The 57,671-nt window shown below is 51.4% G+C and carries 52 protein-coding genes, 3 tRNA genes, 1 rRNA gene, 1 pseudogene and 2 riboswitches (1 of these 59 running past the window's edge); of the genes and pseudogenes, 17 read left to right on the top strand and 40 right to left on the bottom strand.

Annotated features, from left to right (window positions below):
- The 4 genes from YWK_RS0106520 to YWK_RS0106505 form a co-directional block, all read left to right on the top strand.
- Positions 1–378, top strand: the 3' portion of a protein-coding gene (locus tag YWK_RS0106520) for a glycerol-3-phosphate responsive antiterminator (protein ID WP_026964163.1). The gene continues 195 nt to the left of window position 1, outside the view; only the last 378 of its 573 coding nucleotides appear in the window; the start codon falls outside the window, past its left edge; its stop codon occupies positions 376–378.
- A 316-nt stretch (positions 379–694) separates the two neighbouring features.
- Positions 695–1,408, top strand: a complete 714-nt coding sequence (locus YWK_RS0106515) for an MIP family channel protein (RefSeq protein WP_026964162.1) — start codon at positions 695–697, stop codon at positions 1,406–1,408.
- 80 nt (positions 1,409–1,488) lie between these two features.
- Positions 1,489–2,979 (top strand): glycerol kinase GlpK, encoded by a 1,491-nt coding sequence (gene glpK, locus YWK_RS0106510; protein ID WP_026964161.1) that lies wholly within the window; start codon positions 1,489–1,491, stop codon positions 2,977–2,979.
- Between the two features lie 323 nt (positions 2,980–3,302).
- Entirely contained in the window at positions 3,303–4,961 is a 1,659-nt protein-coding gene (locus YWK_RS0106505) for a glycerol-3-phosphate dehydrogenase/oxidase (protein WP_026964160.1), read from the top strand.
- Between the two features lie 189 nt (positions 4,962–5,150).
- Here YWK_RS0106505 and YWK_RS0106500 read toward each other — a convergent pair whose 3' ends face one another.
- The 14 genes from YWK_RS0106500 to YWK_RS0106435 all read right to left on the bottom strand — a co-directional run bounded on the left by YWK_RS0106500 (position 5,151) and on the right by YWK_RS0106435 (position 22,413).
- Complete coding sequence (locus YWK_RS0106500; protein WP_026964159.1) at positions 5,151–6,041, bottom strand: R2-like ligand-binding oxidase; 891 nt, start codon at positions 6,039–6,041, stop codon at positions 5,151–5,153.
- A 280-nt stretch (positions 6,042–6,321) separates the two neighbouring features.
- Complete coding sequence (locus YWK_RS18645) at positions 6,322–7,572, bottom strand: ATP-grasp domain-containing protein (protein ID WP_245578530.1); 1,251 nt, start codon at positions 7,570–7,572, stop codon at positions 6,322–6,324.
- A gap of 81 nt (positions 7,573–7,653) precedes the next feature.
- A complete protein-coding gene (locus tag YWK_RS0106490; protein ID WP_026964158.1) occupies positions 7,654–8,667 on the bottom strand; it encodes a sugar phosphate nucleotidyltransferase in 1,014 nt (337 codons plus the stop codon).
- A 9-nt stretch (positions 8,668–8,676) separates the two neighbouring features.
- A complete protein-coding gene (locus YWK_RS0106485; RefSeq protein WP_026964157.1) occupies positions 8,677–9,996 on the bottom strand; it encodes a UDP-glucose dehydrogenase family protein in 1,320 nt (439 codons plus the stop codon).
- Between the two features lie 168 nt (positions 9,997–10,164).
- Positions 10,165–11,109, bottom strand: coding sequence for an NAD-dependent epimerase/dehydratase family protein (locus tag YWK_RS0106480; protein WP_245578529.1), 945 nt, complete (start codon positions 11,107–11,109; stop codon positions 10,165–10,167).
- A 1-nt stretch (position 11,110) separates the two neighbouring features.
- The gene (locus tag YWK_RS0106475; RefSeq protein ID WP_026964155.1) at positions 11,111–12,250 is read right to left on the bottom strand and encodes a glycosyltransferase family 4 protein; all 1,140 of its coding nucleotides are present in this window, start codon (positions 12,248–12,250) and stop codon (positions 11,111–11,113) included.
- Positions 12,250–13,506 carry a CotS family spore coat protein gene (locus tag YWK_RS18640; protein ID WP_425387175.1) on the bottom strand — a complete coding sequence of 419 codons (1,257 nt, stop codon included), beginning with the start codon at positions 13,504–13,506 and terminating at the stop codon, positions 12,250–12,252. Before YWK_RS18640 ends, YWK_RS0106475 begins: the two co-directional genes overlap by 1 nt.
- Before the next feature lie 469 nt (positions 13,507–13,975).
- A complete protein-coding gene (locus YWK_RS0106465) occupies positions 13,976–15,664 on the bottom strand; it encodes an AMP-binding protein (RefSeq protein WP_211231382.1) in 1,689 nt (562 codons plus the stop codon).
- Between the two features lie 147 nt (positions 15,665–15,811).
- Positions 15,812–17,038, bottom strand: coding sequence for a Zn-dependent hydrolase (locus YWK_RS0106460; protein ID WP_026964153.1), 1,227 nt, complete (start codon positions 17,036–17,038; stop codon positions 15,812–15,814).
- Positions 17,039–17,111: 73 nt separating this feature from the next.
- Positions 17,112–18,542, bottom strand: coding sequence for a sodium:solute symporter family protein (locus YWK_RS0106455; protein WP_026964152.1), 1,431 nt, complete (start codon positions 18,540–18,542; stop codon positions 17,112–17,114).
- Positions 18,521–18,739 carry a DUF3311 domain-containing protein gene (locus tag YWK_RS0106450; protein ID WP_035466277.1) on the bottom strand — a complete coding sequence of 73 codons (219 nt, stop codon included), beginning with the start codon at positions 18,737–18,739 and terminating at the stop codon, positions 18,521–18,523. Before YWK_RS0106450 ends, YWK_RS0106455 begins: the two co-directional genes overlap by 22 nt.
- Positions 18,740–18,772: 33 nt before the next feature.
- Entirely contained in the window at positions 18,773–19,957 is a 1,185-nt protein-coding gene (locus YWK_RS0106445; protein WP_026964150.1) for a M20 family metallopeptidase, read from the bottom strand.
- A gap of 229 nt (positions 19,958–20,186) precedes the next feature.
- Positions 20,187–21,482, bottom strand: a complete 1,296-nt coding sequence (locus YWK_RS0106440) for a helix-turn-helix domain-containing protein (protein WP_035466274.1) — start codon at positions 21,480–21,482, stop codon at positions 20,187–20,189.
- A 301-nt stretch (positions 21,483–21,783) separates the two neighbouring features.
- Entirely contained in the window at positions 21,784–22,413 is a 630-nt protein-coding gene (locus YWK_RS0106435; protein WP_035466271.1) for a cell wall hydrolase, read from the bottom strand.
- A 5-nt stretch (positions 22,414–22,418) separates the two neighbouring features.
- A riboswitch (cyclic di-AMP (ydaO/yuaA leader) is annotated at positions 22,419–22,572 on the bottom strand.
- 221 nt (positions 22,573–22,793) lie between these two features.
- Between YWK_RS0106435 and YWK_RS0106430 the strand changes: the two genes are divergently transcribed.
- Positions 22,794–24,032 carry an MFS transporter gene (locus YWK_RS0106430; RefSeq protein WP_026964147.1) on the top strand — a complete coding sequence of 413 codons (1,239 nt, stop codon included), beginning with the start codon at positions 22,794–22,796 and terminating at the stop codon, positions 24,030–24,032.
- 184 nt (positions 24,033–24,216) lie between these two features.
- Here YWK_RS0106430 and fabG (YWK_RS0106425) read toward each other — a convergent pair whose 3' ends face one another.
- The 3 genes from fabG (YWK_RS0106425) to phaQ are packed head-to-tail and all read right to left on the bottom strand — an operon-like array spanning position 24,217 to position 25,931.
- Entirely contained in the window at positions 24,217–24,957 is a 741-nt protein-coding gene (fabG, locus tag YWK_RS0106425) for a 3-oxoacyl-ACP reductase FabG (protein WP_026964146.1), read from the bottom strand.
- Positions 24,958–24,979: 22 nt separating this feature from the next.
- Entirely contained in the window at positions 24,980–25,504 is a 525-nt protein-coding gene (locus tag YWK_RS0106420; RefSeq protein WP_035466267.1) for a hypothetical protein, read from the bottom strand.
- The gene (gene phaQ, locus YWK_RS18635; protein WP_084453527.1) at positions 25,425–25,931 is read right to left on the bottom strand and encodes a poly-beta-hydroxybutyrate-responsive repressor; all 507 of its coding nucleotides are present in this window, start codon (positions 25,929–25,931) and stop codon (positions 25,425–25,427) included. The genes YWK_RS0106420 and phaQ overlap by 80 nt, the downstream gene beginning before the upstream one ends.
- Positions 25,932–26,120: 189 nt before the next feature.
- Between phaQ and YWK_RS18630 the strand changes: the two genes are divergently transcribed.
- Positions 26,121–26,942 (top strand): alpha/beta fold hydrolase, encoded by an 822-nt coding sequence (locus YWK_RS18630; RefSeq protein WP_051375264.1) that lies wholly within the window; start codon positions 26,121–26,123, stop codon positions 26,940–26,942.
- A 36-nt stretch (positions 26,943–26,978) separates the two neighbouring features.
- On the opposite strand, the gene phaC is transcribed toward YWK_RS18630, so the two are convergent.
- From phaC to YWK_RS0106390, 4 genes are all read right to left on the bottom strand, one after another.
- Positions 26,979–28,085 (bottom strand): class III poly(R)-hydroxyalkanoic acid synthase subunit PhaC, encoded by a 1,107-nt coding sequence (gene phaC / locus YWK_RS0106405; RefSeq protein WP_026964144.1) that lies wholly within the window; start codon positions 28,083–28,085, stop codon positions 26,979–26,981.
- 55 nt (positions 28,086–28,140) lie between these two features.
- The gene (fabG, locus tag YWK_RS0106400; RefSeq protein WP_051375263.1) at positions 28,141–28,914 is read right to left on the bottom strand and encodes a 3-oxoacyl-[acyl-carrier-protein] reductase; all 774 of its coding nucleotides are present in this window, start codon (positions 28,912–28,914) and stop codon (positions 28,141–28,143) included.
- A gap of 65 nt (positions 28,915–28,979) precedes the next feature.
- Positions 28,980–29,471, bottom strand: coding sequence for a hypothetical protein (locus YWK_RS0106395; RefSeq protein WP_026964142.1), 492 nt, complete (start codon positions 29,469–29,471; stop codon positions 28,980–28,982).
- Positions 29,472–29,744 carry a hypothetical protein gene (locus YWK_RS0106390; RefSeq protein ID WP_026964141.1) on the bottom strand — a complete coding sequence of 91 codons (273 nt, stop codon included), beginning with the start codon at positions 29,742–29,744 and terminating at the stop codon, positions 29,472–29,474. It abuts the gene before it with no gap.
- A 659-nt stretch (positions 29,745–30,403) separates the two neighbouring features.
- On the opposite strand from YWK_RS0106390, the gene YWK_RS18625 reads away from it, so the two are divergent.
- Complete coding sequence (locus tag YWK_RS18625; protein WP_245578528.1) at positions 30,404–30,835, top strand: hypothetical protein; 432 nt, start codon at positions 30,404–30,406, stop codon at positions 30,833–30,835.
- A gap of 152 nt (positions 30,836–30,987) precedes the next feature.
- Here the strand turns inward: YWK_RS18625 and YWK_RS20865 are convergent, their stop codons facing one another.
- From YWK_RS20865 to YWK_RS0106335, 10 genes are all read right to left on the bottom strand, one after another.
- Positions 30,988–32,520: a LuxR C-terminal-related transcriptional regulator gene (locus tag YWK_RS20865; RefSeq protein ID WP_026964140.1), complete on the bottom strand. Its 1,533-nt coding sequence runs from the start codon at positions 32,518–32,520 to the stop codon at positions 30,988–30,990.
- Positions 32,521–32,721: 201 nt separating this feature from the next.
- Positions 32,722–33,090 carry a hypothetical protein gene (locus tag YWK_RS20860; RefSeq protein ID WP_051375311.1) on the bottom strand — a complete coding sequence of 123 codons (369 nt, stop codon included), beginning with the start codon at positions 33,088–33,090 and terminating at the stop codon, positions 32,722–32,724.
- An 83-nt stretch (positions 33,091–33,173) separates the two neighbouring features.
- Positions 33,174–34,223, bottom strand: a complete 1,050-nt coding sequence (locus YWK_RS0106370) for a hypothetical protein (RefSeq protein ID WP_026964139.1) — start codon at positions 34,221–34,223, stop codon at positions 33,174–33,176.
- 19 nt (positions 34,224–34,242) lie between these two features.
- Positions 34,243–34,758, bottom strand: coding sequence for a DUF6114 domain-containing protein (locus tag YWK_RS22840; RefSeq protein ID WP_415782785.1), 516 nt, complete (start codon positions 34,756–34,758; stop codon positions 34,243–34,245).
- 128 nt (positions 34,759–34,886) lie between these two features.
- Positions 34,887–35,435 (bottom strand): DUF6230 family protein, encoded by a 549-nt coding sequence (locus YWK_RS0106360; protein ID WP_026964138.1) that lies wholly within the window; start codon positions 35,433–35,435, stop codon positions 34,887–34,889.
- Between the two features lie 101 nt (positions 35,436–35,536).
- Complete coding sequence (locus YWK_RS0106355; protein WP_245578526.1) at positions 35,537–37,234, bottom strand: ABC1 kinase family protein; 1,698 nt, start codon at positions 37,232–37,234, stop codon at positions 35,537–35,539.
- Positions 37,235–37,295: 61 nt separating this feature from the next.
- Positions 37,296–38,792: an aldehyde dehydrogenase family protein gene (locus YWK_RS0106350; RefSeq protein WP_026964136.1), complete on the bottom strand. Its 1,497-nt coding sequence runs from the start codon at positions 38,790–38,792 to the stop codon at positions 37,296–37,298.
- Between the two features lie 82 nt (positions 38,793–38,874).
- Positions 38,875–39,768, bottom strand: a complete 894-nt coding sequence (locus YWK_RS0106345) for a R2-like ligand-binding oxidase (protein ID WP_026964135.1) — start codon at positions 39,766–39,768, stop codon at positions 38,875–38,877.
- 101 nt (positions 39,769–39,869) lie between these two features.
- The gene (locus tag YWK_RS0106340) at positions 39,870–40,913 is read right to left on the bottom strand and encodes an alcohol dehydrogenase family protein (protein WP_026964134.1); all 1,044 of its coding nucleotides are present in this window, start codon (positions 40,911–40,913) and stop codon (positions 39,870–39,872) included.
- Positions 40,910–41,332 (bottom strand): SCP2 sterol-binding domain-containing protein, encoded by a 423-nt coding sequence (locus tag YWK_RS0106335; RefSeq protein ID WP_035466261.1) that lies wholly within the window; start codon positions 41,330–41,332, stop codon positions 40,910–40,912. Before YWK_RS0106335 ends, YWK_RS0106340 begins: the two co-directional genes overlap by 4 nt.
- A 342-nt stretch (positions 41,333–41,674) precedes the next feature.
- Here YWK_RS0106335 and YWK_RS0106330 point away from each other — a divergent pair, with 342 nt between their 5' ends.
- The gene (locus tag YWK_RS0106330) at positions 41,675–42,427 is read left to right on the top strand and encodes a hypothetical protein (protein WP_156909054.1); all 753 of its coding nucleotides are present in this window, start codon (positions 41,675–41,677) and stop codon (positions 42,425–42,427) included.
- Positions 42,428–42,476: 49 nt separating this feature from the next.
- Here the strand turns inward: YWK_RS0106330 and YWK_RS18605 are convergent, their stop codons facing one another.
- The 4 genes from YWK_RS18605 to YWK_RS0106310 form a co-directional block, all read right to left on the bottom strand.
- The gene (locus YWK_RS18605) at positions 42,477–43,361 is read right to left on the bottom strand and encodes a sensor histidine kinase (protein WP_051375259.1); all 885 of its coding nucleotides are present in this window, start codon (positions 43,359–43,361) and stop codon (positions 42,477–42,479) included.
- Complete coding sequence (locus YWK_RS0106320) at positions 43,358–43,726, bottom strand: hypothetical protein (protein WP_026964131.1); 369 nt, start codon at positions 43,724–43,726, stop codon at positions 43,358–43,360. Before YWK_RS0106320 ends, YWK_RS18605 begins: the two co-directional genes overlap by 4 nt.
- Before the next feature lie 70 nt (positions 43,727–43,796).
- Positions 43,797–44,477, bottom strand: coding sequence for a response regulator transcription factor (locus tag YWK_RS0106315; protein WP_026964130.1), 681 nt, complete (start codon positions 44,475–44,477; stop codon positions 43,797–43,799).
- Between the two features lie 195 nt (positions 44,478–44,672).
- Positions 44,673–45,656 carry a DMT family transporter gene (locus tag YWK_RS0106310; protein WP_245578525.1) on the bottom strand — a complete coding sequence of 328 codons (984 nt, stop codon included), beginning with the start codon at positions 45,654–45,656 and terminating at the stop codon, positions 44,673–44,675.
- A 284-nt stretch (positions 45,657–45,940) separates the two neighbouring features.
- A riboswitch (cyclic di-AMP (ydaO/yuaA leader) is annotated at positions 45,941–46,073 on the top strand.
- A 375-nt stretch (positions 46,074–46,448) separates the two neighbouring features.
- Between YWK_RS0106310 and YWK_RS0106305 the strand changes: the two genes are divergently transcribed.
- Positions 46,449–47,651 (top strand): macrolide family glycosyltransferase, encoded by a 1,203-nt coding sequence (locus YWK_RS0106305; protein ID WP_026964128.1) that lies wholly within the window; start codon positions 46,449–46,451, stop codon positions 47,649–47,651.
- Positions 47,652–48,162: 511 nt separating this feature from the next.
- Positions 48,163–49,464: an Nramp family divalent metal transporter gene (locus YWK_RS0106300; protein ID WP_026964127.1), complete on the top strand. Its 1,302-nt coding sequence runs from the start codon at positions 48,163–48,165 to the stop codon at positions 49,462–49,464.
- A gap of 322 nt (positions 49,465–49,786) precedes the next feature.
- On the opposite strand, the gene YWK_RS0106295 is transcribed toward YWK_RS0106300, so the two are convergent.
- On the bottom strand, positions 49,787–50,716 hold the full coding sequence (locus YWK_RS0106295; protein ID WP_026964126.1) for an alpha/beta hydrolase: 930 nt from the start codon (positions 50,714–50,716) through the stop codon (positions 49,787–49,789).
- Between the two features lie 406 nt (positions 50,717–51,122).
- On the opposite strand from YWK_RS0106295, the gene YWK_RS21825 reads away from it, so the two are divergent.
- Both YWK_RS21825 and YWK_RS0106290 read left to right on the top strand, forming a co-directional pair.
- On the top strand, positions 51,123–51,971 hold the full coding sequence (locus tag YWK_RS21825) for a hypothetical protein (RefSeq protein WP_156909053.1): 849 nt from the start codon (positions 51,123–51,125) through the stop codon (positions 51,969–51,971).
- A gap of 22 nt (positions 51,972–51,993) precedes the next feature.
- Positions 51,994–52,245: a hypothetical protein gene (locus YWK_RS0106290; RefSeq protein ID WP_026964125.1), complete on the top strand. Its 252-nt coding sequence runs from the start codon at positions 51,994–51,996 to the stop codon at positions 52,243–52,245.
- Positions 52,246–52,380: 135 nt separating this feature from the next.
- On the opposite strand, the gene YWK_RS0106285 is transcribed toward YWK_RS0106290, so the two are convergent.
- From YWK_RS0106285 to YWK_RS0106275, 3 genes are all read right to left on the bottom strand, one after another.
- A tRNA-Gly gene (locus YWK_RS0106285) sits at positions 52,381–52,454 on the bottom strand.
- A gap of 193 nt (positions 52,455–52,647) precedes the next feature.
- Positions 52,648–52,724: transfer RNA gene (locus YWK_RS0106280), tRNA-Ile, on the bottom strand.
- Positions 52,725–52,729: 5 nt separating this feature from the next.
- Positions 52,730–52,804 (bottom strand) — tRNA-Gly (locus YWK_RS0106275).
- Between the two features lie 210 nt (positions 52,805–53,014).
- Here YWK_RS0106275 and YWK_RS21820 point away from each other — a divergent pair.
- The 5 genes and pseudogenes from YWK_RS21820 (at position 53,015) to YWK_RS0106255 (ending at position 57,472) form a co-directional block, all read left to right on the top strand.
- The gene (locus YWK_RS21820; RefSeq protein WP_156909052.1) at positions 53,015–53,161 is read left to right on the top strand and encodes a hypothetical protein; all 147 of its coding nucleotides are present in this window, start codon (positions 53,015–53,017) and stop codon (positions 53,159–53,161) included.
- A 32-nt stretch (positions 53,162–53,193) separates the two neighbouring features.
- Positions 53,194–55,491, top strand: a pseudogene (locus YWK_RS22835) (penicillin acylase family protein).
- 25 nt (positions 55,492–55,516) lie between these two features.
- Entirely contained in the window at positions 55,517–55,963 is a 447-nt protein-coding gene (locus tag YWK_RS0106265; protein WP_026964124.1) for a hypothetical protein, read from the top strand.
- A 9-nt stretch (positions 55,964–55,972) separates the two neighbouring features.
- Positions 55,973–56,842: an alpha/beta hydrolase family protein gene (locus YWK_RS0106260; protein WP_026964123.1), complete on the top strand. Its 870-nt coding sequence runs from the start codon at positions 55,973–55,975 to the stop codon at positions 56,840–56,842.
- Positions 56,843–56,920: 78 nt separating this feature from the next.
- Positions 56,921–57,472: a GNAT family N-acetyltransferase gene (locus tag YWK_RS0106255; RefSeq protein WP_026964122.1), complete on the top strand. Its 552-nt coding sequence runs from the start codon at positions 56,921–56,923 to the stop codon at positions 57,470–57,472.
- An 81-nt stretch (positions 57,473–57,553) separates the two neighbouring features.
- Here the strand turns inward: YWK_RS0106255 and rrf are convergent.
- Positions 57,554–57,670, bottom strand: a 5S ribosomal RNA gene (rrf, locus tag YWK_RS0106250).
- Position 57,671 lies beyond the last annotated feature (1 nt).

Here is a 57,671-nt window from a genome sequence, read left to right as displayed (position 1 = left end):
GACGAGGCGGGTGCACAGTTTCTCTGCCAGGTGATTAAACCAGCCGGGTTGATTTCTACGCACTCTAATGTCGTATTGACAGCAAAGAAACACGGACTGATTAGTATTCAGCGTGTTTTCCTTCTTGATTCACATTCATTGGAAACCAGTTATCGAATTATCAACGCATCTGACCCCGATTACATCGAGGTCCTTCCCGGTGTAATGCCAGAAGTCATACGGGAAATTTCTGATAGAGCTAGACGGCCAGTCCTGGCTGGTGGTTTTATTCGTAGTGTGGAGGACGTCAACCGCGTCCTGCAAAGCGGTGCTAGCGGCGTTACAACTTCGTCGAGACAAATTTGGAATCATTACGCTCGAAAAGGCCTAAAAACGTGATAGCACTCCGCTGCGCATAGGTTGTTCCGGCCGTAGATTACTTAGCTCGAATCACAATGAACCTGTTGACACGGCATCGTCCGCAAACTATACTGACAACCAGCAGCGGTTTGAATCCGCTTTCTTATCATAATATTCAAGTTCATATTTATGTGAGATTGGGAGAACCACAAGTTGCCTTGACCGTTTGGTCTAGGTCTTGTGGTTTTTTGTCGTGAAGGGGGGGTGAAGGAACGAAACCGCTCATATCGGGCATCGAACTTAAGCGCTTGCAACGACAATCCAACTAGCAATTGGGATGCAGGAGGAAACGAACATGTCAAATTTTCTGGCGGAGGCCATTGGAACGTTTATCCTGATCTTACTCGGAGACGGTGTCGTCGCTGGAGTGGTGTTGAAAAAATCTAAGGCTGAAAACGCTGGCTGGGTTGTCATTTCGATTGGCTGGGGCCTCGCAGTGATGGTTGCAGCCTACATGGTCGGACACTATAGTGGTGCTTACCTCAATCCAGCGTTGACCATTGGCTTTGCCGTTGCCGGTAAACTTGCCTGGTCACAGGTTTTTCCGATGATTGTTGCGCAAATGATTGGTGCGTTTCTCGGTGCGGTCGTCGTCTTCATTCACTACTTTCCGCATTGGAAGGAAACGGATGACGCTGCAGCAAAACTCGCGGTTTTCTGTACTGGACCAGCCATCCGTAGCCCTTTTTCGAACCTCATCAGCGAGGTGGTCGGGACCTTTGTACTCGTTCTGGCACTGCTGGCCTTTGGTGCAAAAGGTGTAGAATTTGGCCCCGGACTTCAGACGTTCGTGGTTGGATGGCTGATTGTTTCCATCGGTATGTCACTCGGAGGCACAACCGGATACGCCATTAACCCCGCACGTGACCTAGGGCCGCGTATCGCTCATGCGATTCTACCGATACCAGGAAAGGGAAGTTCGGATTGGGGCTACGCTTGGATTCCTGTTGTCGGGCCGGTAGTAGGCGCCGTCCTTGCAGCATGGGCGTTTATCGGACTATTTCACTGAAACATGTGAAAAAAATGGCTCAACTTGTTCTATGTTTCAGCGCAAGTACGTAGTTTTACCGTGTGTCGGAGGGATGAACAATGGCCAAGTATGTGTTAGCAATTGACCAAGGCACGACCAGTTCACGCGCGATTCTGTTTGGTCAGGATGGAGCCATTCAAGGGATTGCCCAGAAAGAGTTTACACAGATTTTCCCCAAACCAGGGTGGGTAGAACACGACGCCATGGAAATTTGGGGTTCGGTACAAAGTGTCATTTCAGAGGTTCTTGCAACGCAGCAAGTCTCGCCTGATCAAGTAGCGGGCATCGGTATCACCAATCAACGTGAAACTACTGTGGTGTGGGATAGGCACACAGGTCAACCGGTGTACAATGCGATTGTTTGGCAGTCTCGCCAAACTGCCCCTATCTGTGACGAATTGAAAGCGCAAGGCTTGAACGATGTCTTTCGCAACAAGACCGGTCTCTTGATTGATGCGTATTTTTCCGGAACAAAGGTCAAGTGGATTCTGGACCATGTTGAAGGCGCCAGGGAGCGCGCTGAACGCGGCGACTTGCTGTTTGGCACCATTGACAGCTGGCTCGTGTGGAAACTGTCTGGTGGTAAGGCGCACGTGACGGACTACACCAATGCATCACGTACGTTGCTGTACAACATTTACGACTTGCAGTGGGACGATGAGTTGCTTGATATCCTTTCCATTCCGAAGTCGATGCTGCCAAGAGTCTGTTCTTCCTCTGAGGTCTATGCCTACACGGAACCATCCACCTTCCTAGGTAAGTCTGTGCCGATTGCGGGTATTGCCGGTGACCAACAAGCAGCACTTTTTGGGCAAGCGTGTTTTGAGCCGGGGATGGCAAAGAACACCTATGGGACGGGTTGTTTTATGCTCATGAACACAGGTGACAAGGCCGTTCGGTCCGAACATGGCTTGTTGACTACCATTGCTTGGGGTATCGATGGAAAGGTTGAATACGCGCTCGAGGGCTCCATATTTGTTGCTGGCTCGGCCATTCAGTGGTTGCGTGATGGACTTCGTATGCTGAAGAGTGCCGCAGAAAGTGAGCGCTATGCCGAAAAAGTCGCGTCTACCGAAGGGGTGTATGTGGTACCTGCGTTCGTCGGTCTTGGCACTCCGTACTGGGACAGCGATGCACGCGGCGCTGTCTTAGGGCTCACCCGCGGCACGCAAAAAGAACACTTTGTCCGGGCAACACTCGAATCGCTGGCGTATCAGACCAAGGATGTCCTGGGAGCAATGGAAGCGGATTCTTCCATTCAATTAAAGAAACTTCGCGTCGACGGCGGAGCGACAGCGAACAACTTCCTCATGCAGTTCCAGGCCGACATCCTCGGTGTACCTGTAGAACGACCTGTCGTGTTGGAGACGACTGCCATGGGCGCTGCGTACTTGGCGGGACTGGCCGTCGGTTTCTGGGACAGCAAGGACGAGATCTCGAGAAGCTGGAATGTAGACAGAGACTTCGATGTTCATATGAGCAGCGAACAACGCGACTCCTTATATCGAGGATGGCAGAAGGCCGTCAGCGCGACTCGGAGTTTCAAGTGAGCGATTTGCCAATAGCGCATGACAACCATCCTCATCAGTTATATAATGGAGGTACAAATCATCATCACGACGATGTACGTGACGCCGATTGTCGGCCGCCATTCAATACAAGTTAATACGTGGGTTGAGCCAAGGAGAAGACCACAAGCTTTATGCAGAATTGCATAGGGCCATGTGGTCTTTTTTGCAATGTCCAGCAATTTGCATCATCCCGGCCAACAGCGGTTTCATAACGTGTGTCCGGCATTGCAGAAACACACCCGTCGTTTTGCAAAGCACTCGCGTTGAAAAGATATACCTGATGCATTGAAGGAGTGGTCTTCATGACAAATTTGTTCTCCAGCCACGCGAGAACACAAGTGTTGGATAGAATGTGTTCCAACCTACTCGACGTGCTGATCATTGGCGGCGGCGTGACAGGCGCAGGCATTCTTTTAGATGCAACTGTGCGCGGTATGAACGCAGCCCTAGTGGAAATGCAAGATTTCGCTGCGGGCACTTCGAGTCGATCCACAAAACTGGTTCACGGCGGCCTTCGCTACTTGAAGCAGTTTGAAGTCGGACTCGTTGCCGAGGTCGGCAAGGAACGGGCCATCGTCTACGAGAATGGCCCCCACGTGACCAAGCCTGAATGGATGCTGCTGCCCATCATTCAAGGCGGCACCTATGGGCGTCTGGCTACTTCGGTCGGCATTCGCCTGTACGACTTTCTAGCCGGCGTTCGAAAACATGAGCGTCGGAAAATGCTAAATGTCCAAGAAACGCTAGCCAAGGAACCTCTGTTGCGCAGAGAGGGACTCAAAGGAGCCGGGTACTACGTCGAGTACCGTACGGATGACGCCCGACTGACGCTTGAAATCATCAAAGAAGCGGTATCCCGTGGTGGATTGGCCATCAATTACACGAAAGCGGTCGACTTGATCTACGACGGAAAGAAACTGGTGGGCGTCAAAGTTCAGGACTTGGTGAGTGGCCACACGCATGAACTATATGCCCGCAAAGTTGTGAACGCCACTGGGCCGTGGGGTGATTCACTACGTGAAATGGACCACTCGAAGACGGGCAAGACGCTGCACCTGACCAAGGGCGTGCATATCGTCATTGACGGTCAGCGCTTCCCTTTGCAGAACGCTGTGTACTTTGACGTTCCAGATGGTCGCATGGTGTTTGCCATCCCAAGGGACGGAAAAGTCTACGTCGGGACGACGGACACCGATTACACAGATGACTTGGCACACCCGAGAATGACCAAAGCGGATCTGGATTATCTGATCCACGCGGTCAACTTCATGTTTCCGAGTGTGCACCTGACTGCGGCCGATGTGGAATCCAGCTGGGCTGGTGTACGTCCGCTCATTCACGAGGAGGGCAAGGACCCATCGGAAATATCCCGCAAAGACGAGATCTTCCGCTCCGAGAGCGGACTGTTTACGATTGCTGGCGGGAAACTGACCGGATACCGCAAGATGGCGGAGAAAGTGGTGAACCTCGTCGCGGCGGAATTGACGGCGGAGACAAATCGACAGTTCCCCCAATGTACCACCGACAAGGTGATCATTTCCGGCGGCCACGTGGGTGGCAGTGCAGGGTTTCCAGCCTACGTCGATGCCAAAGTCCAAGAAGGTGTGTCACTCGGCTTGGAGGAGAAGGTGGCGAGGAAGCTAGTACATCGGTATGGATCGAATGTGGAAACGGTGTATCAGATTGTCCAGGAGCGAGGGGCGGAAGCACAAGCACACGGTCTGTCAGTGGAAGTGTTTGCGACGCTCATCTACGCCATCGAACACGAAATGGCATATACACCAGAAGACTATTTCACGCGCCGGACGAGCAGCACGTATTTCAATATTCAGTGGGCAAGACAGTGGAAAGACCCTGTTGTCGCTTACATGGGAACGTTATTCGGCTGGGATGACGAGACTCTGTCACAGTACAAGGCAGCGTTTGAGCAGCGGTTGGCTGAGGCAGTCGAAGCCGTGTGAATCGTCCAGTGTATGGGGCACCTGAGATCATCCAGCCATATAGCCAGGGGACGTGTATGCCACATGTTTAGTGGCTGCAGCCTGCATAAAAAGAATGGATACGTTGGCCTCACGACGTATCCATCCCTTTGACAACTTGTGTTGAGACGCGAGCCACGCGGGTTCGGTTGGACCACACCCACGAATCTGTTACTCCACGCCGACAACCGCCTCTGGTATCCGGTAGATCTCATCGATACTCTTGCCCAGCGCCCTCTTGAGTACATCTATCCGCGCGTGAATCTGCGTCATGGAGAATTGAATCACCGCCTCCGCAGGAACACCAAAGGGGCTCCCCTCATTCCCTTGTGCTCCTTCTTGGTTCAACGCGAGAGACAGCGGCGCCAACTGCTGCAGACGATTGACCATCCGCTCGAACAGCGGTGGATGTTCGCAAATCAACCGCTGCAGCAAAAACGTTCCATAGCCAATGTGGCGAGATTCATCCCGCTTCAAATAGCCAATCCCTTTCATCAATCCCGGCATTTTGCCCGTCTTATGAAGACCTTCGTAGAAGGACCAGTAGCCCGTTTCCGCAAGAACACCTTCCACGAACATGTTGTACACGACAGAAGCGTCGGCGATGGCCTCCGGAGACTGATCCGTAAGCAACCGATTCATGCTTTCCGGCAGAATTTCGTAGAATATCTTCCGATAGGTTGGAGAGTGGTATTGCGTGAGGTCCTCAGTCACTCCGAGCGCGTTCAGCAGTAAGCGAAAGAATTCGGTGTGTTTCGCTTCCTCAAACAGGAATGTCGTGAGGAACATCTCCTCTTCAAGTCGGCCTTCTTTCGCAATCGCCATGATCAAGGGCAACAGATCCAAGGTCACAGCCTCTTCGCCTGCCTGGAACTGTGCCAGCAAACGCAGCGTCCCCGCGCGTTGGACCTCGGTCAGGGAATTCCAGTCGACGATATCCTGACTGAAATCAATGTCGTTGGGGTCCCATCCTCCCAACTTCTTTGCCTTCTGAAACAATCGATAAGGTAATGTGTCCTGCCGCAATCCGCGCGTGGTTGTCGCGAACGATTCATGTACCATGCATCATCCTCCTCATCCACGAAACGACCAGTCGTTCGAATGTAAGCGAGACCTGCCGTTCTGGTCATATTCAAATCTTCCGCTGTCCTTTTCCCCAGCACCATTGAAAATATATTCGTTTCATTCAGATTATACGTCGGCCTGATGTGTAAAAGTTGACCCACAAATTGGACCAAGCGTTCAGCCTGTCAAACTTGTGGATCAACTGAACATACTGCATCTTCTTTTGAATGTCATTCGGTTTGTGCGTCGTCGCATGACCCATTTTCCTCTGGATGATCTACCGTTTCCCCATCTTTCGAGATCCGTCGTATTTCGCAAGACGAATGTGGAAGTGTATGCGCGCTGCGGCCTGCATGGCAGCCGTCTTTGCCTCACGGGCGGAATCCGCCGCGGCGATGACGTACGCATAACGATGCCCCATGGAGAAAGGTGTGGACAAGATGGCATTCTTGCGCTGTATGATAAACACTTCCTGCACGAAAGGCACGCGCATGGCCTGAACTTTCCCCGTTGCTTTGGTGAGGACGCCGCATTGCTTTGCCGTGACGTACTGCGTATACACAAAGTTTTCCTTCTGGCGCATGAGGTCGGGTTTCTCTCCAAACAAGGATCGAATCGTCTCCTTGACGAGGTTGATACCAAAAGCATAAGAGATCATCCGATTCATCGCCGCGCCCGAAATGCGAGGATTGACCTCTATAATCTTACATCCCCTTTGTGACACCTTAAACTCCACATGGAAGGCCCCCACCTGCATTCCAATCAGTTCTCGTACCGTGTTGACCATTTCCTGAACCTGATCCATCAAACCTGATGGCAACGTCGGCAGTACACAGTAGCCGGTGACGATAAATCGCTCGTCCAGGGTGATGGATTGTTCGACGATGGCAACGACATGAGGAATTCCATCGTGAACCAGCACTTCCGCGAGGTACTGCTGACCGATGATGTATTCCTCAACCAAGATCTCATGATCCGGGTATTTGGTCTGCAGGTATTCAACGTGTTTCCTGAAGTCGCCATGACTGGTGGCTAATAGCACGTCTTTCGACCCTGTGGAACGGGGTGATTTTACAACCACCGGCAGATTGAGGTCGAGTGCGGTATCCTCACTGTCGTCGTGTATGATTTGAAAGGGCACCGAATACTGTGTGTCCTGGAGTGACTCTCGGAACGCAATCTTGTTCTGCACCAGGTCAATGGCTTCCCCGGACTGCGTCGGCAAACCCAGTTGCTCTCCAAGGTTGGCAGCCAACGAGACGTAGGAATCCATGAAACTGACAATCGCTCGGATGTCCGCGCCGTTGGACTGCAACTTGTCAAGTTTGGCCAGAATGGCATCGCGATTGTCGAGGTTCACAAGAATCATCTTGTCCACATGGGGAAACGCTCCTCGTCTCTCCAAGAAACTTTTGCGGTTTGTAAAGAGAATATTGTAAAAGCCCAACTGTTTGGCCGCCTCGATGGCGTCCTTGCTGGAACCAGATTTTGTACATCCCAAAAATATTAGCGTTTTCAGCTCCCCCACTCCCTCACGTACGGTATGAGGCAAATCCCAGCGGCTACTTGGCGAATTGCCTGATACAGTGGCCCACCACGCGAACGGGGCCTAGTGCGGTGCTACCCGCGACTTGTCACTGACGATGCAGCGCAACTCTGTATCTATCCCGGGATCCAGTTCGAACCTGGAGTCTCTCCCGAATATGCTTGACACAATTGGCAACTTGATGTTTTGCAGCGTAGAGCGAGACAGACAGATACTGTTGGTCAACGAACAATTGACGAGCGTACTGCCGTCCTGAATGGACACATATGGGCCTAACGTCGTATCCTTCATCACGCAGTTGTCCCCTATCACCAGCGGGCCCTTGAGCGTGCAATTTTCCAAATGCGTATTGTTGCCGACGAACACGTCGTGTCCAAACCGTTCACGAAGGAGCCAACGGTTCGCTTCCAACCACCGCTCCACCGTTCCCACGTCAAAAAATGGATTTGATGTGACTGCGTAGGAAACGCCCTGTCCGTGGTCTATCAACCACTGGATGGCCTCGGTAATCTCGTATTCGCCACGTGCCGACGGTCGAATGTCGTCAATCGCCTCAAAGATGTCCGGCGTAAAAGCGTAGATGCCGACAATGGCGAGGTTGCTCTGCGGTTTCTTCGGCTTTTCCTCCACCTTGACCACCCGGTCTTGATCCAAACTTGCAACGCCGTAGTCGGATGGATTCTCCACGTGGGCCAACAGAATGGCGCTGGAATGACCAGAAAATGCGTCTAGAGTCGTCACCAGCGGTTCCTCCACCAGGTTGTCACCAAGGAGCACAAGAAACGAATCAGCGCCTACGAATGAACGCGCCATTTTGATGGCATCGGCGATACCGCGTGGCTGCTTTTGAAAAAACAACTGAATGTCGAGTTCGGTGTACTTCGACAGACAGTCTGCGACATCTCTTTGCCCCGGGTTGAGAACAACGCCAATTTCGCGAATGTCCGCGTTGACGAATTTCTCGATGCAATAATCAATGACTGGTTGATTCGCCACGGGCAGCAACGTTTTCGGAAGAGAAAAGGAAAAAGGTTGCAAGCGAGTACCTCTTCCTGCGCAGAGAATGACTCCTTTCATAATGCGCCCTCACCTCCCATCGAAAGCTGCATGCCGCCCTATCCCCATGTATTGAAAACCGAGCGCATGCATTTGTTGAGGATCTAAAGCGTTTCTGGCATCGAATAGAAATGGGCCGCTGGCCAACTGTTTTACCTGTCGCCAATCCATTTCCAAGATCTCCGGCCATTCGGTCAACAAAAGGATGGCATCCGCCCCGCGAACGGCCTCATATGGCGAGTCCGCGTAATCAATGTCCGTAAATATCGGTTTCGTGTGGATTGTACCTTTCGGATCGTAAGCAGAAATCACGGCCTGTCGCTCCAACAGCAAAGGGATAACGCGTAATGCAGGTGCTTCACGTATGTCATCCGTATTGGGCTTGAATGTGAGTCCAAGAATGGCAATTCGTTTTCCGGCCAGGTCATGGAGTCGGTTCTTGACTTTGCCCATAAACCAGGTGACCTGTGTCTGGTTGACCTCCTGGACTTTTTGCAAGAGCTGCATGGAGATTCCATGTTCGCCGCCCAACCGGATCAATGCCTTCACATCCTTCGGGAAACAGGAACCGCCGTACCCAATCCCGGCGTTCAGAAATTTAAATCCAATACGCGAATCCATGCCCATCCCTCGAGCAACGTCGGCGATGTCCGCTCCGGTTCTCTCACACAATCGCGCCAATTCGTTGACAAACGAGATTTTCGTGGCCAGAAATGCGTTGGATGCGTACTTAATCATCTCTGCGTTGCGGATTGTGGTACACAGAACAGGGCTCGACACCTCTTCATAAATCTGGCGCAGCATACGAATCGCTTTTGGGGATTCACATCCAATGACAATTCGCTCCGGGGACAAGGCGTCCTCGAGCGCTCTTCCTTCTCGTAAAAACTCCGGGTTGGAAGCGACGTCAAACGAAAAATTCACCCCACGATTCTCCAGTTCTGCGCGAATGATGCGACGCACTTCATCGGTGGTTCCCACCGGCACTGTGCTCTTCACGACAACCAGCCTGTAGGCATTCATGACTGTTCCAATTTGTCGGATAACGGCTCTCACGTAAGACAAATCTGCGACACCGTCGGCGTCAGACGGTGTACCCACGGTGACGTACAGGATCTCACTACCTGCGACTGCTTCTTCGAGCGACGTGGTGAAGCTCAACTTCCCGTTTTTACGCAACATTTGCAACTCGTCTTCCAGGCCTTCTTCGTAAAATGGAGGAGTTCCAGCCTCCAGTAGCTTGATTTTGTGCTCGTCAACGTCCACTCCGACGACGTCGTGCCCCCACTTTGCAAACGACACGGAAGTACTGACCCCAACGTACCCCGTGCCAATGACAGCAATGTTCATTTGCCGCACCTCTTGCCGTTTCTGTCTTCGCAAGTTCATACTCGTAGAAATATGAATGCCTACGCAGCGAAGGCACGGCAAGGGTACAAGAGCCGAGTGGCCTTTTGACCATCTTCTTGCGCCCGAAATTCGGCCGAACTTCGAAAGCGACCTGAAGACAGACCTGCATCAACAACGGTAGAGTAACCGCATGTCTTGAACTTGGAGATATACTCCCTTTTCCAAATCGAACTTTGGCGTGTACCCCAACTGCAGTCTCGCCTTGCGCACATCTGCCCAGGTATCTTTGGGATCTCCGGGTTGCTCGGGAACGTACTGGCGTATCGCCCGCTTCCCGGTGTACTGTTCTATCAGCTGAATCAGTTCGTTCACGCTGGCGCGACACCCACCGCCGATGTTAAACACAGTCCCCCAACGACTTGTCGCGGCCGCAGTGAGGTTGGCGTCGACGGCGTCATCCACAAAGGTGAAATCGCGCGTCTGTTCGCCGTTTCCGTACACCGTAATGGGAACGTCGTGCAGCACCGCATAAATAAACCGATGTATGGCCATGTCAGGACGTTGCCGGGGACCGAATACGGTGAAATAGCGAAGAGAGACGACCGGCACACCGAAGTTGTAGGCGTACAGTTGGCACAATTGCTCCGCAGACAACTTGGTCACGCCGTACGGTGAAATAGGTCGCGTTGGCCCCTCTTCATCGACAGGCCCGGTCACTCCCCCGTACACAGAAGACGAGGAGGCGTAAACGATTTTTTGCAGGGAGACGTCCTTTGCGGCATCCAGAAGTTTCTGTGTGACAAGAATATTCTGGTCCACGTACTCCACAAACTGATGTCCCCAACTCGTTCGCACCCCGGGGAGTGCGGCCTGGTGATACACAACGTCAACGCCTTGTAGAAGACCATGGAGATCACAGTTGAGCAGGTCCTGCTCCAGAAAGGTGAAATTTGGGTGGTCTCGCAGAAACGATAGGTTTCGCTCTTTCACCCACCGTCCGTAGTTGGGCTTGAACGCGTCAATTCCGATGACTTGCTCACCTGCGTAAAGTAGTCTTTCACAGAGATGCGAGCCAACAAACCCTGCACATCCGGTGACGAGTACCGTGCCCACTTTAGGTCCCCCAGACATCCAGGATGTCCTGAGCTACGCGATCCCACTTGTAGTGTTGCTTGGCAAGCCTTCTTCCGTTTCGTCCCATGGTTTGTCTCAACTGACTGTCAGACAAGAGCTTTCCTATCTGATTTGCGAGCGCCTTTGGATCCTCAGGTTGATCCACGACGACGCCGTTCGTGCCCGGAACAATGATCTCTGGGTTCCCGCCCCTCGCCGTTGTCACAATGGGCAGGCATGCCGCCATCGCCTCGTAGTGCACTCTTGCCAGCGGTTCCTCCCACTGAGACGGGCAGACAAACACGTCGCCAATCCAGAACCACTTGTGCACTTCGGTCGGTGCGACAAATCCTGTTGTGACCACCGGAATGGGACAGCGCGCAGCCAGCGCCCGCACATAGGCAACGTAGTCCGTGATCTCGTCGTCGCTGTACCATTTGCTCCCAACGAGAACCAAAGCCGTGTTTCGATGGGACTTGGCCAAGTGCCACATGGAGCGCACCAAAATGTCGGCTCCTTTTTTCGGAGAAAGGCGCCCTACAAACAAAACGACTTCGCGATTTCCAATCTCGAATGACTTGCGCAGTTCTTTACGAACGCTCGCCGCATCTTGTGTTCGAGGGCTGTACCGGTCAACATCGACCCCCGAATAAATCGTTCGTAACTTGTTTTCGGCTTGTGGATAATCTGCCAGAATCCGCTGCCCAACGTAGTTACTGACGGTTACGATTCTCTCTACGCTTTCGATGGCGTTCTTCGCCTCGTCCGGGGTAATCTTTCCATGCACAAACATGTCATTGTGCATACTGAGCACAATCCGTGCATTCGGTGCAACCTGACGGACTGCATTCACCATCCGCGGACGATTGAAAATGTGAATGAGGTCAAACGGCTGTTTTTCATTGCTCAGGAATTCGACAACCCCCTGTTCGTACAGGTCGTACAGTCGTCCTGGAATTCTCACGTAACGGACGCCCTTCCGAACTGCTTCCGTCGGCAGGTCCGGGTCCTGAATCCCCAAAATGGTCAACTCGTGTTGCTGCGCCAAGAACGCTGTGACGCCTTCGATATAGGTTTGAATCGCTCCACCCCGAATCGGAGGAACGGGTAATTTTTCGGTAACAATGAGCAAGACTCTCATCACTCGTTGCCTCCCTTCCTTTGTGCCTTTGTCCGCGTCCGTACTGTCTTCGTTCCCGTCCATACTACCCTCGTCCCGTTCCGATCTACCTTCGTCCCCGTCCGTTCTGTCTCCGTCCGTTCTGCCTTTGTCTCCGTCCGTTCTGCCTTTGTCTCCGTCCGTTCTGCCTTTGTCTCCGTCCNTGTCTCCGTCCGTTCTGCCTTTGTCTCCGTCCGTTCTGCCTTTGTCTCCGTCCGTTCTGCCTTTGTCTCCGTCCACTTTGCCTTTTTCCCCGTCCATTTTGCCTTGACTCCCTTAGCAGTCAGACCAAGTTCTTTCAATGCCGACCACTTCGTACTCTCGGATATCTCAAGCCGCTGTAATAAGGGCTCTAGTTCTGTGGTCATGAACGTCGTCGGATCGTAGACAATTTCCTTGATATTCTTGTACAACTCGTTGGGCAAGGCCATGTCAATGAGTAGGACTTCGTACAGTTCCGATTCAATGGGGCACGCCTTGCTGTACGCATCTATCATGCCGCGCATCCAGGTCACGTCCCACATGCCCATGTCATCCATCGTGGAAGTAATCAGTTTTCTTAAATCTCGAACGGGCAAGTCAAACGCCACGCCGTCCAAATCGATGATCCAAATGCCGCCGCGTCCCGGTTGTCCGTTCGACCAGCCGTAGTCCTGGTGAACAAGCCCCCATTGCGCCTCGCCTCGTTGGGTTAGTTGAGTGTACGGAGATTGCTCCAACAGTTGAATGGCCTGTCGCGCCTGCTCCTCATATTTATCCACAACCTGTAACAGGGTCCGACTTGCCGGCAGATCCGAGTAAGTCTGTGCAAGTGTGCGAAACCAGCCGATTTTCGTCAGCACTTTGTCGTACGTTTTCGGCCAGCGGTATAGACGCGACGCGTGGTACGCACCTTTTGGCTCTACATACCCTCTGGACAAGCGGTGGAACTCACCGAGGCCGTAACATAGTTCTTGGGCACCAGTGAGGTCAATTTTGGAGGCCGGAATGAGAGATTCCTCCCAGTCCGTGACAATCCACAACTTCCCCCCCGCTTGCGTGTATCGTTGTTTTCCTTTTTTGGTTGGTATCAAGGCAGGCACACGTGCTTTTTGTTTCACCAGATATTCTTGTGCTCCAACAGAAAAAAGACTTCGCTCCGGTGCACGGTGCAACACCTTTAAGCTGCGCGGTCCGTGGTTGGTGTCAATTTTCCAAATCGCCCCCCCTTTATCGGACTTTGCGGTAATGAGTGTCATGTTGTTGACTTTCATGTTGTATCGAGACATTACCTTTTGGGCCAGGGTCTCCACTTCCGGTGGCACCGTCATGTCCGGATCTGCATATCCATCGTTTATCCAAGGACGAATCATGTACTCCGCCACCTTTATCCCTCCCTCACAGTTGCTCCTAGTGTATCGGCGGACAGAGCAGGGGGTACAAGACACCCATCCCATGGGGAGTAGAATTGGCGAATACCGGGGGTGCACGGTAAAAGAGATGGGTTCGTTGCGTGATGGTTGCCGGATAAAAACCAATGAACGAAATGAGGAAGTCGTTTGAGGAACGAAAGAGGATGGAGGTGGAGGTCTGCAATCAGCCTGTCAGGCCGGTTGCAGGTCAAGTGTTGGCATGGAACGACCAAGGCCGGACGGGCTGTCAGCACCGGTCCGGCCATGGTGTGAAGTACGGGGAGCCGATGCTCCCTTCACGTACGCAATCCAGCCTTTATTGGCGTCGTAATAGGAAACGTTGTACCTTGCCACTCGGTGTCTTCGGCAAGGATTCGACGAATTCGATTTCACGCGGGTAGGCATGTGCAGACAAGGTGCCTTTGACAAATTCCCGCAATTCTTTCGCCAATGCGTCTGAGGGAGTGTGCCCAGGACGCAACACGACGTATGCCTTCACAATCTCCCCGCGCCGCTCATCAGGCACGCCGACCGCCGCCGCTTCCGCCACCGCGTCGTGTCCCATCAAAGCGCTCTCCACCTCGAAGGGACCAATTCGGTAGCCGGCGCTGCTAATGATGTCATCCGCACGGCCAGAGAAATAGATGTATCCATCGGCATCTTGGCTCGCCGCGTCTCCCATGAAGTAATAGCGCGGACCCACCGGAAAGCGTTCTGCCGTCCGCACCGGATCACCGAAGTAACCCCGGAACCAGTACAGTGGAGATTGTTCGATGTCCACCGCCACCTGTCCCTCCGTGCCTGGAGGAAGTTCCATCCCTTCAGAATTGACAACCATAATCCGGTATCCTGGCATGGGATGTCCCATCGAACCCGAGCGAATAGGACGCTGCAAGGATGGAAAGTGGTGGTTGTTGACCACCATGCCATGCTCGGTTTGGCCGTAGTGGTCGTGAATGGGCAAGCCCAGGTTTGTCTCCGCCCAGTCGACGACGTCCGGGTTGAGCGGTTCCCCCGCGCTCGAGAGGACGCGCAGGTACAGCTGGTCCTTCAGGCCCTCCGGCACACCCTTCGCGCGCATGGACCGGTAGACGGTAGGGGCAGCAGTGAAGTTGGTGACGCGATATTCCCTTAAGCGGCGATAGACTTCGTTCGCATCAAATGGCGCATTCACCATCATCGTCGTGTTCCCCAAAAGGAGAGGACCGACCAGCCCGTAGTACAACCCATAGGCCCAACCTGGGTCGGCCATGTTCCAGAACACATCGTCCGGCCGCAGGTCCAGCCCGAAGCGCATGTACGCCTCAAACGCAGCAAGCGCCCGAACAGGTACCTCCACCCCCTTGGGATGTCCTGCTGTGCCAGAGGTATAGAGCAGGATGAACAGGTCGTCTCCAGAAACTGAAACAGACTCGCTCAACGGCGCTGCCGTGGCGAGCGCCTCCCGAAAAGAGACGTCTGAAGCGCAAAGCGTGTCATCCCCTCTGGCAACCGTCACCACGCGCACGCGCTCGGTGTTGACGGCACCCACACCGTCAGTCGTTCCGTCCAGCTTGGATCGATTGGCTGTGTCGGTGATCATCACACGCGCACCACTATTCTCCACGCGATGGGCGATGGCCTGCGGACCGAACGCAGTGAAAAGAGGCACGTGCACGGCACCGAGTCGCCACACAGCAAGGACAGCGATGACCAGTTCTGGACTTTTCGGCAAGAGAATGGCGACCCTATCCCCGTGGCCGATTCCCAAGTCTCGCAAAACACTTGCAAACCGGGCGGAGAGGTCGTGTAAGTCGGCGAACGTAAAGGATTGTCTCTGCCCTGTTGCATCCTCGTAGTTCAATGCGATTTTATCCCCATCGTGTCGGTCGCAGAGATAGTGAGCGACTGATCCGACCGGATGGCTGTATTCCTCCACCCACCTGCTCACCAGAGCCAGTGGGTCCTCCATGTTCAAGGTGTCATCTATGATGACTCTGACATCGTCTTCCGTTTGTCTTTGCATGCGTGTGCCTCCTCTGGACAGTCTATTCGTTAAAACGCCACTCCTCTGACCACACCGTTTTCCAATAAATGAAACCGATTACACGAATGTTGAGAAAACTACTATTGTTAGTAATTCTAGATACAGTAAAGAATCTAGTCAACCACATCAGACGGTTGCGAGCTTCAACAATGTGTGATACAAAACTGCCGCCCCTGCTGCACAGTCCTCCGGCGAACTCCACTCATCCGGATGGTGACTCACACCGTCCTTCGAACGTACGAAGATCATGCCCACGGGACAGAGGTCCCGAAGCTGCATACAATCGTGCCCCGCACCACTGACCACCGGAATGGCCTTGAGGCCAAGTGCCGCACACGCTTCGTACACCGTATTCTGGATGTCGACAGAGCAGTGAACGGGGTCGATATCCTGCAATACTTGAACGTCGAGCGCCAATCCACGCGCATCGCAAATTTGCCTAGCCTGTTGGCGGATCCGCAACTCGACGTTCTGCCTCGTATCAGCGTCGACATCGCGCAAGTCCAACGTGAATTCCACACGTCCGGGTATGATGTTGACCCCGCCCGGAAAGACGCTGAATTGTCCCACTGTACCGACCGTTCGCTCCTCCTTACGGGTTTCATGCTCGATGACCTGCAAAATTTCCGCCGCCCCCACAAGCGCGTCGTGCCGCATCGACATCGGCGTCGTCCCTGCATGTGACGCTTGTCCAATGATGGTAAACTTCAACCACAACGGGCCCGCGAGACCTGTGACTACGCCTACCGGCAAGCCTGCCTGCTCCAGGACCTTGCCTTGCTCAATGTGCACTTCCACGTACGCGTGAACGGAACCTTTGGAGCGGGCGGCCTCGGAGATCTTCGCCGGATTCAATCCGGCTTGTCGCATGGCGTCGAGAATGCGAACGCCATCCGAATCGGTCGCTTCAAGTTCATCCAATGTTAGGGTTCCGGCGAGTGCCCGACTGCCAATCATACCGAACCGAAACCGAGCGCCCTCTTCGTCCGTGAACGCAATGACTTCAATGGGCCTATCGGTCTGAACCCCCGCCTCGTTCATACACTGCATAGCCTCAACCGCCGACAAGGCGCCAAGCGGTCCATCGAAGTTGCCCCCATTCAACACCGAATCCAGGTGCGATCCCGCCAGTACCACCGCCGCCCCTGCATCTCGTCCCTCTCTCCGCCCTATCAGGTTGCCGACCGCATCCTCTCGGACAGCTAATCCTGCCTCAATCATCCACTGCCGAACCAAGTTTTTGGCTGCGCGCTCCTCTGCAGTAAAGGACAACCGCGTGATGCCACCGGACGGTTGCTTTCCGATTTCGCCGAGTGCCATCAGACGCTGCCACAATCTCTCTTGGTTCACCATACACGTCCACCCTCCTTATCCGTGACAAAAAGGCACTGCGATGCACGTGCAGCGCAATGCCTTCCAATCCCCATCATGCAGTGACAGACTGCTCCGTCTCCACATCGCGCGCCACTGCAGATACCGCGAGAACCACAACGAAGTTCACCAACAGTGCCCAGAAACCGGTGTTCACCCCCCACAAAAGCGATTGCTTGGTCAGGGTGAAATAGACCACCAGTGCCACACCCACGAGGATACCAGAGAATGCGCCAGCTTTGGACACTGCATTTCTGGCAAAGAGCGACAAAACCACCGTTGGGAAGAACTGTGACACAAAGTTATAGCCCATCAGCAACAGCGTCACAATCGCCGCGTTGCTGTGGATGGAGAAGATGAATGTGACAGCGGCCACAATCCACACAAAAACGCGAGCCACTGTCTGCACCTTTTGATCCGATACATGGCCTGCAAGCGGGCGGTAAATGTTTTCGGCAATCAAGGTTCCGGCACACATGAGCATCAAGGAACCTGGCACGATAGCGGTCAATACCCCTGCTCCACCAATGATGCCGGCCACCCACGCGGGAAACACCTTCTGAACCGCTGCAAGCAGTGCGAGGTTGGAGTTCTTCAGTCCAGGCACAATCAAAATCGCCGCAAATCCCGCAAAAAACACGAACAGCAGAATCAATTGGTATAGCGGCAGGAAAATGGCGTTCCGGCGGAAGACGCGCTCATTTTTGGCGGAGTACACTGCGCCAAAGGCGTGTGGCCACATGTAAAAGCCGAGGCCCGTCAAGGCTACGGTGGACATGAACCACGGAATGCCCATGCCATGTGCACCGAGCGTTAAAAATCCCGGCTTTTCGGCATTGATTTTCGTAAACATCGCATGCAGACCGCCAACATGAGCTGGCAATGCAATTCCTACTACCACGACGACCAGCAAAATCATGATGTCCTTCAACACAGCCGTCCAAGCCGTGCCGTGAATGCCACTGATGGTCACGTAGAAGGCGAGGACGAGCATCGCGATGGCGATGGCCGTGGCTTGGTTGATGGCACCATAGGATGCCGTCGCCACAATCAGTCCAAGGCCTGTCATCTGTGACTGGAGATAAGGAACGATGGCGACAACGCCAACCACCGCAACCAGAATACCGAGCCACTTGCTGTCAAACATCTGATTGAAAAAGTCCGACTGCGAGATGAGTTTGTGTTCCTTTGCGTAACGCCAGATGGGCGGCAACAGGAAGTACGAAAAGAGATAGGCCACGGCGCCGTAGGCCAAGATATAGACGGTAGGGCCCCCTGTTCCGTACGCCCATCCACTTGCACCGAGGAAGGTGAATGTCGTGTAGATTTCTCCGGCCATAAGAAGGAATACCAACAGGATGCCAAAGCCGCGGCCACCCACCGACCACTGTTCCAGGTTCATCTGCTTCCGCCGCTGCGCGAGGAGGCCCAAAATCAGTGCCACGAGGATGGTAGCGAAGATAATCACGATGGATGACGTGTGCATGGGGGTTCGCCTCCCTCCTGGTTTGTGGGATCAAACTTGTACACGACGGCCATGCAGACAGATGTGAGCACGACCCAAAGCACGACGTAAAAGAACAAGAACGGCATACCTAGCACAATCGGCGTGACGCGGTTGGCGAAGATGACGCCAACAAAAATGCCAATCAACGGTACGAGTGTGAGCCATCGAATGGACACTGACTTCCCCTCCTCTCTCAGGAATTGACCTCGTTACGCTCCGAGCGTCTTCAGGACAATTCCAACGAAGGCTTCTACGCCCATAGGCAGAGAATCCTCATCGATGGTGAACTTTGGATGGTGATGCGGGTAGACAATGCCCTTCTCGACGTTGCCGGCGCCGACGTTGAAGAACGTGCCTGGCGCGACGCTTTGATAGGCAGAGAAGTCCTCACCGCCCATGTGTGGTTCCCCTTCAATCACAACGTCCTCTCCAAACACTTCAATCAGTGCTTGACGGACCTTTTCCGTCACCGCCTCGTCGTTGATGACCGGGCGGTAGCCCTGTTCGTAGCGGAACTCGTACGTAGCCCCGTGCGCCTCGGTGATTCCCTTTACAATTTGCTCCATGCGACGCGGCACTTCCGTTCGAAGTTCGGGCTTGAACGAGCGCACCGTCCCGTTTAACTCCACCGTCTCCGGAATGATGTTATGTGCAGTTCCAGCGTGGAACTGTGTCACTGAAAGAACGAGGGGATCCAGTGGATCCGTGTTGCGCGACACAATGTGTTGAAGGTTGGTCACCACTTGCGCAGCAATCACGATGGGATCCACCGTGGCATGTGGCTGGGCTGCGTGGCCGCCTTTGCCGCGAATGGTGATGTAGAATGTGTCCGGCGCCGCCATGAACGGGCCGGACCTCACTGCGATTTTTCCGACCTCAAGCGGTGACCAAAGGTGAATGCCAATGACAGAATCGACACCTTCCATCACCCCTGCGTCCACCATTTGTTGTGCTCCGCCTGGGAAGAGTTCCTCTGCGTGTTGGAAAATGAAGCGAACTTCACCGTGGATCTTGTCGGCGAGGCCCGACAGGATCTTTGCGGTACCGAGCAACATCGCCGTATGGCCATCGTGTCCACAAGCATGCATTTTTCCTGGTGTCTTGGAGGCAAAGTCGAAGTGGTTCTCCTCTGTAATCGGCAATGCATCCATGTCTGCGCGGATGGCCAAAACCGGTCCAGGAAATGCCCCTTTCAAACGCGCCACGACACTGGTCTTCGTCGGCCTCGAGAGTTCCAGTCCGCCAAACGAGGCCAGTGTGTCGTATACGAATTGAGACGTCTTCTCCTCTTCGAATGACAACTCAGGATTTTGATGCAAGTAGCGCCGCCATTTCACGACGTCTTCCGTGACCTGTTCTACCAGTGAACGCACATGGGTGAACTCGACTGTCATCACTGATCTCCTCCAAGCTTCACCAATTTACGGCTGATTTACGGTTATTCTAATCATAGCATCATTCAAAAATGTTTGACTAGTCTATGCATAGTAAGTGTCATCACAAAAAGCGGTGACCGATAAGAGCACCGCTTGATCACAAATCATCAGCGATTTGCATGCACGACAGTGGTTGGTCGCTGTTGTGCACTGCGCCGGTCATGTGAATTGGTTTCCAAGAAGAACATCACTGCGCGTTCCCCGCGCAGCTCATCCGGATATCGTAAATTTTCCGCGGACGCCCGCGCTGGTGAGACGTGTCCTCGCCAACAACCGTGGCCATCCCGTGGCCTTCCAGAGTCAGTAGAATGCGGCGTGCGCTGCGCGGGAGAATATGCAAATATTGTGCCAGTTCGTGCGCCGTAATACGTGTGGATCCCCGCTTCGCAAGCACACCGGCAATTTTGGTCAAGGTCAGTGTACTGAGCGGGACTTCACGACCTACTTCCTGCATGTCTTCCCGAACGTACTGGTAGGACAGCGAAAAGTCCTTCACGCCCAATGGCGTAATCAACGTGTCGTTTTCGAGAGCGCAAGCCCAGTTTCCTGAACCGCATACATTCGCCTGTTCCAGTGCAAGGCGCGCCCGTTCTTGCGCGTCCCGAACGGTCTTGCCGATGCCAATCCCCGCGGTGATGAGGTGGTCTTCAAGGTCAGCGATAGCATGCAACGGAGGTCTTCGCTGGAAGTGGTCCGTCAGCTCTTCGATGGCCCCACGCGTTGCGTAAATCATCCACTGATTGGCGCTGATTTTCTGCGTAGTCCCGTGTACATATCGCGAATAGCGATGAATTGCCGAATCAAAGTCCGCTTCGGACGTTCGCACTTCATCGCCATCGGCGCGCTGGATGAGTTGCACGGCGACTTGGGCATCGCGAGACACCAACAACGCCTGTGTCTGAACAATACTCTCCAGTACCTGCCTGACCTCGCTGTGGGTTGGCGTGATATGCGTACAAGGAATTCCCAACTGCTTCAGTTGCAACTGCGCAGAGCGTAAGCAGGTTACCGCCACTTTGATAAGACCGCGCTCCCAAAGGGACTTGTGATAGTGGACCAGCTCTTCCGAGCGAATGCTTCCAGTGTAATGCTTTACGTAAAATGTCGATTCTATGCCGACATCCATCAGAAACTTCTGCAATGTCTCTGGGCTCAGTGTGTCGAAGCTCATCTCTGAAATCCGCACACCGCGTTCATGGACCCAGTACAGGAGCGCCTTATACAGTCCCTCACCAGAGTGACGGGTGTAAAAAACAGGCCTGTCCACCTTGAGCTGCTGGTACAGGATGACGTACGGAACTTGTCCACTGCACAGCCACATGTGTGCATCGGCAAGATAGGGGCTGATTCTGTCTGGGATTTCATCCTCTTCCCAATAAACGACGGGAATCAGCTCCAGTTCACCAAATTCCTTCGCCACGTCCTGAATCACAGAAAGGGAATCATCAGCACCAAGCACGCCTAAACGGATGCGCCCTGACATGGACATCGCCTCATTTACTCTCAGTCATTGCAAAGAAATCCAATTCAATGCTTGCTGGACGTCCACCGGTGCTGCCGAGTGGCAGCCACGGGTTACATTACAGACAACATCCATCCTCCTCATCATAAACCACGTTCAAGTTACGCGTGAACGTCACGTAGCCATGTGCAAGTCATTCATGTCAGTGATTTGCAAAATCACGACGAACCCATCTAGAGCAATGTTGCCACTCGACCATGCAAAAAACGCTACAGGAAGACCCTGTAGCGTCAACATCAATTGGCATATTTGGAATGGTGAATTATTTGGCAAACACGAGTTTGCCAATATGGGTGATGGTTGGTTGCGACCACACCCAACTGTTTGCTGGCGTTTCACCCGGGTTGTAAAATACCATCGCCCCAGGGACCACATCTGTGTGATTCTCCAAAACAGCTTTGGCAGCTTGTTTGCTGCTTTCGTTCGGTGTCGAATAAATGTACCCGTTGGCAACAGTGGTAAATTGGTAGTGACCATTCTGCACCTGAAACACAACATCTTTCACCGTACGGCCATAACCGCCGTGATTCATCCGATGAAGGATGACATCTCCGACCGCAATCTGCGCCTGCAGCGACTCACCGCCCGCTTCGGCGTGAATCACATGCTCCATCCAGTACAGGTTCTCTGAAGTAGCCGTCGTGCTCTTGGTATTAGCAGAACCTTCAGGTAGTTTCAGTACCGTGCCAACCAGCATGTCGTATGGGTCTACCGTGGGATTCGAATTTTCCAACGCCTGTACTTTGATTCCATGTGCCTTGGCGATGAGCCACATGGTATCTCCAGGCTTCACGGTGACTGTATTCGAAGTTGCCGCAAATGCTGGCGTGAAGCTTGCACAGCTGACAGCGGCAGCGGAAACAATACCCAAACCAACACGTGACAAACGCATTCTGTTCATCCTCTCGTTTTTGCCTCCGAGGTTAGTTGTCGGGTTCGGATGACGAGACCACCCGGCGCTTTTCAGCGCTTCACCCCAGGTCCGAAGACCATTTGCATCCCCCGTACATCGATGGCAACGATAGCATCGATGATTAGGCATTTTTGTTGTACACGCCGATAAAGTTTATCAAGATTGGATGGCTATTGAAATGATAATTGATTACCACTTTCACCAATGAATCAATTCTAATTCCATAGTTTTCACTGCTGTCACCAATATCTTCCTCACAAATAGATTCGTCAGAATTGACAATATCATCTAGAAAGTGTCACCATTGATGATGACTACGCATTCATCACCAATTTTTCGAGAGAGGAGAAAGACAATATATGTCGATGCCATTGCAATCCAATCTTCCTGCAGCAACGAAGCGCATAGACAAGAAGGCACTCATTTCCATCGCACTGGCATGGGCGTTCGATGCCATGGACTTTTCTATTCTCACTTTCGTCTTGTTGGACATTATGAAAGATTACCACGTACCTCTGACACTGGCCGCCGGGGTGACGTCCGCAACCACATTTGCACGCTTGGGTGGCGGATTTTTGGGCGGATTGCTGGGAGACTACTGGGGCCGAAAGATGACCCTCGTCCTCTCGATTTTGTGGTTCTCGGTGTTCGAGTTTCTGACTGGTTTCTCACTCGGTTTTACAGTGCTATACCTGGTTCGCATCCTGTACGGCCTTGGCATGGGCGCCATGTACGCCAGCGGTACGCCCATGTTGATGGAGATGATGCCGGCGAAGTGGCGCGGCCTAGCTTCCGGGCTCATGCAGTCGGGGTTTTCTTTTGGCTACATTTTCGCAGCCATCATCTATCGCGAATGGTACACGAAGCTCGGGTGGCACAGCATGTTTTATATCGCATGTGTTCCTGCACTCCTCGTCATGTTGTACATATGGTGGAAGTTGCCGGAATCTCCGCGGTGGAAACTCGAGCGAGCAGTACGACACAAAAGGTCCATTCCGCTGTCTCAGCTCTTTGTGAAAGGAAACACTTGGACAACGATTCACGCGGCCATCATCGCCATCGTTGCATTCAGCTTGACCTATCCGATGAACACGTTATACGCAACGTTGTTGAAATCCCAGGGTCATTTTGAGCCAACGGTTGTGGCAAATACGATTATTTTGCTGAATGTTGCAGGAATCATCGGAAATATCCTAGGAGGTTGGCTGTCTGACATCGTCGGCCGTCGAACCATCATCATCATTTCCGCCATTGGAACTCTGCTATGCTCTTTTGTCTTTGAGTTCATCACCCACGACGTATTGAGAGATATATTGACGTTCTTGATTGGCCTGTTTTCCATCGGGGGTGTTTGGGCAGCCATCCCAACCTATCTTGCGGAGCATTTTCAGACGAATGTACGTTCGACGGGTCAAGGAACGACCTACCATATCGGTGCAGCACTAGGCGGCGCGGTGGTGCCCTTGATTGTATCCGAGATTGCGTCATCGGTAGGAGGCTTGGCGCACGCAATGACCTATTTCGTGGTTGGGGCTTCCGTTGTCATGATACTTTTCACTGTCATGTGGCGAGAATCGAAAGGCGTTCCATTGGATTAGTCAGCCCATGTTCAAGGATTATCTTTGCACAAGAATGTGGCTGTCCTCAGCGCATCCTGAGATGAGCAAAAGGACAGCCCCTTATCTTGTGTGGTTCGTTTTCCTGATTTTTTCGAACAGGCGACGATACAACACCGGAGTGAAAAAGCTGTCGGAATAGACTCCGACAGCTCATCAACGTTTGTTAGAATGTGAGCCCACCATCGACACTCAAAACTGCCCCGTGAATAAAGCTAGCCTCATCTGATGCGAGAAACAGATATGCATGTGCGATGTCCTCCGGCTGTCCGAGTCGGCGCAGCGGCGTCTTTTCTCTCATCTTATCCAGTACCTTTTCAGGCATCTGCTCAGTCATCCCGGTCATGATGAAGCCGGGAGCCACCGCGTTTACACGAATTCCCTTAGGCCCAAGTTCCTTCGCCCAGGTTTTCGTCATTCCAATCACGCCGGACTTGGTTGCAACGTAGTTCGTTTGTCCGATGTTGCCATACAGCCCGACCACGGAAGCAGCGTTCAGGATGACGCCGTTCCCTTGGGGTACCATCACGCGCGCCACCGCCTGGGTGCAGTAAAACACACCTGTCAGGTTCACCGCAATCACCTGGTCCCACTCAGCTGGGTCCAATTTCGTCAGCAGTCCGTCGCGGACAATACCTGCATTGTTCACTAGCACATCGATGCGGGAATATCTTTTCACGGCTGCGTCGACCATTTGTTGCACGTCGTACAGATTGCTGACATTGACTTTCACAAAGGCTGCTTCTGCTCCCAGCTTCCGCAGTTCTTCGACGGTGGCCATCCCCAGTTCTTCATCGAAATCGGCAATCACCAGCCGAGCCCCGTTTCTTGCAAACACGTGGGCTGTGGCTTTCCCGATTCCACTGGCAGCCCCGGTGATCAGAGCGACCTTGTCATGCAGACGCATGCGTGCTCCCCCTCATCGACTTCTACGCACGTGCAACCAATCGCGCGCTATCTTCCATCATCCGGAAGAAAGTGCGTTGCTGACTCCTTGCGGCCGCTACGAACGAGTCATGCCAATTCCACCACGTAGTAAACCGTTCGCCTTGAATCTTGTCGAAGTCCTTTTGATCTCCTTCCCAGACTCGCTCGATTTTTTCCGCCAGATCAAACGAGAACTGCAGCGGAGTGAGAGCGATGGCTTCCACCTGTTTCGCTAATGGTTTCAGCGGGCTGTTGTCCGGGAAAAACACTTCGCTGCTTTTCTTGACGACTTCTTGAGAGAACGTCTTCACCTGCTGCCGCTGTTCTTTTCCCCATGTCAGTGCCTTGCCCAGTGCCTGCTGCCATTCATTCTCCGCAGACTTGGCCTGTTGACGGGTGTGCGACACCAGTGCTTCGTATGAGTTCCACAGCGCATCCACCAGTGCGTCACTCACGTATTGTCCTTGATCCTTCTTTTCCTTGATTTCCTTGATTTCCTTGATGTCCTTGATTTCCTTCTGGCTCATTGAAAGCCCTCCCTTGAGGTTGATTATTTTTCTCTTCCTCGTCCCCTTCCTTACGAAAGGGAAAGAGGTAGAGGTCAAACATTTTGGAGTACATGTCGAAGAATTGATTCAACATGTTTTGGTACCGTTGTAGCTCATCAGCGTATGCTTGGAGATACTTCTCGCCCATTTCAGTCAGAGAATAGAGCCGTTTGGCTGGGCCGCTCGACGAGGTGTCCCATTCCGAATGCACGTAGCTCTCCTTTTCTAACTGTCGCATCGTGCGGTAGAAATTTCCCTGGTCAAGTGCCTGAAACCCAAGGGATGTCAGCTTTTGCATCAACTCATAACCGTGAATCGGCATGTCTCGCAAGAGGAGCAGGATGTGTGGTACTAAAAAGTTTTTCCCCAATCCACCTAGTCCGCTCGGTGCTTTGTGTTCTGCCATTGAAATCACCTTTTCAATTTCACCTATATGTATTTTACACCTATATGCATCAAAATCATATCCCTTTTTTAAAAAATTTCTTTTTGCCGTGTATGGTCCGTACTCCATTCGGCAAGACAAGTAACGGGGTTACACGTTGGATCCGTTTTTGAATACGATATTCCACCACCTGTGAAATGAGGTTTTCTCATGTACACTGCCACTGCCACACTCCGTAATGTGACAATCCACTGCGACAGGATGGGCTCGGGAGAACCGCTGGTTTTGATTCACGGCCTGGGTGAACGAAAGGAAGGATGGGCCTGCCAGTATACGCTGGCCAATTCATATGATCTGATCATCCCCGATTTGCCGGGTCATGGCCAGTCGGCACCTGCCGAGAAAGTTTCAATCGAGGCATTTGCACGACACGTTCTAGAATTGTTGGACGTACTGGAAGTTGAAAGCGCACACATTTGTGGATTGTCGATGGGCGGTGTCGTCGCTCAAGAGATGTACCGAATGGCGCCAGACCGTTGCCGCTCTCTCATTCTGGTCAACACTTTTTTTTACGTTCCGCGGCTGATGCGGGCCCCGCTTTACCAGTTGTGGACATGGCGCGCCAACTTCCTTCCACCACAATGGCGGATGTCACTGGCGGCGGCTACTTGCCTAGTTAATTGGAAGAGCGAGACGCTGGAACGCTTTCAACATGCCATGGAGCACAATGCAAGCACCTATCGTCAGACGCTGGAAGCTTGTCTGCAAGTGGACAATACCGAGTTGTTACCGCGAATCAAGGTGCCCACGTTAATCCTTGCCAGTGACTACGACCTCCTGACCCCGTTGTGGGGGCAGATGATGATACATCATCTTATCCCAGGCTCAAAAATGGCGATTCTCCATTGCGCCGGACACATGGCAAAACTGGAGCAACCAGAGGAGTTTAATCGGAAGATCCTTGAGTTTCTTTCCGAGTTGAAAATCGAAAAGTCAACCGCCAATCAAGACATAAAAAAGAGACCTGAATGAATCCCAGGTCTCTTTTTCATCTCTATCACATTGATGTTAATCCCGTGCGGCGAGCCAAGCAGAGGTGTCCGGATACACTCTCTTTTTCGCCGTACCACCGAAGACGAGACTGACGTGGCCGACCGGATAGTTGTTCTCCTGTTTGTCCGTGCTGCTGATGTAGTCAAACAAGGCACGCGTCTGGTCGCAGGGTGCAATATGGTCGTGCTCTGCCGTCACAATCAGCACTGGGCACTCAATCCTTGAGAGATCCACGCGCCGACCGCGCAGTACAATCTCGCCTTTAATGAGCTTGTTTTGCTGATAGAAGTCTCGAATCCATTCGCGATAGGTCTGCCCTGGAAAGTCAGTGCCGTCGTTCACCCACTTGTTTATGAGGCGCCAATTGTGCACAAATTTTTCATTGTCCACTTTTTCATACAGTTGCACCCACGGATTAATGAAATTGCTCATCGGTTTCAGCATTTTGTTCCCAAGGTCAATCATGTGGGCAGGCACGTTGCCAAACGTCTCCACCACTTTGTCAACATCGAAATACTTTTCGTCGAGCCATTTGTTGTACAGCACAGCATGCCGGAAATCGATAGGTGCAGCGAGAACCACCAGGTTTTTTACCCGTTCCGGGAAGAGTGTGGTGTACATTGTGCCCATCGTGCCACCCATGCAGTAGGAAAACAGGTTGATGGACTCCTGGCCGCTATGCAGGCACACACGCTCTACTGCTTTTGCCAGATAATCGAGGATGTACTCGGCAAATCCATTGTGTGAATCCTCAATCCCCGCGTCACCCCAATCCAGCATGTAGACGTCAAAACCATCTTGCAGCAAATACTCTACGAAAGAGTTACCCGGCTCGACATCAAGGATGTAGGGCTTGTTGATCATCGCGTATACCATGAGAATGGGCGTCTTTTTCGTGACCTTCGCGTCTACTGGCGTGAAGTGGTAGAGCTTGCTCTTATTTTTCCGCCAGATGATTTCCTTCGGGGTCAAACCCATCTCCGGTTCCGCTTTCGTGATAACTTCCAGTATTTTGCGCTGCCGTTCACTCCATTGAACGAATGGGATGTTCTTCTGTTCGGCGCCTTGTTCGCCATCTATCATTTGCTTCCAGGCCTCTGCCCAATTTCCATGCGCGGTCATTGTTTCACCTCCATAAAATACCCCTGGTTCACTGACCAGGGGCACATTGCCGTTGTTACATGTACATGCCGCCGTTTACGTTGATGCTCTGGCCAGTGATGTAGTCACCGTCAACGACCAAGAAGCGGACAGCCTTGGCCACTTCCTTCGGCGTCCCGAAGCGGCCCAACGGAATTTTAGCGATGATCTTTTCTTGAACCTTTTCCGGTACAGCCGCCACCATATCGGTGAAGGTGTAACCCGGGCAGACACAGTTGACCGTGATGTTGTAGCGTGCCACTTCCAGCGCAAGGGATTTTGTGAAGCCAATCATCCCCGCCTTTGCAGCCGAGTAGTTGGTCTGACCGAACCCACCAGCCTGACCAATGATGGACGAAATGTTGACAATTCGACCATAGTTTTGCTCAATCATGTTTGGAAGAACCAGTTTGGTGAGGTGGAAGATGCTGTTCATATTGGTGGTGATGACTTGGTTCCATTGCTCTTCAGTCATATTCACAAATTTCGCGTCGCGCGTAATGCCCGCGTTGTTGATGAGGATGTCAATCTTCCCGTAGGTCTCCATAACCTCTTCATAGACCTTTTTCATGGCCTCCGGATTGGCGACATCCCCTTGTACCGCCGTAACCTTTGCGTTGTACGACTCGATTTCACGCACCACTTCCTGCGCCCGATCCGCATTGGACACGTAGTTGATAGCGACCGTTGCGCCCTGGGCCGCCAGTTCTTTGGCGATTTCTGCGCCAATGCCACGAGAACCGCCTGTCACTAATACAACGCGATCCTGTAGAATTTTGTGCGTAGCCAGTTCATTTACCGAAATTGCCATAGGTTCGTCCCTCCAAGTATCACGTGATGTGTTTGTATCAAAAGAACTGACTCTTCACTATGTGTTCACACGAGTTCAGACTTCGATTCGTCCGCACCCTCTTGTGCTCTCTGCCCGCGTCTGCGGTTTTTCGTGGCCGTTGCGTTCTTGTCAGAGTCAGATGCCTCTGGCAGCTGGAGCTGACCGATTGATTCCAGCTGCGCTGTGATTGCTTCAAGCTGCTCTCGCACATCAGCGTTGCTTAACGCGAGTTGCTCCAACCGAGCCAAACGTTCGTCCAGCTGGTCAATCTTGCTCTCGACTCCAACGATTAACTCACCTAGGCGAGCGAAGTCTTTCACAGTTGGTATGTTGTAGGCTTGCAGCATGTGTTCGACATTCTTCAGAATGCTTTGTTCCACTTGTAGTGTGGCACTCAGCAATTGTCCGGAAAATGCAGCATACTCTTCACTTTCCAGCCACTTTTGCATCGCTTCAGATAGTTTCGGCTCCACTTCACCATAAAAAGACTTCCAAACAGAGAACGGGTCTAAGTATTTTGCTTGCATGGCAGTCACCTATTTCCCTTCCTGCTTGAACAGTTGCATCAAATTGCGGAACTGATCCTGAAACTCTGTTTGGGCCTCAATCAATCGCACTTGGAGGTTTGCCAGCTGCGCCACAAACTGCTCCTTCCCTTTCTCCGTAAGACGGCTGGTGATTTGCTGCGCCTCACTTTGGGCCTCGTTCACCATCGCCACTGAGGAAGTCACAGCGTTTTCCATCAACTGAAAGAGTTGCACGGTGTTCTTTTTCGACTGTTCCATGATGTACTCAGTCACTTTTTCCATTGGAATTCCCTCCACTGACTCCTATTTATGTCTTAGCACCTGCGAATAAGCAGATACGAAGAGTCACTACGAATGTTTGGAGTGGCGCATGCACATACTCAGTATAAGATATTATTAGAATTAGAAAAGTTATATTTTCGGATAATTTTATACAAAATTCGACTAGATTCGACACGTCGCACTTTCCCATTCATCATCTTATTCCTTGTCATGCCTCGTTTTCGCTGCAATTGTTTATATGTTCAGCATGTCGAAAAATGTCGGATGATGGTCTGATTCGACAGAACTTTAACCCTTTCTTCACATATCTCAAACAGCTGAACATAAGTTTACAGTCTATTAAGAATCCGTAATATGGAAATTATAGCTCTCAAGAACGGAACGACGGCGATAGTCTGGAATGGACTAAAAAGCCACTTTCACGTCATCGGTCGACCCAAGCGTGTTCTGCAGTTAATCCTTCTTTGCGGCACTGCCTATCACAATCGGCCACTCGTGCTGATAGCTCCATCGCCGTGGCCTGGAACGAACCAGACGAATAAGACAAAAAAGAACCTGTGAGTATGGAGTACAAGGCCGCTCTCTTTGTTCCCTGATGGCATATGCTGATTCGAGGCCAAACCGCCTTGAGGAGCAGGTACCAGCGCGAGGTGGTGCATGTGAGAAAGAGAAAAAACAGGCAAACAAAAATTGCTGCAAGTATCATGTTAAGGTTTTTGGAAATTGTCACCATACTTTTGTTATTGACCGGCCAGATTACAATAGGTGGGGTTTTTATTACTCCAGATGGGTTCTCACTGTCTCTTTCCGGGCTGTTTACCGGACGTCGGATTGTTGTTGGGAAAACAGAGCAAGCAAAATTCATACAGGACGGATTGGACGTTATCACGGCATTACTGCTGATTCTTGGGGAGATCAATGTCATTGGAACTTATATCACTGCGGGCAGGTTCACCATTGTCGTCGGAGGCCCGCCGTTTGGACTCGATAAAATCGAAGCATATGTTCCGGAAACAAAGGAGTTCTTTGGCGATTATGAGGAAATGGTGTTTGAAAAATGCAATGTATACAAATTTGGAAAGAGGGAGTGATGGAGATGGCGTGAACAGACCTTCCTAAAATCAAACCATCAAAGGGTGCGGTGTACTTAATGGCAGCTTGTCTTGCGACGTTCACTTTTTTATTTACCCGACCTGTACCTAGACCGAATGGTAAACGAAACGTAGGAAGATGACCATCATCATTACTGAATCAGCCCTTTTCGCAAAGCTACCGCCACTGCATGAGATCGGTTCTTGGCACCGAATTTTCTCAAGATAGACTTCACATAGTCATTCACTGTATATTCACTCAGATATAGTGTTCTTGCAATGTCCTTGGTATCCAATCCGTTTGCAATCAGCTGAAGGATTCTCAGTTCATTGTTGCTGATCCCTGACGAGCTCTCTCCGGCTTTACTCAAATTGTGAGCTTCATCAGCAAGCATGGTGCTCACCTTAGCCATTCGATTGATTATCGTTTGCGCGGCTTGCACCGTTCGTCCATCCGGAGTAAACGGACTTCCCTGGTGATCCAGTAGAACCAGGCCAAGTGGATACTTATCTGGATTTACGAATGGAACAACCAAAAGAGAAGTGAGGCCGAAGAATTTTACGTGATGATCTGGAATCATTCCGTGAGCATCTGTAATGTGATATGGTTCCAAAGTCTGCAATGTATGAGATATCTCAGGGACGCTCCATTCCATTTCCTTGACTCTCCGAATGTCTTGCACGGGAATGTTATATGCCTCGAAACCTTCGAATGTCTTCGTCACCGGAGCATAGGCAAGCAAGGCACTCCTAGAAAACCCTGTAAACTGGCAAAGTTCTCTCATTGCATGCGAAAAACGGTCGTGTTGCTTAGCTGTGAGTATGGTTTCGTCAAGGTGAAGGAGTGCCCTCTGCAGGCACAGTTCGGAGTATCCACCGTCATCGTTCATGTGCTTCGCCAGCTGCAAAGTGATGTTGAGCCACCGAACACATTGATTCAATAAGAGTTCCGATTGAGCGTTCATTTCCCCGCTCACAATGAAGGTAAGGTTGCCTGCGACGGGTATCTTGAACGTGTGCCGGCCTGATATGCAGCGTTCGTACACTTGTTCTGTTATCTGTGTATCCATGTTGGCGGGGTACCAGACTTGTTCATCTTTGTTCCATACGGCCACATCGACAATGGACAGTTTTTTTAGGTGTGACGTGACTATCGCCGCCCAGTCCCAGATCCCCATGACCCCCATGTAATTCAACATTGCTGTTAAGGTCGTCTGTTCCATGCTGGTCATTGTCGCGAATCGACCTGTCGGTGTAACCGACGTGAGTTGCGCCACCGCGGCAAGGGAGAGCTGCAATATGAGCGCATGTACCCACTGCAAAGCAATCGCGATATCTGATTCATCCATGTTTAGCCGCACGACTGCAACAACGAATTCTTCGAAAGTCGATAGAATAAATAGGATATTCGATAGAGTGATATGTTCCTGCAGACACGCGATGACAGAGCGAAACTGAGAAACCACGGCTGATTCGTCCACGGCCCACAATTCACACAAGCCGATTAATGATGAAAAAACGTCCTCCGACGCCCGCGCTTCCCGGGAATTCATACGCAACTCTTGTAAACGAATCCCGAACTGCATTTCGCAATGGCGAGCGTTTGAAAGTAGTTGTTTTGCCAAACATTCTCGAATCTTTGTGGATATTAACGGCAACTTGATCTCGGAGCAGACATTTCGCATTGAATCTCCCCCAAATCCACAGATCCTCAATTCGAATTTACATATTGTCAAAAATTTCGAAATATAAAGTTTGTTTCTGTCTGTTGTGTCCTCTCTCCGTACTCCAGCTAGACATCAAATGAGCTCTCTTCTCTTTAGGGGTATCCATGTCTAAAGAGCGACGGGTTTCCCCCCGCCGCTCATTCAAGCACTTATCACTCGTCACTCCACTTTCTGTCGCCGATGTGCCAACTCATTACTGATATCTTTCACTTCCAGCCGGAGCAACTCGAGATCAGCTTGCAACTCTGCCAACTTTTTATGAACTGATTCCAATCCTTCGTTGAAGGATACACTTTTCCCGTCATTGAGGTTCGTGTTTTGATGACGTAATCTTTGAAAGCGCTGAAAAAGAATCAATAACGCGGGATCGTTCACGACTGTATCGATGAAAGCATCCTCGATGGTTTCCTTGTAACCCGGCATCCCATGATCTTTTCCATAAAGCAAATGCTTTTCCAAAAGGCGATCAATGTCAGGGTTGTTCGGTCCACCACTTTGCCGGTAAAATGCCTCTATGCGCTGTGACATGGTTAACGCTTCGTCCTGATGGTCCGGGGCCAATGTATGTTCCTCCTTATGCAAAAGTGAAACTGCGTAGCGCGGCAGACAGCCTATGGGCCACTTCCAAAAAAATCTCGAAGCAGAGGGGACATTGCTTGTATAACTGAACCCAACAACCCTGGTCCTTGACTCGTTGGCTCGGTCGATGAACCGCTGGAACGGGTTGACGGTGAAGTGGCTGGGCTTTCGGTTACCGAATTTTCAGATTGAGTTCTAGAGACAGTATTTTTAAGTTGGGTTGCTTTAGAACCAGAGTTTAATGATCCTAAGTCCTTGGCGGTACTTGATAACGCACTCCCGAGCACACTCTGCAAGTTCCCATTTGTCAAAATCCCTGTGGGCGACGACACAGTCCCCATCAGTGGGGGTACTTTGAATTGATGATTTTCTCCTTGTTGAACTTGAGTGGGGTCCGTATGATTGGCCTCTGGTTGAACTTCTCTTGGATCCGCACCGTTCAAGAGGGAATCCAACTGTGAAACTACTTGTGCCAACGTTCCGGACAACGGGATCTGAGTCAAATCGACCATATTGCCTGTATTCACTCCAATGGGTTGTTCATTGACATGGAGTGACAACCCCGGAATATTCGCCTCATCTGAAATCAATCGGGTCGCCATCAGGTTGACGTCGGTCAGTACCAAATCAGGCAACAGTACGTTCAACTTTACGCCAACTCCGCGAAATCCCAGACCAACTACATCAACGGTCACGTTGTTCAGGCGAACTGGTCCCGTGGATTGAATTTCGATTGCGTCCGTACTCCCGGAAATGGACGTGTTCTTTACAAGTTTCATCCCATAGAGCACCAATTCTGAAAACCGCAATTCAACGCCGAGTTTCCCAGATGTAGAAATGGGTTCTAAAAAGGCGCCTTGAGCCTGAATCTTGTCTGCATGGATGTAAAAAGACGATGGATTGGCAGCTGGAGAAGCATGAACAGTCCCCTTATCGTTTGGCATGTCTGACACAGAGCGAGTCACCATGGACTGAGTCGTCGCAGAGGCGGTATTGGGCCATATCAAGGCAACAGCCAGCCAAGTCAATACGAAGGCGCCTGTTAAAAAAAGCTTTCTGTAACCTTTGCGATGCCAGGACATGGGCATCCCTCCGAGAGTCCTAAAACCATTTTTCCCACGCGTTTTTCGATGGCTCCTTCTCCTTTGACTGTTCACGAGTTCTTGCTGAAGCAGCCCTGTCTTTCGCGCGCTTTGTTCGCTTTGGGTTTACTGATGCTTTACTCGCTGAACTCGTTGCCGGTGCCCAAGCGATACACAGAGCACCTCCGACAATCCCCAATAATGCTCCTACGACCAGTCCACCCAGCGCACCAATTATCGAAAACACCGACAGAATGATGGAAAATACTCCGATGATTCTCGTGTTTTGAGGGAACAGCCACCCCAGTATGGCACAGGCTAGAATCAAGGTGCCAAATAAAAGTCCTGCGGAGGCAAAGCTTCCAGACACAAACGCTAACCAGTAGAGGTTGACAGGGATCCACAACGTCGCAACCCCAGATAATGTGATGCATGATAGACCCAATCGAGGTCTACGACGAGCTTTGGGTAATTCTGACTGAGGAGATTGCAACTGTGGTTGCGGTCTGGAGCTTTGAAATGACACCTGCGGCATCCGAATACCCCTTTCTCACGGAAGCGTTTTCAACTGCATCTCGTAAACACTTCTCCGATGTGCAAATTCCTCTGAAATAGTTCAGCACGAAGAGTTGTTGCTCGCGTTTTGAAAATCGCTGACTGAAGTTAATGTGTTGGCGATACACTCACTGACAACCCTGGCAATGTAATGCTGTTGGTATATAGGTAAGTCGTTTGGATGTGCGGATTCACCAAGGTAAGTTGAGGTGCTGATAACGAAAATTCTTGTACAGCGCTCGAAGCCTCTCCGTTTTGGCCAATCGTCAGTTGCTTAAATGCTGCCAGCGCCTGCAATGCAGCCATGTTCATGACCATACCGTTCGCATGAACCTCCTTATTCGTCTGAATCAGCACACGAATCTTTCCGCCGCCCGGCACGGGTACGTCCTTATACAGTTTCAAGTTTTCAATCGTACAATCCAATGACACCTGCGTTTCTGGAACGTTGGATCCGTCTGAAGAGAGCTGGCCAATCCGAGGCAACAACCGAAAGTGGGTAATATTGATTTGACTCGCCTCAATCGTAAAGGTTCCCACCCCAGCCAGAGGTAACGCGAGCGCCACACCACCATTGAGAACGCCAGCTAACATAGCCCCAACCATCGCGAAAGCGCCCAGAAGCGCACCGATGAACACCCGAAACCGGTACTTCATCTCGCATTCCTCCCTCAAACACCATTTCGTTCGCTCAAACGCTTCTTTTTGATGGATGGCCTGACGACAAAAGCCCTGCCCCATCAACTTCTAACCATCTGTCAAGTACGCCTGGAACGAAAAACGCTCCACAGTGTGAACGCACCCAGGATAACGCCTGACCACAACATCGCTGACGACATCGCTTCAACAGCCCCACCGTTTGGCGTCCGTAACGCAACGCTCATTAACAACGAACCGGCCACGAGCAACGCAATAACGATTCCAGCCATCACCAATCGATTCACCATTTTTTGAAAGGATTTTAATGTGCTCGGCGAAACCCTGTTTTCCACGGTGAACGTCATGTCATTCCATGCCAGATGTTCAAGAATCATGTTGAGACGCCGTGGTAGTGAGGTAACCAATTTCGTGGATTCAGCAAGAAGTGAAGCGCTCGCCCGGTAATTGAAGCGTCGTTGAAACCATTGCCGGAGTAACTGAACATCCGCTGTTTCAACCACCGTGTGGTAGGATATCTCCGGACAGAGCCAGCGCGCAGTCCCTTCGGCTGCCGAAAATCCTTTCGCCCACAAAGCGAGTCCCGTGGGAACACGACAGTAGTTTTTCATGCCAATCAAAATCAGACTCAAAATCAGATTGCCCCAGTTGTATTTACTCGCTTGATTACTCGTTACGTAATGAATGAAGAGCGACCGCAATTGGTCTTTCAAATTCACCCGATCCGTGAATTTCGTCGGCTGAAACAAATCCAAGGCAGCTTCTGCCGCATCCTCGGCTTGATTGACCCGTGTATGCAAGAGCATGCGAAAAATCGCTTCGGTGTGTATGGCATCCATGCGACCGACCATGCCCCAGTCGATGATATACGCCTTCTTTGAAGAGCGATCAATCATGATGTTGGAGCCGTGCGGGTCCGCGTGATAGTACCCCTGCACAAAGGTTTTAATGTAGTAGTGCGCGAGGTCCACCATGCGTTCCAGCCGCTCTTCAAACGTGAGAAAGTCGACCGGGAACTCCTTGAGATTCCACCCATCGATATATTGCATGACGAGGACGTGTTCAGAAGCAAAGTACACCTCTGGTACGTCAATCGTCTCAAATTCGTCCATGAAAACTCTGTGTTCGTCCATCGAGCGACGTTCCGTCCGCATATCCAACTCTTCGACAGAACTGCTGTAATAATCTGAAATTAAACCGCTGAGATCCAGTGCGGCAGCTAAGTTGTCAGGTAACAGTTTCTCGACTCGCCGAACCAAACGTTTAATGACCGAGATATCGACCTGAAACAACTTATCGACAACAGGACGTACAACCTTGACTGCAACGGTTCTCCCATCTTGTAATTCCGCCTTGTAAACCTGCGCCAGTGACGCGGATCCAATCGGATCCGTGTCAATCCACTTGAACGTTTGAAGGCCATCCGGCAGTTCGCGTTCGAGGTATACGGCCATGTATTCAAAGGGCATTGGAGTGACGTCATCCAGCAGCTTGGCGAGTTCCGTCGTAACTGCCTCAGGCAGTAACTCCTGGCGCGTCATAATGACTTGCCCCAGTTTGATGAAGGTCGGGCCGAGTTCCTCGAACGCTTTTCTCAAGCGCTCACCAAGTAAACGCTGCTTTTTTACATCGTCGCGGCTTCGGTCTGCCAATAGGTGCATGATGCCATGCTTACTCACTGTGGTGATGATTTTTCGTAACCGTTGCCGTTTGGTGATCTTTGACCGCAGCCGTTCAATGTTCTGTTCGGATTGGTCCAAGTTTGGACGCTCTTCGGTTTGAACCGCCGTACCCATCATTGTCTCGCCTCCTTCTGCATCAAGTGGGATTCTCGGCACCTCAGGTCGTTTTGCAAATCGTTCACGTGAGATTCAGCCACACGCTTTTCACTTCCGTAAAGTGCTCCAGTGCATATCGACCCATTTCTCGGCCAATGCCGCTTTGTTTAAATCCGCCCCACGGGCTCACCGGATCCAACAGACTGTAACCGTTTACCCAGACTGTGCCGGCTTTCAGCGCGTGAGCCACTTGCAACGCCGTTTTCACATCGCTTGACCACACTCCGGCTGCCAAACCGTACTCGGTGTGATTCGCTCGCTGCACCACATCCGATACATCTTCGAAGGGCATCACGGCCAAAACCGGGCCAAAAATCTCCTCGCGCGCAACAAACATATCATCGGTTGCCTCCAGAACCGTCGGCTGGACAAAGTATCCTTGGTCCGAGTTCTTTGTCCCACCGGTGAGAACTTTGCCGCCTTCCGCCCTTCCTTTCTCGATATAGCTCAGTACTCTTTGCATGTGCGCTTCGCTCACCAATGGCCCCATTTGCGTCGACGGATCGACTCCGACGCCTTGACGAATGGCTTGCGCGCGTTCGCAAACTTTTGCAAGCACCTGGTCATATATCCGCTTATGCAAATAGAGTCTCGAACCGGCGCAACACACCTCTCCTTGGTTGAAGAAAATGCTCATCATGATTCCACCCGCAACCGCGTCCATATCAGCATCCGGAAACACGATGTTCGGTGACTTACCCCCTAGCTCCAGGGAGACGCGTTTAAAATTCGTAGAAGAGTTTTGTAAAATGTCTCTTCCAACGCGAGTCGAACCGGTGAACGTAATTTTGTCGACACCTGGATGCTTCGACAACGCTGCGCCAGCAGATTGTCCGTAGCCGGGGACGATGTTGACCACACCGGGCGGGAAGCCTGCTTCCATCACCAGCTCACCCAAGCGAATGGCGGTAAGCGGCGTCATCTCCGACGGTTTCAGGACAACCGTGTTTCCACACGCCAATGCAGGGGCTAGCTTCCAAGACGTAATCATCAACGGAAAGTTCCACGGAACGATGGCGCCCACCACACCAATCGGCTCGCGCCGCGTGTATGTCAGGTAACTGCCTGGAAATGACACGGGTAACGTTTCCCCGGTGATCTTGGTCGTCCATCCGGCAAAGTACCGGAAATGGTCCACCGTAAAGGCGATGTCCACGAACGACGTTTCGGTCACCGGCTTGCCGGTATCCAAGGATTCTAGTTGGCTGAGTTCCTCACTATGCTGTTCAATCAAGTCAGCTAATTGCCAAAGCAAGCGCCCCCGTTCAGCCGGACTCACATTTCGCCACGGACCATCCAAAGCGGTACGTGCAGCCTGTACTGCCAGATGGACGTCTTCTTCCCCGGCTTCGCAAATCTCGGCAAGCGGCTGTCCAGTGGCTGGATCGATACTGTGAAACGTGCGTCCTAACTGCCCGTCGACCCATTTTCCGCCAATCAACAACTTTTTGGGGCCGTCTAGCAAAAACTTTCGGACGGTATCGCTGACAAACGCTGATTCCAACGTGGTCGAAAATATACTTGTCAAATCACGTTCCTCCATTTCCAATGTCCACACCTATCCACGTGGCAGAGTCCGCAAAGCACAGTCCATCACGCCCTTATCGCAGAACTCCTACAGACTCTTCGCTGATGAGGTAGATTTCGTCCACGTTTCGCGTCCGCGCTCGTTCCAGCGTATCCATCCGGAATTGGAACTGTTTCATTGCAAAGTTGATAAACTCGTCAATGTTTAAACCAAAGGGCATGTTTTCATCTGGAGTAATGATTTCGTTCACAACCCCGATGGCGTACGGCAACAATGTCTCCATGTGGCTGTTGACCACATCCCAGATGTTTTCGTTCTCACAGATGAGACGGGATAAAAGATAGGTTCCATAGCCAATGTGGCGAGATTCATCCTTCTTTAAATAATCGATAGCAGATATCAAACCGGGCATCTTGTTCAGCCGCTTCAACGAGGTGTAGAAAGCGTGGTAACCGGTCTCTGCCAGCGTCCCCTCGACAATCATGTTATAGGTGACCGATGCTTTGGCCTGCGCCTCGGGTGACTGATCTTGAATCAATGCCTCCATCGCTTCCGGCAGAAACTCGTAAAAGATTTTCTTGTAGTTCTCACCGTGAAACTCCGTGATATCCCGTTTTACCCCCACGACATCGTCCAGGAATAAGCGAAACATTTCCGTGTGTTTTGCCTCTTCCCACAAGAATGTCGTCAGATACATTTCTTCTTCGAGTCGACCTTCCAACGAGATCACGCGGACGAGCGGCAGAAGATCCCTTGTGACCGCTTCCTCACCGGCCTGAAACATGGAGCACAACCTGAGAACATATTGCTGTTCCGCGTCCGACAATCCCTTCCAATCTTCCTTATCTTGCGTTAGGTCAATATCCCGTGGATCCCAGATGCCCAACTTTTTCGCCTTCTGATACAGGCGCATTGGCAGTATCGATTGATTCAATCCTCGTTCAGTTGTCGTTTGCGTCACACGCATTCCGTACCCCTCCATTAGACTGAATAATTAAACAATTTAACTGCTGGTAAAGAAATTTTGCATCCAAACGCTGCCTATCCTGACGTTTGAGAGGTGCCCGTTCAGTCGACGGTAAAGAGAACTTTACTGGCCTCTCTGCTCGCAAACAGGCGATATCCTTCAGCGGCCTGGTCTAGCGGCAGCCTGTGACTCACCACCACTGTTGGATCAATCCGCCCCGACTGTACGAGGGCCAACGTGGTATCGATGTCTCGGTGGATATTCGCAACGCCCACTCGGAACGTAATGTCCTTCGCCAAACTAGTCACGAGTGGAAACTCGAACGTCTCTTCCGACGTTACCCCTATCGCCGAGATCCTTCCGCCCCCGCGTACCAAATCGAACGCCAGGCGAATGGTCGCGGAGCCACCCACCGCCTCAATCGCAACGTCGACACCTTCGCCATGCGTCAGTTCATTGATGCGCGAGACAGGATTGACGTGTGCGGACCATACCGGAATGGCTCCCACTGCAGCGGCCATCTCGGTTCGCTCCCTCATCAAGTCGATGGCAATGACACGCGCGGCACCGAGCGCAAATGCGCTCTGAATCGCCATCATGCCTACCGGTCCACACCCGATGACAGCCACAGTTTCACCAGGTTTCAAACCGCTGTTCATCACCGCACCGTATGCAGTCGTCAAAATGTCCCCGGAGAACAATGCTTGTTCGTCGGTCAACCCGTCCGGTACCTTGCGCAGCGAATAATCGGCGTACGGAATCCGTGCGTACTCGGCTTGCGTTCCGTTTAGATTTCCAAACGCCATTCCGTAACCTAACACACCGCCGGACTGACATTGGTGGAAATCACCTCTCCTACACGACAGGCACGTTCCACAACCGACATGAAAGGTGCCCACAACCCGGTCGCCCGGACGAAAGGCGCGAACCTGCGCCCCAACCTCTTCTACCACACCAACGTATTCGTGTCCGATGACCATCCCCGGCAGCATTCCAGGAATCTGACCATGATAAAGGTGCAAATCGGAGCCGCAAATGGCTGCCGTGGTGATGCGAAGAATGGCGTCCGCTGGATCCAGAATGGATGGATCATCCACCCGCTCGACCTGAATGTTTTGCACACCCTGAAACGTTACCGCTTTCATTTCAATCCCTCCGGCATCTCTCCGCCTGCGCTGAGGGCACATTCGACCAAGTGCTTGGCAGCCATCACGTACTGTGACAAGGTGGACATGTTTCCTTTTTCAAGGGCCAGTTTGCCTCGCATAATAGATGAGATCGGCTCCAGTTTTCTTTCAAAAATCTGTTTCCACGTATATGGATCCGCACTGATGACGTACGTCGCAGAACTCAGGTCTTCAGTGGACACTACCCTCGCATCTCTGCACTGGCCGTGATACAGATCCAACAGAATCGCCCTATCCTCCGGCACCCCGACAGATGGATCTCGCTGCATTTTGAGTGCAAGGGGCCACTCCCATGTCGTCGCAGAAGTCCGGTATTGCTCACTTTTGTTCAATTCGACCTGCCACGTCTTCGCCCACTCGTCTGTAAACACTTCCATTCGCAGTCCTCCTCAAGTACTCGTATCCTATCTACCTTCTTCAGTTTCAACCATCGCTGTGGAGAGACATCCTGTTCACCAATAACATATTGGATCTGGGGATAAATGAGCATCCCTACTTTTAGGGAGAATGCACTCCAGTTTTAGGGGTATTGGGGCATTGATTACGGTTGTGGCTTCGTATTGCTACGCGCTATCGAGGTGCGCGACGCTTGTCTTCAATGTTCTTTCAACGTTTTGCGGATAAAATGCATGGCATCGGCGATTTGCAAAATTCCTCTAGCGTGGTTCGAAGTTATTTTTCAAATCGCTGGACATCAAAAGTTGAAGGAGTGATAGCTTGTGAATGTAACAAAAGGCAAATTAGTGGTAGTATCCAGTGCCGCGTGTGGTTTTTTAGTTGGTGCTGGAATGTTCGCTTTTAACGCGTTCGCCAACACTGGAAGCTCGTCTCCGTCAACAGCATCATCATCGACGCCAGCGGCACAGGCAAACAATAATGATGGTGACCATGATTTTCATTTTCAACGCTTTGTCATCAAGAAGTCATTGCCGTCCTTAGCAACATATTTACATGTAACTCCACAGGAGTTACATAAAGATTTGGCCAATGGGCAGTCGTTAGATGATATTGCAAAAGCACATAACATCTCGGAGGCGAATCTGCAAACCGAACTGAAGTCTCTGGTTCACTCCGCATTGGAGCAACCAGTGATTGATAAGCGTATCACCGAAGCTCAAGAGTCGACAATTGAGGCAAGAATCGATGCAAGACTTCCACAGATTGCTGCAGACAAGCACCTACTTCAACATGGAAGGGTATTTGAAACCAGAGTTCACTTTTTACAGCTTGTTGCAAAAGATCTGCACATGACCGTTCCACAACTCGTCTCCAAGCTGAAATCCGGTCAATCCATCAATTCCATTGCGCAAGCGCAAGGCGTGTCTCCAAATACGTTGAAGGACGAGCTTAGTTCTGTGATTGATGCAAAAGTGAATGGAAAAATCGATAAGATTCTCTCAAAGAGCCATTGGTTTACACAGGACGAGGAAGACACGACTGCACCGGCAACCATCACGACGACCAGCAATTAACGCATCATCATCAATGACTCCGGATGCGTTCATCCGGAGTCATTGACATTTACAGCGACGGCCGCTGTGCATGTTCAGCCGAGCGAACCGGCAGCTTCACTGTCACTCGCGTACCTTCTCCAAGTTTGCTTTGCAACATGATTTTTCCTTGGTGTGCCTCGACAATCCACTTGGCAATGGCGAGGCCTAGGCCCACACCGCCAGTCCCCCGATGACGCGCCTCATCCGCCCGGAAAAACCGCTCAAAGACCCGGTTCACATCCGCCTCCGCGATGCCTTGACCCGTATCCTCTATCTGTACCACAGCTATGTTCCTCTCTAACGCAACGGTGACTCGCACCTTACCACCTTCAGGGGTGTACTTGCATGCGTTGTCCAACAAAATCACGAAAAGCTGATGCAGTCTATCGGGATCGCCCATGATATGGATTTCCCCAGGCAGATCCGCTTCCAGTTCCAACCGTTTCGCCATCGCGATGGTCTCAAACAGTTCCACCACATGCTGTACAAGTTTCGTAAGATCTACCGGCTGTCGTTGTACCGTAGCGGTCTGAGAATCGCTGCGCGCAAGTGTTAACAAATCCTCCACAAGTTTGGCTAGTCGCCGTGCCTCGCGATGCGCGTTGTTAATCCACTCCAAGTTATCCAAAACGGATTGATCCGAGTGATCCAATACAATGTCTAAGTTGGATTGAATGACAGCCAATGGCGTTCGCAATTCGTGGGAAGCATCTGCAACGAATTGGATCTGTCGTTGCCAAGCCTGGCGAATGGGGCGCATAGCCCGCCCAGCGAGGAAAAACCCAGCCAACATAGCAATGAGCGTGCCCAAAGCGCCAACTCGAAGCAGCACGCTTTGGAGGCGGTGTAAGACAGCCATTTCTCGAGCTACGTTGGTGGCGGTGACGATATACCCAACCTGGTTTTGCTTCACAACGTTTGTAATGGCACGAAATTCACGCGGTAGACCGCACCTTGTTGATTCAAGTTGGCCGTAAAGTGCCGATACTGATGTCGCTGAATGAGGATCTGCAATTTGGCGGCCAAATCAGGTGTAGCATTGGAGACGAACTGGCCTGGCTTGACGACAATGGCGTAGATACCGGATGGTAGGTATTTCATCACAGCAGGGGGTTTCTGATGCTCCACCTGGCGAACAATGCCGGATAACTCCACATCAACAGCATGCAGAACGACTTGCCGCAGGATTCCGTATATAGCAAACGAGGAAACCATGTAGAGCGCTAAAAAAATCCCTACAGTAAGCAATGTCAAACGGACTTGGATGCGATTGAACACGGTAAAAGGCTCCTACCTGTTTGGAATCAAAATGAAAGGGTACCCCTTCCCCGTCGTAATGGTTGCGTTGCTAGGAAGATGGGATTTTGAACACATAACCGACGCCACGGACGGTTTCAATGTAAGAGTGGTGACCGGGCACGTCAATCTTTTTGCGCAAGAAGTGCACGTAATTTTCTACTGCGTTGCTCATCACCGACGCATCCGGGCCCCAAATCCTGTCGAGAATCAATTTTTTCGAAAGAACCTTGCCGTGGTTGCGCATGAACAGTTCTAGCATTTGGAACTCTTTGCTGGTGAGGGAGAGGGGGTGGTCGCCCCGCTTCGCAGTTCGGGATGACAAGTCAATGGTGAAGGGGCCGACTTGCATGATATCCGTCCCGGCTAAGCTGCCGGTTCGCCGGGTCAGGGCACGCAGACGTGCCAGCAGTTCTTTGTTGGCAAACGGTTTGACGAGGTAATCGTCAGCTCCCGCGTCCAGTCCTTGCACCCTGTCGTCGACGGCATCCCGTGCAGTTAACAACAAAATCGGAACGTCCAGTTTCTCCGCTCTGACTTTGCGTACAATCTCCAGTCCGTTTAATCGAGGAAGCATAATGTCCAACACTAGCACGTCGTAGCTGTTGGTCAGAGCCAGGTCAAGCCCGGTTTCTCCATCGTAGGCCACGTCAGCAAGGTATCGGCTGTCGCGGAACAATTGCATGAGCGCGTCAGCCAACGGTTTCTCATCTTCGACCAAGAGAATTCTCACAGCTGCACCCAACCTTTTTTCCTTCTCAACACATAGGATTGTATCGCAGAGCAGTGGTCAGGCCCAGAGGTAGAACCAGGGATTCGTCGGTACTTTGCAAATCGCTGATCTAAAAATGACCGCCTAGAATCTTCTCTAAGGCGGTCTTCGTGGTAGGCACTTTGTCCGTTCACCTTGTTCTGTATCGCTCCCGCATCATGCAGAGCTCTTTCGGGCCAGTATGACCACTGTCGCCAGGATGCACAGTCCTCCGAATACAGCGAATGCCCCCATGTTCACGTGCAAAAATGCCATGGCCACAATCGCGGCTGAAAGCGGCTCGCCACACGCCAGAAGGCTCGCTTCTGAGGCTGAAATGTAGTTCAAGCTGGAGATATACAGGTAAAACGGAATCAGCGTCCCGAACAATACGACAAACCCAACAAGCCACCACGCACCGAATGAACTGTATCCGACAAAGTGCCACGGAGGATTCTTGAAGGCCATGACAAGCCCACCAATCACCATAGCCCAGCCAAGCGTGGTTGCAGACCCGTAGCTTTGCAGCAACCCTTTCGGATACAAAGTATAGAAAGATAACGTCAGGGCCGAGATCAGTCCCCACACGACAGCAGGCGTGGAAACAGAAAGCCCCTGCCATTTACCGTTTGTCACGAGAAAAAACGTCCCGATGAGTGCTAAGACAACGGCAATGGACTCCCACCGATTCGGCATACTACGTCGCCGAAACGCCAGATATACTGTGATGAAAACCGGTCCCAAATACTGCAATAAAGTTGCCGTCGCGGCGTTTCCGTACTGAATGGATGCAAAATAAGAGTATTGAACGCCCAACAATCCAAGGATTCCGAAGAGAATGAGGCGAAGCGAGTCCTTTGTATTCCCCCATACTGAAAATACGGGCTTACATCCGGAGCGAATTGCAACAGCAAGAAGTAGCAATAGTCCGCTTGCACTCATCCGCGTGCTGACTAACCAACCAGGATCAAATCCGTCCCGTTGGAACAAAACTTGAGCGGCTGTACCAGATACCCCCCAAAGAACGGCTCCCAGAAGGACCATCGAAAGTCCTTTGAAATGGTCAAATTTTTTGCCGGCGATGATTGTCGATTGAATTTCGCTGGCCGTTTTGTGTTGTATGCCACGTTCAAAATTGAATTTTGACTCAACGTATTCCAAATCGACACCTCCCTAACATGCTGGCATTTCTCTTTTTTATAACATAAATATCCATGTCCCGTAAGGCGTCAATGATATACAACGGCAGTTTCGATGATCCACACGCCAAAGCGCCACCAACAGTATCAGTGACTCACGCAGATGTACCTTGGGTAGGCACAGGTCATTCACGTACAGGTCAAATGTCCGGCAATGTCCGGAGAATTTCGGCCTTATCCTCCTCTTTCCTATAGAGATCAGTCTTTGAAGTTTGATGATGGACGAGCTACACTCTACAAAACTGAATGTCGCTTGCGCTGAATCCCGAAAGGGAACGGAGGAACCAATCTTTGGGGTGAATCCAGTCTGCTGACTGGTAGGGCAATCTCTTAAGCCCAAATCCGACAGCTAACTTCGTAAGCGTTTAAGAGAGGAGAGCGGTTTTATGCCCATGTATACGGTGGTCCCTGGTTCATCACAGCGGTCCTCACAATCGGAGACTTCCAGTGCTATGGTAAGCACAGGAGGTCGCGCAGCATGTAAGACGCAGAGAGCAAGAGCTTCCCGACTGCAGTCCAATTCCGTTCGCACAGTGGTTCCCAGACCTCATCGCCATTAATCGCTATTAAATGAAACGTCCATGGGTGGACCCGATGGGACAGTGGGAAGGTGGATCGGCTCCACCCAAACAATTCGTAAAATTTCCATATCCACTAAGTATAATGTCTGCAACTACACTGCGCTATTGTGTACAAATATGTTTGCATAGGTCTCTGACGATTCATGATGTAACCTTAAAACGAGGTGGTTTCCATGTCTCGGGTCTTGTTTATCAATGGGCCTGCTGAAGGCCATATTAACCCAACGCTGGGGGTTGTGTCGGAATTAATCCGCCAAGGAGAGGAAGTTGTCTACTTCACCACCGAACAATTCAGAACGCGCATTGAGAAAACGGGTGCCATCGTGCGCACCTATGATGACTCTGCCTTCATGAGCGCATTCTTGGCAGGGAATACGAATCATATTTTAGATAAGGTCACTGGACTATTACGCACGTCTGATGTCATCGTACCCAGCGTCATCGAGCAAACAAAGGGGGATGAGTTTGACTATATCATCCACGATTCCATGTTCGGTTGTGGACGCTTACTCGCTCAAATGTTGCATTTACCTGCTGTGAACTCCTGCACGTCATTCGCCCAGACAAAACAGTCTTTTGACTTCATACTGAACAGCGTGTCACGCCAATCCCCTGCATCGATAAATACCCAAGTGGAATCGGAATTTGAACAAATGTTAGCCACCGTGAACGCAAAATATGGCGTAGATCTGGAATCAGCGTACGATGTGTTCTGTAATCCTGCACCGCTTTCCATTGTGTATACCACCAGGCAGTTTCAGCCACATGGTGAATCATTCGATGACACGTACAAGTTTGTAGGTCCATCCATCTCAGAACGCGGATCGCAGGACAAATGGGACCTAGACCTTGAGAATAAACAGGTGATTTACATCTCGTTGGGCACTGTCATTCGCGATGTCATGGACTTCTATAAGATATGTTTTGAAGCTCTCGGGGACACGGAATACACCGTGGTTGCATCCGTAGGAAGGCACACGGACATTTCGGATTTGGGCAACATACCTCCCAATTTCATTGTCAGAAATTACGTGCCACAAACAGAGGTCCTTCGGCAGACTCAAGTGTTCATCACACATGGGGGTATGAACAGTACCAGCGAAGGTTTGTTTTACGGTGTTCCGCTCATCGTCATTCCGCATGATAAAGACCAACCCTTCATCGCCCGGCGTGTAGCGGAGCTTGGTGCTGGCATTCAATTGCAAAAGGACAATCTATCAGCGAACGAACTTCGGAAAGCGGTCGATGAAGTGGTCAAGAACCAGGATTTCCGAAAAGTCGTCAGTGAAATGAGTAAGTCATTTCAACAGGCTGGCGGATACCATCAAGCCGTTAGGGAAATTTTTGCGTTCAAACACAAAACCGGTATTCAGTGATTTGGAAACGAACGAGACACAGCTCGTTCAGCACAATATATGGGTTTCCGGCATTCGGGAAACACACCATGCGTTTGCAAATCACATATGACAGTTGGTTCAGCACACTGCGGAGTGTTTCAGGCAGCAATGAAACACATCACCTATATGTGCTGAACCACTTTAGGTGGTTCTCCAAATCGCTCGATTGAGCGTTTTGTCGGGGCGGACCTACCGCTCTGCGTCCACCGATGATGCGTACACTGAATGTGGCCATAGGCAGTCACCTCCTCGAAATGCGTATCGCCACATGTTTGGTTTTGGTACCTTCTCTGACCCACAGATATGTTTCCTTCATCCAACACTTTTTCCTTAACGAAAATTTTTTCGCCGATACCCACTGGAACTGTGACAATTTTCTGATGTCACTGTGTATAATGGTTCCATAGAAGTTTCCTTCGGCTAAAACTTTTTCCCGAGATCCACATTTTGTCCTGGAGGAAAACCAAAAGTGGGAAAGGATGTGTTCTAGATGAGCATACCGTCTCTGCAAATGCAAAAAGAGACCAAAGCCGTCTTGGCGGCTAGAGAATCCATAACCCACCAAAGAAAAGGCATTAGAGCTTTGTTACCGTTCTTGGGTCCTGCCTTCGTTGCTTGTGTCGCGTATATCGATCCTGGGAACTACGCCACAAACATTCAAAGCGGTTCGGAGTTTGGATACAAATTGTTGTGGGTTGTTGTATTGGCGAATTTGATGGCAATGTTAATTCAAAACATGTCGGGAAAGCTTGGCATCGCAACGGGTAAAAACCTTCCAGAGCTGTGTCGCGAGTATTGCCCCAAATGGCTCTCGTATGTCATGTGGGCGTTCTCCGAGGTTGCTGCAATGGCGACGGATATCGCAGAGTTTCTGGGCGCGACGCTCGGGCTCAACTTGTTATTTCACATCCCGATGTTGATGGCTACATTGCTGACGGGTGTAACAACGTACCTCATCCTGACCCTTGAACGTTTCGGCTTCAGGCCATTGGAGAAGTTCATCGCCGCCTTCGTCGTCGTGATTGCTGCCTGTTATGTCGTCGAGACGGTTTGGGCAAAGCCAGACGTTGGTCAGATTGCGTATCACAGTCTCGTTCCATGGCTCGGAAGCAACGATTCTGTCCTATTGGCTGTCGGTGTTATTGGCGCCACGGTCATGCCACACGCTGTATATCTACACTCCAGTCTGACGCAAAACCGCGTGGTTCCACGCAATGATGCAGAAAGACGCAGTATCTTTCGCTTTCATACAAAGGAAGTCATCATCGCCATGAGCCTCGCTGGGCTCATCAACCTGTCCATGATGTTCATGGCCGCTTCGGTCTTTCACCAATCCGGCCGTACGCAAATCGCGGACATCTCATCTGCATATCAGACGTTGACGCCTCTCCTCGGAGCAGCGTCTGCAGCGGTCTTTCTAGTTTCTCTGCTGGCATCCGGCATTTCGAGCTCTGCGGTGGGGACGATGGCCGGTCAAGTGATTATGCAAGGATTTGTCGGGTTCACCATTCCACTGTGGCTACGACGCGTGATCACCATGTTGCCAACAGTCGTCATTGTTGCACTTGGCATGGATCCAACGCACACTTTGGTCATCAGCCAAGTCGTTCTGAGTTTAGTGTTGCCGATGCCTATCATAGCTCTCATTTACTTCACTAGGCGGCGCGACATTATGGGTGTTCTCGTGAACAAGCGGGTGGTGACTGTCACAGCGACAATATGTGCAGTCGTGATATTGTCCCTGAATGTCTTGCTCCTGTATCTATCATTTGGTGGTACGCTGCCGTTCTAGGAACAGGCTGTCCTTGAATCTGAACATCGTGAGAACCACTTGTATAGGCTCTGAGGAACGTGTTGGTTCAGGTGTAGTCGAGGAGTGTGTGACTATGGAATTAGGAGGGCTTGCACTTGGCGCGGTAACGGTTGTCGTTTTATTAGGATGTCGCACGGTCGCACATAAGTACCTGTTTCACTCCAAAATGAATCACGGAGATAAAAACAAATGAGCAATCATTGAAACAAAGTTGACATAGATTTTGTATTCTGTCGCTCACATGCTATAACGAAACGGCGGTCCCTTCGTGGAACCGCCTCTCCATTTTGCAAATCGCTCATCATTTATGCATCGCCATCCGCAACTGCTCAGCACAAAACTCCAGTGCTTTTTGTGCACTGGGCGCGATGCCGTGCAGATTCGCGAATCCGTGGATGAGTCCCTCGAAGTTCTTGTACGTGACTTCAACTCCGTTTTCACGCAGTTTATCCGCGTATGCGCGACCAACGTCCCGCAGCGGATCGTACTGGGCTGTAGCAATGAACGCTGGAGGCAAACCACGTAAGTCAGAGTACAAGATGGGAGCCACATAAGGGTGAAGCAATTCTTCATCGTTGTTTAAGTAGTGTTTCCGGAACCAATTCATCATTTCACGGGTCAACAAGTAACCCTCCCCGTTCTCTCGCATGGAGGGCGGTTCTTCCGCATATCCAGTCGAAGGATAGATCAGAAATTGATACTTCACCTGTGGCGCCTTACGTTCTTTGGCGATGACGCAAGCAACCGCGGCCAGGTTACCTCCTGCACTGTCTCCCCCAACAGCAATTCGCTGTGGATGGATATCGAACTCATCTGCGTGCGCGGCAATCCACTGTAACGCATCAAATGCATCGTGCACCGCAGCGGGAAACTTGTGCTCAGGTGCCAAGCGGTAATCCACCGAGACCACGATACACTGACCGAGATTGGCCAAAACCCGACAAATCGAATCATGGCTCGCAATGTTGCCTGTCACCCAGCCGCCGCCGTGATAGTAAATCAGTGCCGGACGAGGTGCGGGTCCTGCCGAATCTGGCAAATACACACGTACGCGAATGTCTCGTCCTGACAGCGGCAAGACGCGCTCATATACTTCCTTGACCTCCATGGGTTTGGCAGGAAAGCTGAATGCTTGCTTTCGAAATACTTCAAGCGAAATGGAGTCAAGCGGCGGCCGCGGCACGGCATTGATCTTGTCCAGAATCGCTTGTATATCCGGATAAAGCGGCATCCCTAAACCTCCTATTTCGAAAACTGAACCATGTGCCTCTGACAATGTCGAATGATACGCCTTATCCATTGTCGTTGCAAAGAACGTAACGCAAATAGCTCTGGAAATGCCCATAAAGTGAAGTGCAATGCTAGCTCAATTTACAGACTAGAACGAAAAATATACAACATTTCTGTGCCGGTTCTTAGTAACATGAAGAGGAAAGGGAAAACGATGAAGAAAGTTAGCCTTGGCCCTGCTGGATGGGGGCCGAGCGATGTAACACTGGCATAAAGCTTCGACATGAGCAACGTGTTTCGAGACAAATCAATGTACCTCTAGTGACTTGCGATGCAAGTAGATAGGACCATTACGTCTATCATTCTGTAGTTCTCCATTAAGGAGAAATCACGGAGGGGAATACTCTATGCGAAAAAAATCTGCGACCATCTTACTTCTTTCTTCCATCGCTGCTTTGACGATTGGTTGCTCAACATCACCGAGGAAGGTAGACAACAAACCAGAACAATGGTTGAGTTTAGGAGGATGGTCTATAAATGTAGTATCAGACCCATCCTCTGTAATTCCCCTCCAGTACGATTTGCTATGTCGAAATCCATCGAAAAATGCCCAAGTAACATCTATACTTTTACAAGAATCACAAGGCATTGCTGTTCAAAGCATTCATACTCAACCGAACAAGACGGAAAATCAGATTGAGTTCACTACACAATGCGATGCAAAAGTGACACGTGATATCAAAAACGCAAAATTGCCAATAACAATCTCAACGAATGCATGGCATAAAACGCTTCCTTATGCGAGTGTAAGCACATCTCTGATTTCAAAACAAGTCAGTTGGGTGGATATGGAGCAAGCATTAGCAGGTGGTGGAGGTTCATTTGTTTCTTCGAGGGTCTATTATTTTAGTCTAAAAAACACTACAAGTACCCCCATCAAATTCGTTAAATTAATTCAAGCTGGCGATTTTACAATTACTAACTATCACTACATCAGTGGGATTAGTGCAATGGATTTATCTATCCCCGATAATACACGGCCTATGCCATCTAGTGGCTTTACCATTCTCCCGAATGAAACGATAACAATATACTGCGAGATTGGGTTTACTCCAGATGAACGGAATGTCATTTTCCAACCTGCCATGCAATTGATCAAAGGAACCCAACAAGGACTAGAAGTATTACCACCTGTTGTATGGACTGAAACAAACCTTCCTCAAAAGATGCCCAGTTCGTATGTTTTGATAAGCTAAGTACCTTCGAGGAGGACAAACAATGCTGTTCGCAATCACCCAAGTCATTGCATTTGTTGCGTTTGTTTTGATGGTGTTGTCCGCCTATGCAATATTTTCTAAAGCCTTCAAAGGTAAAAGCACATCAACGCAATTCTTTATCGGTGCGATAGTTTTGGCTTCAATTGGGGTTGTCTGCATTGTATTGAAGGATTACGTTGCATTCTTTTTGTTAGTCGCTGCCATCTCGTTGTTTGCAATGGCAATCAGATGGAAAGTCACTAAACAAGAATAGGGTAGCAAGCAAAGATGCAAAAAATTTTCATGAAGGTAAATGTGAAAAGAGGCGTTTTGCAAATCGCTCAACCGAATAACAAAACCACCACAACCAAACATCATTGTCTGACTGTGATGGTTTATTTCGCTCGTTTGGAGCGGGTGATGGGAATCGAACCCACGCTACCAGCTTGGAAGGCTGGAGTTCTACCATTGAACTACACCCGCACATTTTGTTGTTGTTTATGACGTAGTAAATCCGTCGACACCCGAACGACAAAGATTATTATACACATCCGTGTCGTTCAAAGCAACCGCTTTGGACATGCGGCAGGACTTCCGTACCCCCAAAACGGAAAGACCGCGTGCCCACTCACACATGGACATCACGCGGTCTTCAACATCTTTCGTCAACACATCTTGGTGGGCCCACTAGGACTCGAACCTAGGACCAACCGGTTATGAGCCGGCCGCTCTAACCAACTGAGCTATGGGCCCTCTTCTGGAGCGGAAGACGGGATTCGAACCCGCGACCCTCGCCTTGGCAAGGCGATGCTCTACCCCTGAGCCACTTCCGCGCAGTCAAATCCAACGTGCAGAAGACATTGTACCATGTATGAAGGCTGAATTCAACCGTTCGGTCTTCTCCAGATTTCGGATGACTGATCCGTCGACAAGACCATCAACAATTCTCAAAATGATACGCGATTTTTGTCGAATTCTGATATAATTGAGAAAAATAGATGAATGGGTGTTCTTCGAAACGCTGAAATGGGTGGGGTAAGTACGTGAGGCAGTCCATCGTTCTCCGCAGTCTCAATGTGGCTGCCGCTATGGTATTTTCCGGCGGTGTCCTGTTGCTCGCGGGTAAAGGAGTCAGTCCCTTGCCTGCGTTGGGGGTTGCGTTCAACCTGGGACTGGCGTTTGGACCGTAGCGAAAGAAGCCACTCTACCGAAGTCACAGACTTTGCACTTGTCGTTTCTGGACAAATCCGTCACTGTTGCGTTCGATGAGAACGGCGTAGCATACATCAACGCATCCACAAACCATGATCTGTTTGCAACCATGGGATATCTGCACGCAACCTTCCGATTGACACAGATGGATCTCATGCGGCGTCAAGGCGAAGGGCTGTTTTCGCAAGTTGTCGGCAAGAAAGCGCTTCCCTCGGATACCTTTGAATTACAACTTGGATTACTCCGCACGGCCAAGCAGGAATGGGAACAAATGTCCAAGGACAGTGACGCCTATCAGGCGCTCACAGCATACTCGGCAGGCGTGAACGCCAAACTAAGCGAAGACAAACAGTCCGGACAGCTTCCATACGCCTTCAAGTTGCTCGGGTACGAGCCGAAGGCGTGGACACCCGTTGATAGTCTCGTGATCCAAGGCATCATGACTCAAACCTTAGATTACACAGACACCCCTCTCGACTATGCACTGCTAACAAAGTCACTCGGGTACAACCGGACCATGAACTGGTTTCCTGTCCTGCCACCGAATGAACAACACCCGTATGATCCAGGTCCATACAAAGCGGGTGGCGTCTCTCCGCTTCCCACTGCGCAACCCATCTCTGACGCGGAGCTGGCTGCTGTGCGGGATGTAGAGAACCGCATGCGGAGCCTGCCGGTCCCCGCGGTGCACCAGGGATCTAACAGCAACAACTGGGCCGTGGACGGCACCAAGACGGCGAATGGGAAACCGCTTGGCTGGCGATCCTCACCTATCCCAAACTCTCCCGGCCATCTGGTACCAGGTTCAGGGCAACGCGCCCGACTTCCACTTCTCGGGTGTCAGCATCCCTGGCTTGCCGCTCATCTTAATTGGGTGCAATGAACACATCAGTTGGAGCCTGACGAACGTCCAGAACCAGGCCACCTTCTTTTACGCGGAGAAGACAGATGCGGACCACCCCGGTCAGTACTTTTGGAATGGCCAGCGGCAAGTCACCTACGACATTCCTGTGAAAGGCGGCCAAACGCAACACCTGACAGTGAATCTCACAGTTCACGGTCCTGTGCTCACGCAAAAAGGACAAACGCTGTCCGTCGATTGGATAGGTGCCGACCCATCGCCAGATATCCAGGTGATGATGAACATCATTCGGTCAACCAATTTCCATCAATTCCGAGATGCGCTGAAAGACTGGCACGCGCCGTCCCAGAACTTTGTGTATGCGGACGACGCGGGAAACATTGGCCTCATTTCTGCGGGGTACTACCCATCATCAAGCAGGGCAGTCCGTGGCTCCCCCTCCCTGGTACCGGCGAGTCTGACATGTGTGGAACCATCCCGTTCGACGACATCCCGCAGGTGTACACCCCGCCGTCACACTTCGTTTTCAGCGCCAACCAACGGGTCGTAGAGCCGGACTACCCATATTACATCGGAACGAGCCTCGACTTCTTCTCCGACGGGTACCGTGCGAATGAAATTTACCGGACACTGAGCCGCTGGGATCGATTGACCGTGAAGGATATGCAGTCGTTGCAGAACGACACAAGAGATTATCTCGCCAGTCTGATGGTCCCGAAACTCTTGGAAGCTGCGAAGGGTCAACCCCTGACGAGCAACGAACAAAGTGCGTTGTCACTGTTGAAATCGTGGGACTACCGGATGGATTCCGACTCACCGGCGGCCGCCCTGTGGTGGACGTTTTGGACGCAGTACCTGTCAGATACGTTTCAACCGTGGTGGGACCACTTCAAAGTTCCGGTCGAGGTGGATCCGTCCCTCAAAGTAAACCCGAACCTCGCCTCTTTAAACGAGGACTTGGAAGCGTGGACGTTAAAAGACCCGAACAATGCAGCCTTTTCTTTGCCGAACGGCACACGGCGCGACGCTAACGAGGTCATGCGGCAGTCCTTCCACGAAGCCGTGGGTTCGCTCTCGGCACGCCTCGGAGCGGGTCCGAAGGCGCGGTCGTGGGGATTGCTCCACAGTCGCCAGTTCCCCTCTCTCCTGCGTGTTCCGGAACTGGGCTACGGACCGTTTCCGAGCGGCGGGGACATTTGGAGCGTAAATGCGGCGGATTCCGCAGACGGATACTTGTCGACAGCGGGGCCCAGTTGGCGGTTCATCATGGATTGGGGCACGAAACAGGGCTTTGGTGTGTATCCCGGGGGCCAGAGTGAGAACCCGTTGTCCCCCTGGTATGCAAATTTCATTACGGCCTGGTGGAACGGTGCGTATTACCCAATGCAAGACTTTCCCACCGTAGATAGGTCACCCCAAAGCGTCGAGTGGGAGCTTGAACCTTGACATGGTGAGTGAAGGAGGTGATTCGATGGTTCACATCAGTCGATGGGTGATTTGGGCCATATTGTTGGTGAGCCTCGGCATCATCTGGTATGCGAATATTCTCGGTCTCTGGTATGTGACGTTTCTGGTCGGTATTGCGCTTACAGGACTCCCTGTTCGTGGTGGCGTAGCCGCATTTCTCAGCGCTTCGGTCTCTGCGGCCGGTTGGGGGTTACCACTCGCTTGGATGAGCCGGACGGGGCACATGCACGCGGCTGCCGCCGCCGTGTCGGCGATGATGGGTTTTGGCACGAAACTGTGGTGGGTGGTCGACGCCATCACGGTACTCACTGGATTGCTCCTTGGCCTCGCAGGTACCTGGCTCGGCAGGGCGGTACTTGCGCTAGTGCGGCCGTCCTGTACAGTGCATGAACAGAATCTCGGCGTTGCTGACTCGCCCGACGATTACATCGCATCAGGGGACGAGTGGTAAGATAGATGCATGGGCATCTTTGAGTTGACCTACTTATCCGATGAACTTCTGGTAAAAGCCTATTTAGGAATCCCAAGTGCGATTCGCGTCCAACGCGACGACATCCTGACACTGCTGATACAGAGGTATGGGCACCGCCCTGACCTTTCTGTAGAGGTGGTTGAAGGAGCCGAGGACGAAGAGAAAGACCGTGTTCCAGTAAACGATTCTTTGCCGGGACTCGTCTATTGCCGAGGCGGCATCAACCGTGTGGGCATGGCAAAAATTCCTTGGATCAACGACTTTATGGCGCGTGGGTACGCCGTTATCGCACCGTGGTATCGAGGTACGTATGGCAACCCCGGCCGCGACCAGTTTGGTGGGGCAGACTGTAACGACGTCTTGGAAGCGTACCGCTTGTTGCAATCGATGCCGTTCGTTCAGGCCAACGCCATCTCAGCACTCGGGTTTTCGCGTGGATCGATTAATGCAACCAAGTTAACCATTGCAGCGCGTGACGTACACCACCTCATTTTGTGGGGCGGCGTTGCGGACTTGGCGTGGACGTACGAGGAGCGAATCGAACTGCGGCGTATGCTCAAGCGCGTGGTAGGCGGTTCTCCCACAAAGGTCCCGGACGCGTACCAGCAACGATCCCCTGCCCGACTGGCACAGGACATTCCCTGCCCAGTTCTTATCGTCCATGGAACAGCCGACGTCCAGGTACCGTTCCGACACGCCATATTGATGAGCGAGTCACTGAGGGCGCACGGAAAACCGTTTACCGTTCACGCCTACGAAGGGTACGGTCACCACTTACCGCCAGATGTACATCAAGCCGTGATTGACAGAATGCTGGAACATGTAGCCCATGGTAACCCCACCTCCCTGCCGCACTGAGCTGTTGGTGGGGTTCACATTTTCGGAACGGTTCTTCCTCTGTGCAGGTGCGAACTCAAGAGGCAAAGGAGGCTTCGCATGTTCTACTACCCAGTCAACGACAACATCCGGTTAAAGCTGCTGACGGTACAAGATGCAGTTGAAGTTTTTGCGTTGACCGACACATCGAGACATCACCTGCGACAATGGCTTCCTTGGGTTGATGAGACCAAAACAGCCGACGACACACGTTCGTTCATTCAAACAACGCTGAATCAATTTGCCGAAAACAATGGATTTCATGCAGGGATTTGGTACAAAGGTCAGCTTGCTGGCTGCGTCGGGTTACATGGCATCCATTGGACCAATCGCCACACGAGCATTGGATACTGGCTCGCAGAACGATTTCAAGGGCATGGGATTATGACCCAATCCGTTCGAGCAGTCGTCGACATTGCATTCCGGGATTACAAGCTGAACCGGATAGAAATTCGGGCTGCCGTTGACAATCTCAAAAGCAGAGCGATTCCAGAACGGTTAGGCTTCCAAAACGAGGGTTGTATTCGTCAAGCCGAATGGATCTACGATCACTTCGTGGACCACATTGTCTATGGCATGTTAGCTCAAGACTGGATAAACCACGAGGGATAGAAGACGTCCATGATTCATCACACAGTCTCACCCAGCACAAAAGAGCCCAGTGCATGTAGCACTGAGCTCTTCTGCTCTCTTGCCTGGCGGCGTCCTACTTTCCCAGGGGCTCCCGCCCCAAGTATCATCGGCGCTGGAGGTCTTAACGGTCGTGTTCGGGATGGGTACGCGTGTTTCCCCTCCGCCATTGCCACCAGAC

The organism is Alicyclobacillus pomorum DSM 14955 (genome assembly GCF_000472905.1).
GTDB lineage: Bacteria > Bacillota > Bacilli > Alicyclobacillales > Alicyclobacillaceae > Alicyclobacillus_A > Alicyclobacillus_A pomorum.
The sequence above is the reverse complement of the archived record's forward strand: the minus strand, read 5'-3'. Positions and strand labels throughout refer to the sequence as shown.

What these genes read in the sequence shown, in the direction of transcription:
- YWK_RS0106515 (WP_026964162.1), top strand. Translation starts at nt 695, where the DNA reads ATGTCAAATTTTCTGGCGGAGGCCATTGGAACGTTTATCCTGATCTTA.
- glpK (WP_026964161.1), top strand. Translation starts at nt 1,489, where the DNA reads ATGGCCAAGTATGTGTTAGCAATTGACCAAGGCACGACCAGTTCACGC.
- YWK_RS0106505 (WP_026964160.1), top strand. Translation starts at nt 3,303, where the DNA reads ATGACAAATTTGTTCTCCAGCCACGCGAGAACACAAGTGTTGGATAGA.
- YWK_RS0106500 (WP_026964159.1), bottom strand. Translation starts at nt 6,041, where the DNA reads ATGGTACATGAATCGTTCGCGACAACCACGCGCGGATTGCGGCAGGAC.
- YWK_RS0106490 (WP_026964158.1), bottom strand. Translation starts at nt 8,667, where the DNA reads ATGAAAGGAGTCATTCTCTGCGCAGGAAGAGGTACTCGCTTGCAACCT.
- YWK_RS0106485 (WP_026964157.1), bottom strand. Translation starts at nt 9,996, where the DNA reads ATGAACATTGCTGTCATTGGCACGGGGTACGTTGGGGTCAGTACTTCC.
- YWK_RS0106475 (WP_026964155.1), bottom strand. Translation starts at nt 12,250, where the DNA reads ATGAGAGTCTTGCTCATTGTTACCGAAAAATTACCCGTTCCTCCGATT.
- YWK_RS0106465 (WP_211231382.1), bottom strand. Translation starts at nt 15,664, where the DNA reads ATGCAAAGACAAACGGAAGACGATGTCAGAGTCATCATAGATGACACC.
- YWK_RS0106460 (WP_026964153.1), bottom strand. Translation starts at nt 17,038, where the DNA reads ATGGTGAACCAAGAGAGATTGTGGCAGCGTCTGATGGCACTCGGCGAA.
- YWK_RS0106455 (WP_026964152.1), bottom strand. Translation starts at nt 18,542, where the DNA reads ATGCACACGTCATCCATCGTGATTATCTTCGCTACCATCCTCGTGGCA.
- YWK_RS0106445 (WP_026964150.1), bottom strand. Translation starts at nt 19,957, where the DNA reads ATGACAGTCGAGTTCACCCATGTGCGTTCACTGGTAGAACAGGTCACG.
- YWK_RS0106440 (WP_035466274.1), bottom strand. Translation starts at nt 21,482, where the DNA reads ATGTCAGGGCGCATCCGTTTAGGCGTGCTTGGTGCTGATGATTCCCTT.
- YWK_RS0106435 (WP_035466271.1), bottom strand. Translation starts at nt 22,413, where the DNA reads ATGCGTTTGTCACGTGTTGGTTTGGGTATTGTTTCCGCTGCCGCTGTC.
- YWK_RS0106430 (WP_026964147.1), top strand. Translation starts at nt 22,794, where the DNA reads ATGTCGATGCCATTGCAATCCAATCTTCCTGCAGCAACGAAGCGCATA.
- fabG (WP_026964146.1), bottom strand. Translation starts at nt 24,957, where the DNA reads ATGCGTCTGCATGACAAGGTCGCTCTGATCACCGGGGCTGCCAGTGGA.
- YWK_RS0106420 (WP_035466267.1), bottom strand. Translation starts at nt 25,504, where the DNA reads ATGAGCCAGAAGGAAATCAAGGACATCAAGGAAATCAAGGAAATCAAG.
- phaQ (WP_084453527.1), bottom strand. Translation starts at nt 25,931, where the DNA reads ATGGCAGAACACAAAGCACCGAGCGGACTAGGTGGATTGGGGAAAAAC.
- YWK_RS18630 (WP_051375264.1), top strand. Translation starts at nt 26,121, where the DNA reads ATGTACACTGCCACTGCCACACTCCGTAATGTGACAATCCACTGCGAC.
- phaC (WP_026964144.1), bottom strand. Translation starts at nt 28,085, where the DNA reads ATGACCGCGCATGGAAATTGGGCAGAGGCCTGGAAGCAAATGATAGAT.
- fabG (WP_051375263.1), bottom strand. Translation starts at nt 28,914, where the DNA reads ATGGCAATTTCGGTAAATGAACTGGCTACGCACAAAATTCTACAGGAT.
- YWK_RS0106390 (WP_026964141.1), bottom strand. Translation starts at nt 29,744, where the DNA reads ATGGAAAAAGTGACTGAGTACATCATGGAACAGTCGAAAAAGAACACC.
- YWK_RS20865 (WP_026964140.1), bottom strand. Translation starts at nt 32,520, where the DNA reads ATGCGAAATGTCTGCTCCGAGATCAAGTTGCCGTTAATATCCACAAAG.
- YWK_RS20860 (WP_051375311.1), bottom strand. Translation starts at nt 33,090, where the DNA reads ATGTCACAGCGCATAGAGGCATTTTACCGGCAAAGTGGTGGACCGAAC.
- YWK_RS0106370 (WP_026964139.1), bottom strand. Translation starts at nt 34,223, where the DNA reads ATGTCCTGGCATCGCAAAGGTTACAGAAAGCTTTTTTTAACAGGCGCC.
- YWK_RS22840 (WP_415782785.1), bottom strand. Translation starts at nt 34,758, where the DNA reads ATGCCGCAGGTGTCATTTCAAAGCTCCAGACCGCAACCACAGTTGCAA.
- YWK_RS0106360 (WP_026964138.1), bottom strand. Translation starts at nt 35,435, where the DNA reads ATGAAGTACCGGTTTCGGGTGTTCATCGGTGCGCTTCTGGGCGCTTTC.
- YWK_RS0106355 (WP_245578526.1), bottom strand. Translation starts at nt 37,234, where the DNA reads ATGATGGGTACGGCGGTTCAAACCGAAGAGCGTCCAAACTTGGACCAA.
- YWK_RS0106345 (WP_026964135.1), bottom strand. Translation starts at nt 39,768, where the DNA reads ATGCGTGTGACGCAAACGACAACTGAACGAGGATTGAATCAATCGATA.
- YWK_RS0106340 (WP_026964134.1), bottom strand. Translation starts at nt 40,913, where the DNA reads ATGAAAGCGGTAACGTTTCAGGGTGTGCAAAACATTCAGGTCGAGCGG.
- YWK_RS0106335 (WP_035466261.1), bottom strand. Translation starts at nt 41,332, where the DNA reads ATGGAAGTGTTTACAGACGAGTGGGCGAAGACGTGGCAGGTCGAATTG.
- YWK_RS0106305 (WP_026964128.1), top strand. Translation starts at nt 46,449, where the DNA reads ATGTCTCGGGTCTTGTTTATCAATGGGCCTGCTGAAGGCCATATTAAC.
- YWK_RS0106300 (WP_026964127.1), top strand. Translation starts at nt 48,163, where the DNA reads ATGAGCATACCGTCTCTGCAAATGCAAAAAGAGACCAAAGCCGTCTTG.
- YWK_RS0106295 (WP_026964126.1), bottom strand. Translation starts at nt 50,716, where the DNA reads ATGCCGCTTTATCCGGATATACAAGCGATTCTGGACAAGATCAATGCC.
- YWK_RS21825 (WP_156909053.1), top strand. Translation starts at nt 51,123, where the DNA reads ATGCGAAAAAAATCTGCGACCATCTTACTTCTTTCTTCCATCGCTGCT.
- YWK_RS0106290 (WP_026964125.1), top strand. Translation starts at nt 51,994, where the DNA reads ATGCTGTTCGCAATCACCCAAGTCATTGCATTTGTTGCGTTTGTTTTG.
- YWK_RS0106265 (WP_026964124.1), top strand. Translation starts at nt 55,517, where the DNA reads ATGGTTCACATCAGTCGATGGGTGATTTGGGCCATATTGTTGGTGAGC.
- YWK_RS0106260 (WP_026964123.1), top strand. Translation starts at nt 55,973, where the DNA reads ATGGGCATCTTTGAGTTGACCTACTTATCCGATGAACTTCTGGTAAAA.
- YWK_RS0106255 (WP_026964122.1), top strand. Translation starts at nt 56,921, where the DNA reads ATGTTCTACTACCCAGTCAACGACAACATCCGGTTAAAGCTGCTGACG.